Here is a 57,671-nt window from a genome sequence, read left to right on the forward strand (position 1 = left end):
GCCTTACAGCCTGTGCGCCCAGACGGGAAATCGCGTGGCTTATCACTAAGCGGCGCGCTTTTTGCCTTGCATCAGGCCCAAATCCGACGAAACGCGATCCGGAAATAAAACGTCAACAGAGCCTAGGTGAGAAGCCGCGTGTTTAGCGGCGCTTTTTTCGCTTGACGGCTTTTTTGCCACTACCTTGATGCCGGCCGTATTTGGTTTTCTTGGATTTACTGGAACTCTTCGCCTCGGATTGACTGCTGCTGGATGACTTATCCTTCTCTTCGGCGGATGCTTGGGCAATCAACTGCTTGAGAATTGGTGAACGTTCCGAGACGGTTTCCTGACTCACGCGGCGCGCCCCATTGAAGCGCTTGTGCCAGTAGGAGTCGGTCATCCGCACCACCTGGATTTTGCCGCCGGAAGACGGGGAGTGAATGAAGCGATCGTCTCCCAGATAAATGCCGACATGCGAAAACTTACGGCCCAGTGTATTAAAAAACACCAGATCCCCTGCTTTCAGATCTTCTTTTTCGATCTCATCCCCCAGCCGACTGATCGCAAAGGCATTGTGAGGGAGTGCGATATTCAGCGCCTGCTTGAAAACGTAGCGGATGAAGCCACTGCAATCGAGCCCGGTTTCGGGAGAATTGCCGCCATAGCGGTAGGTCACACCGATCAGGCCCATTGCCTGCAGCAAGATATCCTGCGCCAGATCCATCGACTCTTGCTTGGCCTTGCGGCTTTCAGCGAGCTCCGATTTTTCAGTGCGAGAGCGTTTGTCGACTTTCTCGGGTTTATCTGATTTTTCTGGCTTTTCAGCCTTTTCTACACGTTCAACCTTCTCGGTTTTTGCTGCACGTTCGACCTTGTCGGGATCGACTGCAGGTTGGCTGGTGAAGGTGTCGGTATCCTGTTTGTCTGCGAGTTTGAGAGTCTCGTCCGTATGGCCTAAAGGTGTAGCGATTGTCGCGACCAGACCTGCGGCAATCAAATGCCGGATAAATGTGTTTCGAATCATGCTATATCGGTTCGGGCGCCGCGGAAGGCCGCTAGGATAATGGCATCGAACCTTCGCGGCAACGCCGCCTGGGCAAGCGCGGCTTGGCACTAGCCGCTACAATCGGGCTTATGCTGCGCGAAACCATCAATCTCATGCGCGACCTGCCGCGCATCCGCGAAATTATCGGAACGCTTGCTAGACACGGCTTCGGCGATTTGGTTCGTCGTATGCGACTCGAACGGACGTTCGAGCGTGCTGGCGAGATGTTGCATATTCCCCGCGACGAAAACAGTTCCCCGCTTGAACCGGCTGAACGGGCCCGCCGTGTGCTGGAAGAGCTGGGGCCGACCTTCATCAAACTCGGCCAGGTGCTGGCAACGCGGGTCGATGTCTTTCCGCCTGAGTGGATCAGCGAGTTTGAAAAGTTGCAGAGCGAAGTACCGCCGCTGCCTTTCGAACAACTGATTCCCGAGCTGGAAGCCGTGTGGGGCAGGGCGCCCGATACCATTTTCCGAGAGCTGGATCCGCATCCGATCGGGTCGGCGTCTATTGCGCAGGTGCATCGGGCACGTCTGGTTGATGGCACGCCCGTAATCCTGAAAATCCGCCGCCCGAATATCGTGGGCAAGATTGATGCGGATTTGCGCATCCTGCGCCATCTGGCCGGGGTGATCGAATTTGAGTTTCCCGAGTCGCGTCGTTACCAGCCGGTTCGTATCGTCGAGCAGTTTTCCCGTTCACTCAAACGGGAGCTGAATCTTGCGGCCGAGGCACACAATCACAGCCGCTTTGCCAAAAATTTCGCGAACTCCCCGTTCATTGTCATTCCCGAAGTGTATTGGGATTGGACCAACGAGATCGTCAATGTCCAGAGCTATGTTGCCGGTGTGCCCGGAAACGATCTGGTGGCAGTTGGCAAGGCGGGGCTGGACAGGCATCTGCTGGCGAAGCGCGGCGCCGATGCCGTCTTGAAGATGATTCTGATCGACGGATATTTTCATGCCGATCCACACCCCGGTAATGTGATTTATCTGCCGGAAAACCGGATTGCCTTTATTGATTTCGGCATGGTTGGACGGCTGCCGCATCCGCGTCGTGACGAAATTGTCGATCTGCTGGCGGCACTGGCCGGGCGTGACGAGCAGGGCATTCTGGCGGTATTGATCGAGTGGACCGGCGATGCCATGGTGGACGAGGGCAAGCTGGGCTCGGATATTGCCGAGCTGATCTTCAACTACGAAAACCTGCCACTCAAAGATATCCGCTTTGGCAATCTACTGAACGACGTGATTGCCATCATGCGCGAGCATTCGATTACCTTGCCGGCTGATCTGACCCTGTTGTTCAAAGCGTTGATTACCCTCGAAGGTCTGGGCCGGCAGCTGGACCCCAATTTTCAGATGGTGCCCCACCTGACGCCGTTTGTCCGTCAGGTCATCATCCATCGCTACATGCCGGCAACACTGGCGCGCAAGGGGCAGCGCAGCCTGATCGAGATCGCCAATATCGCAGGCGGGCTACCGCGTGATGTAGCACGGCTGCTGAAGGCAGCACGGCGGGGCAAATTGCCGATTGATCTGGATCTGAAACGGCTTGACCATTTTGGCCAGCAACTCGACAAGAGCACCAACCGGCTCACCTTGGGGATTGTGACCGGTTGCCTGATCATCGGATCATCCATCGTCATGACTGTGCCGGCCGGCCCAAGACTGTTCGGGCTACCGGCATTTGGCCTATCCGGCTTCCTGATTGCCTTTTTCAACAGTATCTGGCTGATCTATTCGATCTGGCGTTCCGGCAAGGATTGATTCATGACCCCCCCCTCCTTCTGTCAACACGACTTCCCGTTCCATCCTGATAACCGGGTGTTCGACCGGAATCGGTGAGTATGTGGCCCAGGCTCTGGCGCAAGAAGGCTGGCAGGTATTCGCCAGCGCAAGGCAGATGGCTGATGTGGAACGTCTGCGTGCGCAGGGCTTGAACGCGTTATGGCTGGATGTGGACTCGACCGAGTCGATCACCCAGGCCGTCGAGCAGGTACTGACTGCGACCCAGGGACGGCTGTATGCCTTGTTCAACAATGCGGGATTCGGTCAGCCGGGGGCTGTCGAAGATCTGCCGCGTGTTGCCTTGCGTGAGCAGTTCGAAACCAATCTGTTCGGTGCCATCGAGCTGACGAACCAGCTTTTGCCCGCCATGCGCCGTAATGGCACAGGGCGGCTGTTGTTCAATAGCTCGGTACTGGGTTTTGCCGCCATGCCCTATCGTGGCGCCTATAACGCCAGCAAGTTTGCCATGGAGGGTATGGTCGATACGCTACGGCTGGAATTGCGCGGTACCGGGATCTGGCCGGTGCTGATCGAGCCGGGGCCGATCACCTCTCGTTTCCGGGCGAATGCCGAAGCGCGTTTTCATCGACATATCAACGCTGAAGCCAGCGCCCATTACGATGTTTATGCCGCCATGCAGGCCCGGCTGGCCAAACCAGGCCCTGCCAGCCCCTTCACACTCGGGCCGGAAGCTGTGCAAGCCGTGGTGCGTAGAGCGCTGCTGGCTCACAAGCCGGCAGCGCGGTATCGGGTGACGACGCCGACACATCTGTTTGCTTGGGCAAAGCGCCTGCTGCCGACTGCACTGCTGGATTGGCTGTTGATTGCCGGAGCCGGCGAAGAGGCCCGCAAGCTGCGCTAGGCTACTACTGGGCGGCCTGCTCCCTGCAGGTTGGCACCCGACCCGACCAAGCTAGCGACTGCAAACCTAGCCCACTAAACGGCGCGCTTTTTGCCTTGCATCAGGCCCAAATCCGACGAAACGCGATCCGGAAATGAAATGTCAACAGAGCCTAGGTTTTGGCCGGATCTGGGCAGGTGAACGCCTTGATTGGTGACCGCATCAGAAATTCGCGCACGATTTTCTGCTCAACCTCATTGCGTTCATTCAGCTGGATCGGCAGCCGCAACTGCAGATGAATTTTGCCGGCTTCCGGAATCAGCACCGACACCCGTGGCTCGGGAGATGGGGTGTCGAACCAGCTGCGCTCTGTAAGGGCACGCAAATGCTGGCGCGCAGATTCCAGCCAGGGTTCGCAGATGGCGTTGGCGATTTCCAGCAAGATTGCCTCGGCACGTTGCCAGTCGGTATCTGCACAGAGCGGGATGGTGATGTTATGAACCGTGAATTCGCCCATGAACGATTCTTTGAACACAGGCTGAGTCAGTAACAGACTATTGGGAAAGATGACAGCGCGCCCGGTCATCAGCGGCGCGCCCTTGCCGGCAGGGGAGTATTCGATCAGCGTGGTCGAGAACCAGTTGATGTCGATCACCGTGCCGCGATAGCCGCCCACCTCAATCCGGTCGCCAATGGCGTAAGCATTGCCGCCCCCCCGATAGACCGACCCCGAAAAGCAGAGGATCAGTTCCTTGGTGGCCAGCACAATCGCTGCTGCCACGGCCAGCAGCGATACCATTGCCGAGCGCAATTCCGGCCCCCAGATCAGCAAGATACCCGACAGGAACAGCAATAACAGGCCATTGCGCAAATCGACACGCCAGCGACGCCGAGTCTCCAGATTCAGTGCCTCGTTGGTGGAGATTGCCCTGACCGCCCAGTGGCGAACGCCGACAATCAGGAGTACCAGGCAGACAGTGGCGATCAGATCCAGGGCTAGCGAACGGCTTATCAGGGCAAAGTTGATCATTGCGCGGGCTTAGTAGATGCGACGGGCGAGATTGGCTTTGTGCAAAATCGTACTCGCCAGTTCCTCTATCGACTTGCTGGTGGTGTTGAGGTAGGTCACCCCGGCATTGCGCATTAACGCCTCTGCTTCCTGAATTTCAAATCGGCAGGTGTCCAGCGCCGCATAGCGGCTATCCGGCTTGCGTTCAGAGCGAATCTGCTGCAGACGCTCGGGGCTGATGGTGAGTCCGAATAGCTTGTGCTTGTAGGGATGCAGTAGTTTCGGAAGTGTCGGCTTGCCAAAGTCTTCCGGTGTCAGTGGATAGTTGGCGGCCTTGATACCGTACTGCAAGGCCAGATACAGGCAGGTTGGCGTTTTCCCCGAGCGCGATACACCAACCAGGATAATGTCGGCTTCGGCCAGATCCGGCTTCATGCCGTCATCGTGCGACATGGCGTAATTGACCGCTTCAATCCGCTGGTTGTACTCCTGAAAATTCTGAATGCCATGCGAGCGGCCGACGGTGTGGGAAGACTCCATAGCCAGCTCGGCTTCAAGTGGCGAGATGAATACCTCGAAGAAATCCAGGGTCAGCGCGCAGTCGATATGAATCAGATGGCGGATTGCCTCATTGACGATCGTGCTGAACACCAAGGGCCGGATCTGATCTTGCTCGGCGGTCTGGCGGATGCGCTCAGCGACCTGCGCGGCCTTCTCCGGGCTGTCGATGAATGGCAGCGTCACCCGCTTGAATTCAATCCCTTCAAACTGGGTCAGGAGCGAATGACCCAGCATTTCGGCGGTAATGCCGGTGCGGTCAGAAATAAAAAACGCAGTGCGACGGTGCGGCATGGCAGCGATCCTCGACGGGCATGGAATGTGACGATCTTGCCACAAAGGCATACCTGGCCTCCAGCCACGGCAGATACGGCATTTCCGCGACAATCCGAGCCTGATTGCGCATTGCCATGTTGTGCTTGCGCAACAAATGATCGGTTGGCATCACGAGTTTGCACCGCACAAAAAAATCACGATATTTTGCTCAAATGTCCGTCACTTCACCGTTTGACGCAGGTTGCTTGCTGTCTTCGAGGGGCGAAACAAGCTAAAATCCAGTCAATTTCGTGTATCCCCGATCCATTACAGGAAACAGACAATGGCCGAAAATTACGTCGTTTGGTTCGACCAGCTGCGCATGACCGACGTCGAAAGCGTGGGCGGAAAGAACGCCTCTTTGGGTGAGATGATCAGTCAGCTCGCCGGTGTGGGAGTCCGTGTGCCGGGTGGCTTTGCCACTACCGCTACCGCTTTCCGCGACTTTCTCTCCCATGCCGGTCTGGCTGATCGCATCCACGAGGCCCTGACCTCGCTGGATGTCGAAGACGTCAACGAGCTGGCCCGCGTCGGCGCCCAGATCCGTCAATGGGTCGTAGATACGCCTTTCCCCCAGAGACTGGATCAGGACATCCGCAGCGCTTACGCCAAGATGATTGCGGACTCCGGAGCTGAAATCTCTGTCGCCGTGCGCTCGTCTGCCACGGCTGAAGATCTTCCCGATGCGTCGTTTGCCGGTCAGCAGGAGACCTACCTCAATATCAGCGGTATCGACAACGTGCTGGTTGCCATCAAGCATGTTTTTGCTTCGCTGTATAACGACCGTGCGATTTCCTACCGTGTTCACAAAGGGTTTACCCACGCCGAGGTTGCCCTGTCTGCCGGTATCCAGCGCATGGTGCGTTCAGATTCCGGCGCTGCCGGTGTCATGTTTACTATCGATACCGAATCCGGCTTTCAGGACGTCGTGTTCGTCACTTCCTCCTACGGCCTGGGTGAGACGGTGGTGCAAGGCGCGGTCAATCCGGACGAGTTTTATGTCTACAAGCCGAATCTGAAGGCCAATCGCCCGGCCATTCTGCGGCGTTCACGGGGTTCCAAGCAGATCAAGATGGAATTCTCGCCCGAAGCGGTTGCCGGCAAGTCGGTGCGTACCGTGCCGGTGTCGGATGTGGATCGCAACCGTTTCTCGATCACCGATGCCGAGGCCGAGGAGCTGGCGCGCTACGCCCTGATCATCGAAAAGCATTACGGGCGCCCGATGGATGTCGAGTGGGGGCGCGATGGGGTCGATGGCAAGCTGTATATCCTGCAAGCCCGTCCTGAGACCGTGAAGTCTCAGGAAGATCGCGTTGAAACCCTGCGTCGTTACCGTCTGAAGAACAAGTCCACGCTGGTGGCATCTGGTCGTGCCATTGGCCAGAAGATCGGCCAGGGCGTGGTCAGGCTGATCAAGAGTGCGGCTGAGATGGACCGTGTCAAACCAGGTGATGTGCTGGTGACGGATATGACCGACCCGGATTGGGAGCCCGTCATGAAGCGTGCTGCGGCGATTGTGACCAATCGCGGTGGCCGCACCTGTCACGCCGCCATCATCGCTCGTGAGCTGGGTATTCCCGCTGTGGTGGGTTGTGGCGATGCGACTCGCTCGCTCAAGGATGGCGACTATGTCACGGTCAGCTGTGCTGAAGGCGATACCGGCAATATCTATGAAGGCAAACTCGATATCGAAATCATCGACCTTGCCTTGGACAAGATGCCCGCTTCGCCTGTGAAGCTCATGATGAACGTGGGGAACCCTGAGCTGGCGTTTGATTTCTCTCACCTGCCGAACGAAGGGGTGGGGCTGGCCCGTCTGGAATTCATCATCAACCGCATGATCGGTGTTCATCCAAAAGCCTTGCTGGCTTACCCGAATCTGCCTTGGGATCTGAAACACCAGGTCGATGAGAAGATTGCCGGCTACCCTGGTGCCGTCGATTTTTATGTCGAGAAGCTGGTTGAGGGGATCGCCACCATCGGTGCCGCCTTCTATCCGAAGAAAGTCATCGTGCGGATGTCCGACTTCAAGTCGAACGAGTATTCGAACCTGATCGGCGGGCAGCAGTACGAGCCGCACGAAGAGAATCCGATGATCGGCTTCCGGGGTGCTTCGCGTTACATCGCCGAGTCGTTCCGCGATTGCTTCGAGCTGGAATGCCGTGCCCTGAAGAAAGTCCGCGATGAAATGGGGCTCACCAATGTTGAGGTGATGATCCCGTTTGTTCGGACCATCGACGAAGCGCGACGGGTGGTCGAGCTGCTCAAGGAAAATGGTCTGGAACGCGGCAAGAACGGCCTGCGTCTGATCATGATGTGTGAAATCCCGTCCAATGCGATTCTGGCCGAGCAGTTCCTGGAGTTCTTCGATGGATTCTCGATTGGCTCGAATGACATGACGCAGCTGACGCTGGCGTTGGATCGCGACTCCGGTGGCCCGATTGCTTCCTTGTTTGATGAGCGTAACGAGGCAGTGAAGGCGCTTCTGGCAATGGCGATCAAGGCTTGTCGTGCGCAAGGCAAATACATCGGTATCTGTGGCCAGGGGCCATCGGATCACCCGGATTTCGCCAAGTGGCTGGTTGAGCAGGGCATCGAGACGGTGTCGCTGAATCCTGACACAGTCGTTGAAACCTGGCTGTATCTGGCGCGTGAACTCAATCAGTAATCAGTCTTCTCGCGTATTGTCACCGGCACAAAGGCAACCCTCGGGTTGCCTTTGTGCATTTTGTCCGGGTGCTCGAAACCTCCACTGAGCCGCACTGGGTGCCGATTCAACGTCGGTCATGGTGGCGGTTACCACCTTGCCCTTCGATTTGGTGTTGATCCCGTGCAGGGGATGGCGGCGGCTCGCTTGGCTGACGCTCTTCCAGCGTAGAGGCAGGGGAAGGGGAGGGTGGTGTAGTCGGTTGCATTTCCAGATCGCGTGGGTTGGCCGGGGATGGAGGGCGCGATGGGGACGGTGGCATGGTGTCTTCCGGCGCCCCAGATGCCGGTGCGCCCGCCACTTCCAGCGGAATGCCGGCTTCGTTGGGGCGACTGCTGCGACGGACACCGCTTTCGTCGGGGCCACGCCGTTGGTTGGGATCCCGTTTCTGGCTTGCCGGCCCCTGTTGGCCCTCGATCGGTGCATCGCTCCCTACCTGGCCGATGTGACGATCTGATGATTCCCCTGTGGTGCGGGCAGGGTAGTGATCCGCCTGATCATGTACCGGATTGCTGTCTCCGGTTTCCAGTTCATTGTGACTGGCGCGAGGGCGTTGTTGCCCGGTCACCGTAGATGCCCCATCTTCGATATCGCTGCCGGCGCGGGCGGGTCGGTTGTCACTGGACGACGGATTGCTCGCTCCAGCAGAGGGAGTGTGGCTCCCTTCATATTGCCCCTCTATCCCCGCAGAACCCCCGCCACCCGCCGCAGATGGGGTGGGGGGACTGCCGCTGGCGGGTGCCATATCGGCTTGTGCATTGGCGCGTTGGTCGATAGTGCCTTGGCCGCCGACGCCTTCCAGATCTCCTTGCGGTGGCAAGCTATCCGATTCCGAGCGCCCCTTGGGGGGGCGACCGGCGCCCGCGCCACTGGCAGCACCGCCCGCTGCGGCGCGCTGGCCACCCCCGGCGCGGTTGCTATTCATGGCGGACATCACGCCCTGAGCACGGTGGACAACCCCTTGCGCACCAGATTGCATACGGCTGGAAGCCGCAGATTCGCCAAGATCCGGAATGCCGGCACCGATCCAGCGCAGGATGTGATCAGGCAGCGTTTGGGGCAGGGCGAACAGCATGTATAACACCGGCATCAGCAGCATGCCGTAAGCCAGTAGATAGAGCAGGATCGACAGAGGGCCGAACCAGCTGCCGGCGGTATTGGCTGCCATGATCTGAATGAAGACGCTGTTGATATACCCGACCACGGTATCAACCAGGACGATGGAGGTAAACAGGCCGAAGATCATCAACGAAGGGCGGCTGAACAAGGCGAAAATCATCAGATAACCTTGCTGCTGACCACCAATGAAGGAGCCCTGGCTGGGCGTCAGGTGCATCATCGCCCACAGCGGGGTGGCTGCCACCGCCTTGATTACCGCCACCAGCCAGCCAACCACACCGATGGTAAAGATGGCGTAGGGCAGCATGGGCAGGTAGATGGAAAAGTAGTATCCAACCAGCAGGCCCCATTCAGTCAGACGGTCGAGCATCGGGAAGGCTGCGCTGGATAACACCTGATATTGATTTCCTGCGGCTTGCGTACCCGGCATGCCGGCCTGTGTCATGGCATTGACGGTGGCGCCGCCTGCCTGGGTGGCGAGACTGAGCTTGGCCAGCATGGCGGCTTCGGAGTACTGCAGGACGACATCGCCCACCAGCTTTAGCCGGTCCAGGACATTTTTTTCTCCAACCAGCGAGTGAATGAGCCAGCGCGTCATCGACTCCCCCATGGCGGACGAATACTGCTTGAGGGCGAATTCGACGTCTCCCGAGGCAATGACATCCCGCGCCAGAAAATCTGCGGCAGCGGGGATGACCTTCATGTCCAGGCCCAGTTTACCCTTATCCGACGACAACTTGAGTTCAAGCTTGGCCTGGGGTGGCTTTTGCAGATATTCGTTGTTGGCTTGGCTGATGATGGCGTTAGTGATGGTTTCGTAGCTGGTTTCGACAAATTGCCGGCTGGGATCAATCGGCAGCCGTTGGAAATTTGGGCGTGTTTGCGCCAGCTTCAGGCGGAATTCGCCCTGAATGGCGTTCTGGATGGCGGCCAGCTGCAGATTCCATCCGCCGGCGCGTGACCAGCCCTTGGCGGCCAGATCATCGGCCCAGCCATAGCCTTCGGGCATTCTGGACCGTGAACCTCCGCTGGAAGACGACGCAGACAGCTTTTTCGACCAATACTTTTGCAGCTCTGGAATGATGGGTGCCTTGACCTGCACCTGAAGTGGGCCGAGGTCCACCTCGGCCAACTGCCAGTCGCCCGACAGCGCTCGTTCGTAGCGCTGGGCAATGCAATTGAGTTCGGCCACGTCAACTCTGGTGGTGTTGCCCGGCTTGCTGGTTCCTCCAGACGATGTTGTCGAAAGGCATTTCTCGGTACTGCCCCCACTGCCCCCTGGCCCGCTGGGGGCACTCTGGCCGACATAACCCGGCATGATGACCGGCAGATACGCATCGAAGACATAGGCGCTATAGCTCTGTACGGAATCGAGCATAGTCTGGGTGGCATAAGATTGCTTGGCCCGGATCAGCTGACGAAACAGGAAGACCTGGCTATCCAGTTCGCTGCCTGGCAGATAAAAGCCGAGCGTATCTTCAAGCAGGGTTGAGACCGGATTGCTGGGGCCACTGGTGACCTTTCCTTTGTCCTTATTGGGGGAGGAGAAAATCATCTTGCCGCAGATGGGCGTGCCCCCACTCAAAGAAGTGGGGATGCCTTGACTGATGCGGTCGTCGGCCCAACGGACGCTGGCCCAGTTGCCGAGCAGATCATTGGGATTGGTAATGTCGTTGTTGAGGCGCGCAACCGACGCGTTGTAACCGTAATTGATGGACCAACGGCAGATTTCTGACCGAAACACCGCCATCACCGCATCGCGTGCGCCGATTGTTGGCAGATCCAGGCTGACAGGATCGTATTGATAGGTTTTGGCATAAGTATCCAACCCCGTCCGGTAGACATCGTTTGCCAAACCCACGCTCCAGATCACCACCTGCAATAGGCCGATCTGGATCAGCGAGAAGCCGGAGGCGGTCGGCAGCAGCATGGAGGCACCGAGCGCCATGCGCAGCGGGGTCCATACTGCTGACCAGCTGCGCCCCATGGCTTCGCCATCGTTGGCGGTGTTGGCCACCCCGATGATCAGCACATAGGTGATGATCATCGAACCGACCAGTAGTAACCCGCTGTTGAATACGCCAAACATGGCCCCCAGTACGGTGACGGTGCCATCGCCGGCATTGCCGGCATTTTCGAGCAGCCTGTCGATAACCGTGCCGAAGATATCCCGCAACATTTGCAGGGAAGGATCATCTTTATCGGGGTTAAACATAATGGACTCAACCCGGAATTGGCAAAATGGCTGGTTTAATCGTAGTACATCATTGATTTTTCATGGTCAGGGCTATGGAAATAAAACAATTTAATAAACAATGAGGTGTGATGTTTTTATTTTGTTGGTAAATCTGTTTTTTGTATAAAACAGCGAATGAACATTTGTTGGGGTTTGAATAAAACAATAGCCCGCATTTGCGGGCTATTTGAAATGGAGAGTTATGTGCAGGTTCGGTTGATATTTTTCTGGAAACAAAACCTCTATAGAACCTAATTCAGCCGGGCCCCCACATGCAGGGCGATGGCGGACTGAGCGGGGATCGTCATGGTCAGCCGGCCATCCGAGTTGACGGGAATGGCGTTGGTGCAGACGCCATTGCCGGCAATCGTCAGGGCATCGCAGTAAACGCCGCCAGGCAGGCTGGTTTCAAAGGTGCGCGAAACGGGTGTGGATTCACGGTTGATGGCGACAAACCCCTTGTTGCCGCGACCAAATGCAATGGCGTTGCTGCCGTTATCCCACCAGTTGCTGATGGAGGTACCGGCGACCATTTTGCGGAAAGCCAGCATGCGGGCCACGGCGGTGACGCGATGCTCACAAACCCAGCGGCCTTTGCTGATGGCACCATCCACTTTGGCAGGGCAGTCCGGCGTGTTGTCATTGACGTAGACCGGACGAGTAACCCCTCCCGCACTGGCTGGTGGACCAGCATCGGTGCCTGCCTTGCTGCCGCGATCAAAACTGTAGCCCGACATGATCGACGGGTAACCATAAGGCTGCGCCAGCATGTAGATGGTGGCGAGGTGGTAGAGCGCGTCGTCGGCGTAATACAGACCGTCACTGCGCTGAGTGTCATGGTTATCCACAAAGACGACGGCTTTATCGGAAGGCATCAGCCCCCAGCTTTTCTCATTGAAACGTGCAGGATTGAGGTCTGCCAGCTTTTCTCCTTTGGTATTGAGAAATTTGCTGCCGATACCACGGAATTTGAATTCGGTGATGTCAGAGGCGCCAGAAGAGTCATAGGCCACACCGTAATAGTCGCTGGCTTTAACCGCTTCCCCGCCATTGTCGATGACTTCCAGAAAGTAATAGGGTAGGGGCCGGCCGGCGGCACTGAGTGTGCTGTTGACCTTGCGCAGGATGTCATTGAGTTCGGCCGCGTTGATATGTTTGGCTGCATCAATCCTGAAGCCGGCTACACCCAGCCGAGCCAGCTCAACCAGATAGTTGCTGATCTGTTGCTGGACATTGGAGCCCCCAGTGTCCAGGTCAGCCAGCCCCAGCAGCTCGCAATCCTGCACGTTGGCAGCGCTCTTGTAGTCGCTGACGCTGCAGGCGGTGTGAAAGTCGCTACGCGCGTAGAGCGACGGGTAATCGTACTTGCTGTAGGGGGTGCCGTGACTACCCGTGCCAGTGCCGGCAGTCATGTGGTTGATGACGGCATCAACATAGATGCCAACCCCTGCCGCCTTGCAACGGCTGACCATATCGACGAATTCGGCCCGGGTGCCACTGCGGCTCTGGTCCAGACGGTAAGACACGGGCTGATAGCGTTGCCACCAGGGGTAGCTTGCGCCACTGCTGGCTGCTGCAATGACCGCGTGTTCATTGGGTGGCGATACCTGCACGGCTTTGAAGCCCCTTGGCCCCAGATAGTTTTCACACTCGCGCGCGACATCGGTCCAGCGCCATTCAAACAGATGGACAAAGGCATCGCCTGCCGCGCCGGCATTACTGGCGCGATAGGTGGCGGGCACGGTTCTGCGTGAAGGCTCGGGCTTGGTACCACCCCCTGTCGAGCCGGAGTCAGAACCTCCACTACAGGCAGTGAGGACAAGCGCGGATGAGACGAGCAGACAAAGCGGGCGTCGCATGGGATCTCCTTGCAGGCAAATCCAGCGAGTGTGCTTTCAGACGAAATCGGAGTCAAATTACCGGGCCTACAACCTGAAGCCCGGCGCGACCGGAAACAAAACGTCAACAGAGCCTAGACAAACGGCCCTGATTGCCGGGTAAGCAATCAGGGCCGTTTGGGGCTGACAGGGGGCAATGGCGTGTATCGCGCCCTGAGCAGTGGGTTCAGGCTGCTGAGCTTTGAGCGATGTCCTGAGTTCCTTCATATAGCGCACGGGCGATTGGGCAGTGAAACTCCAGATCGCGCATGGCGTATCCGCGTTGCAACAGCCAGTACCACTGGCCATCTGGCGCAGGGGCAAGACCAGTGTCGGCGTAGCCCGCGCGATGCAGGGCTGCCAGCAGCGGCGGGAGCGCGGCGTCGAAGCGGATACGCAGATGAATCAGGCGATTGCGGGGCAGGCGGGTGATTTCTTCAACGCTTTCCGCGCTGGCATGCTCCAGCGTGACATCCACCCGCTTGCCGTGTGCCGAGATCAGCATCGGGCGATCCAGCTGGCGATCACCGCTTGAAAGCGGGCTGCTGCCAAAGCGCTCAACCAGAGGCTTGATCCAGCTCGCGGTCTCGCGACCCGTATGGCATTGCGGAATCGGCCGATCCTGCAGGGGCATCACGCCAATCACGACACTTTCGCGACCATCGTTACCAAACGGTGATGCGACGTAGTCCAGCAGCAGACCCGTGGTCTGAAAGCCAAGTGTGCGCGCAAGCCGCTGCGTTTGCGAATGGCTCGATACCATCTTGATGGTCAAGGTGGCCAGCCCTTGCTGCCGTGCATACAGGCACAAATGCTCACCAAGGCGGGTGGCAATGCCCATGCCGCGTGTCGAGGGATGGGCCACGATCATGGCAAGCTCGGCGCTATCCGGGCCGGCAGGGTCTTGCCACAGAATGGCGTGACCGACGATGCGGCCTTCCAGCGTCGCGACAGCGGTGCGCCAGAGCTGTTCAATATTGTGATGACGGATCATCGAGGGCAGATAAACGTCCGGATAGACGTAGTGCTCACCATAAACGGCCGAGAACAATGCGCTGACGCCTTCGGCATCGCCTTCCTGAAAGTCGCGGATTACGACAGGTGCTGCTGCGGGCTTCATGCGGCACCTCCGGGTTGTGCGCGGTAATCGCGGCGGTCGATAACGCGCTGCAGCTTGCCAGTGCGGGCTTGTAGAACCAAGGCCGCCTGACTGCACCATTCCACCGCCAGAACGGTCTGACCATCAGCCATTTGCTGGGCGAGGCCAGGATCTTTCGCCTCCAGGGTGTCGATCAGCTGCTGGGCCTGTGCTGCAGTACCTTCATGGGCAATGCGCAGGCATACCTGATCCTTGCCATCGCGGTGATCAATGACCAGTTGCCAGTGGCACTTGCCAACAAGCTGCTGAATCAGCTCTGACAGCTCATCGGGGAACAGCGAGGCGGCACCGACACGCAGGCGGTGGCCAAGGCTGCTACGCCCCAGCAACACAAATTTGCGCTCAGAACTGCCTTCCGGTTCGACCCAGGCGGCCAGATCGCCTACCGGGTAGCGGATCAGGGGCATCAGGGCGCGGGTCAGGTTGGTGATGACCAGCATGCCGCTGCGGCCGGTTTCGCGAATGACTTCGCCGCTGGCTTCGTCAATGATCTCAACGATGGTTTCGGGCTCGAAGCACCGATGTTCGCCGAGCTGGCAGTCGGGCGTGGCAGCACCGATCAGGCCGGCATCAACGCTGGCGCAGCCAATCGAGGCAATGCGGGCGTTGGGGAGTACGCGATGCAGCAAATCCAGCTGTTCGGCAAACAGGCTTTCTCCGCCATAGAGCAAGGCCGTGACGCAGGGCAGCTGGATGTCCTGGCTGGCCAGGTCGGCCGCATAGCGCAGCAGCTGGGCGGGCACACCAACCAATACGTTGATGTGATGGCTGAGAATCTGCTCGGTCAATGTTTTGGGGTCTGCTGCCCCGGTGAACGGGTACTCACACACCGGTGTATCCATGTGGGCGAGCGAGCCATGAATGAACAGGAAGCTCGCGTAAAGGTCGCCTGCAAAAAACAGATTGGCGATGCGATCTCCTGTATTGAGCTGACGGGACATGCCGCGACCAAACGTGCGCACGAAAGTCCGCCATTCCTCGCGGGTGTAGACCGACATTTTTCCGCTGCCGGTCGTACCGCCAGTCTTGAAGACATGGGCGTCGGCGATAGGGCCGGTCAAGGCCGGCCAGTCGTGCAGGCCACCATTGTTTGCCCAGTACTGGACGGGATCGACCAGAGGCAGGTCGTTGATCTGCCAGCCTGTTGTCGGCACATCGCGATAAAGTTGCGCGTAGTAAGGCGAGTGATGGCGCGCAAAAGCCACCAGGTGTTCTAGCTTCAACATGATTTTCTGTGACTCCCCACCGCTGGCAGGATCCCGGTCGGATCGTGTGCGGCGTGAATAGTCTTCTTTGGTTTTCAAATAATCGGTTTTCATTGGGCTTCTTCCCACTCTTCTGCCTAGGGGGTAACCGGGGCAGCGGTGGCGAAGTCGGGTTGCCTGGTCAGCCACAATGGGTAACTGTGGGCTGACCGTAGTTCACTCAATTTACTTTTCAGCGACGGCGGTCCATCACCAGCGGGGTCTTGCCGCTATGGGTGTGCCGCTCGAATTCGGCTACCGGGCGGCTGGAGACTTCCAGCTCCAGTAACTCGGTATCGAGGCCGAGTTTCAACTCCGGATCGGTGCTGACTCGGGCGCGTACCGCTTCGGCATCGCCATCAGCCAGCAGGCGGATGCATTCGCGGCCGGCTGAACCATATTCGAGGATCAGCTGGATCGGGACTTCGGCCAGGGCGGCCAGCTTCTGCGGCTGAACAAACATGGTGCCGATACGGATCAGCGCGCCATGACGGCCCTGCAGCTCGAAGCGTGGGCTTTGGGCGCCGCAGGCGCATTCGCCATCAACCCAGCGCCCCAGATCGCCGATTTCGTAGCGGACGACTTTCTGGCCTTCACGGGCCCGGGAGGTAAACAGCAGGCGGCCGGACTCTCCTGGCGCCACGGGCTGGTCGGTCTCGGTATCGACGATTTCCAGCCACTGGGTATCTGTCAGCAGATGGAAGACGCCATCCGGGCTGGCATGGCAGGCATGGCCAAGTGGGCCGGCATCGACCGAGCCATAAATCGCCGAGCGGATGGTGGTGACGCCAAAGCTGGCAATGAACTCGCGCTGGCTGGCACCGAGGTGCTCGCCACCAAGCATCAGTTTTTTGATGCCGCCATAGGCACGCAATGTCTTTTCTTCGCGTACGAACAGCTGATAAATCGTGCTGGGCATGCCGATCAGGGTGTTGACCTTCTGGCTGACGATCACGCTGGCGATTTCGCTGTAATCATCATCATTCGGACCACCCATCGGGTAGTGGGTAACTCCCAGCTTGTCGAGCAGGGTGAAGAAGCTGAGCAGGCCACCGTACAGATTGCCCGCGTACAACAGGTTCAGCACACGGTCGCTGGCGGGTTCGATACCGGCCGCGAACAGGCCATCGGCAGCGGCCTGCATCTGACGGTGGTAGTCGCCATAGCTGAAGCCTGCGAGCTTGGGCACGCCGCTGCTGCCGCCACTGCGGAAGAACAGCTGGGCACCATCGCGCATCGAATCATTCAGGAAGGCGGCTTTGTCCATGACGGGCTGACCGACGATGCTGGCAGGTGCCACGGGGGGCAGATCCAGCGTGGCTTGCCGTGGCAGCATGTCGGCGGCCAGCGTAACCGAGACGCGACGTGCCAGGCGGCTCAGGGCATACACGCCATCGTGTGGCTCGCCGCTGTAACCCTCGTGCATGGCCTGCATGGGGGCCAGACGGCCTACGCCCGCAGCAATCAGGGCATGGCTGAGGCCCGCCATGTCGGCAGCATTGGCCACCAGGCCGCAGCTCTGCAGGCGGGTGCGCCACGGGCGCAGGGTGTCTACCAGACGGGCTCGGGGCAGAGGCCGCAACAGCACGCTGCGGAACAGTGGCGATGGCTCGATGGCGGCTTCGTGCTTCCAGATGATGCGCCAGCCTTCGCCAGTCCAGATCCGGCTTGGCACTGCACCAAACACCTGGTCCAGACGCGTAAAGGCCAGACGGCTGGTGATGTCGGCGGCTTCCTGTTCGCTGGGTGTCAGCGCGGGCCACTGACTGGTGCGGCGGGCCATGGCTTCGGCCAGTTGTTCACCAATTGCCTGCAGGGTGGCTTGATCATCGCTATCTACAAAGACGACTTGTGGGCTGGAACAGGCTTGCTGGTCGAAACGGCAGACTTCATCGGCTACGGCGTCCAGTGCGGCGCTGTCGATGGCATTCGGAACCAGATAGGCAAAGCTGATCTTGTGTCCCCAGTCGATCCAGCGGCAGCCAGCGGGCAATTGCTTGCGAATGGCTTCCAGGGCGCTATCGCCACCCCAGGCCGAGACGCCATCGGCGTGAACCATCAGCTGTGGCAATTCGCTGGTCTTGGCGGGGGTGACGGCAATGAAGTCGGCCAGTTGACCACTGGTGTCGCAGCTGAGGAAAGCCTGCAGCAGGCGTGCATTGATGCCGGCATCGCTGGAGCTGGGGCGTAGCCAGTTGACGTTGCCCAGCAGCAGACTTTCCAGAATGGCAAAGAAGGGTAGCAGGGGGGCATTGGCCGGCGTGACATGCACCACCAGGCCCAGCGGGCGCCATGCCTCGAAATGGGAGGCGCGGTAATCAATGCGGCGCAACGAGAAAGGCTGCTCACCCAGTTCGCGCTTGAGTTTGGTTTTCAGGCTGGCGGGGGTGCAGAAGGCGGCAATTTCGTTACGTGCGGCGGCATCGACTTCGCTGCCGAGATCGAATTCACCGGCAGTCAGTCTGGCGGCAAAGCGTTCGGCAGTCGCCAGAACGGTTTCGATGTCGCAAGGTTGACCCAGTGCAATGGGAAGCCGTGCAGTCAGGCTGTTCAGGGCCTGATCAAGGCTGAGGGTTGGGCTGAGTTGGCCGTTGATGAGGTACATGGATCAGGACTCCCGAATCAGTTCAGAGGCGGCAAGGGCGCAGCTGCGGGCCTTGCTGGTGCTGGCACGTCCCAGCAGTTCAAACCAGTCTGTGGCAATACCGCAGCCACATTCATCGGCGCGGTGCAAGACGGCGAGGTCACTCATGACCACGCTATGGGCCGGGCTGGAGGTGATGTAAGGCGACACAAATTGGATGAAACCGCGCTGGCCGTAGTCCTGCACGGCAAACGTTGCGGTATCGCGGACATAGGCACGGGCATAAACCGGTACGTGAAAGCGGTGATTCGAGCACTCGACGTAAGGCACGCAATGCTCAACCGAGCCGTAACCATCGCGGCAGCGAATGTCGGGAATACCCAACTGTTCGCCAAGACGGGCATAGAGCTTGGCCTTGGGGATTTCCTGGTCGGCGTGGGTCTTCCAGCCTCCGCCAAAGAACACCAGTGAGTCGGGATGCAGCTTCAAGGGCGGCAGCCCCATCTCGCGCATGCGCTCCAGCACAAACCACATGAAGGCAGGGAAGCCCAGAATGCGCACGGGGGCGCCATCTTCAGCAAACTCCTGCAGGGCGCGGATTACACCAAACGGATCAAACTCATTGCCCTTGCCGGTGTGGCGCAGGGCATAGACGGCGCGCTTGACCGGCGCGTACTTGCACAGGAACTGGTCGGTATAGGCCGTACCCAGTGTGATGGTGCCGGCGGGCTCGTAGCTCAACAGCAGATAGTTGCAAGGGGTGTCGGGTGTTTCCCAGCCATAGTGGCGGAAGATATGGTCAACCATGCCTTGGGCTGCACCGATGCTGCGGTCGTCATAGCGCATGCGGCTTTTCTGGCCGGTGGTGCCGGAGGAGGTCAGCTCCAGTGCTTCCTTGCCCGATTCGCTCAGCAGCAGGCGCTGTTTGAAGTAGTTGGCAAAAATGGGTGGCAATTGCGACCAGTCCGGATTGGCGCCGAGGGTGTTGATATCAAAGCCATTCGCCGCAAGCCATTCGGCATAGTGGGGGCTGTGCTCATTGTGGTAGGCCACGATCTCACGCATGGCGGTATCAAACAGCCGATCGGTGTCGGCACTGGCTTGGTAAGGGTGGTCGAGCGCGCAGAGGGCGTCGACGTGGGCGAGGTTCGCCACGGCAATTCTCCTGGTTTGTATGAATTCGGTCTGGTGCAGTCGGGAACCAAATGGGGTTGGCTCCCGACGGCGTTGGGGGCTAGCTGGCTTGGTTGGCCAACGCCGGCTCAGGCGGCTTGACCAACACACGAGTGATCGGTAAGGCGGCGGCAAACGCAGGGATGCTTGCCGCGATGATGTAGGCGGTCAGACTGTTTCCGGCGCCCAGGCTGGCCAGCAGCGAACTGCCGAGGCCGAAAATGGCAACCGAGATCATGCCGAGCATGGCCGATACGGAACCTTTGCCGCTTTCACTGGAGAACAGCGTGATGCGATAGAGGGTGGCATTGCAGATGCCCAGGCCGAAGGCGTAGAGCGACAAGCCGCTGATCAATGCAATGACATGGCCGGTGGCCAGTGTGGCAGCCAATGCCAGCGCGAGGCCGCCTAATACCGGGATCAGAGCCAGACGCACCAGCTGTTCGATCTCAAATTTCTCGATCAGGAAGTTGAGCGCAAAGTTGCCGGCGATCAGCGCGCCAAAGATGGGCAACTGCCACAGCGCGTATTCCGTCGTACTCATGCCAAGGTTGTGCATCAGTAACAGGGGGGACAAGGCAATCCAGGCCAGCAGCGGCAAGCCGGTCAGGCCCAAGGCGATGCTGCCGGACATGAAGCGGCCATTGCGCAGCAGGTCGAGATAAGCACTGGCAATGCTGCCGATATGCAGGGGCTGTGGCTCCAGACGGCTACCATCCTTACGCGTGACTCCAATGGTTTCCGGCATCAGGCAGTACAGCCCCAGCCAGACCAGCACGCCGAGCAAGGCAATGGCCAGAAACAGGGTACGCCAGGACATGACGGACAGCAGGGCACTTCCTACCAGCGGCCCAAGCAGCGGCGAAAGCAGGGCGATATTGGAGAACATGGCCATCAGCTTTACCGCGTCTGATTCGGCAAAGCCCTCCTGCAGGGCGGGGTAGCTCACCACGACGACAAAACCCAAGCCAATGCCCTGGATGAAGCGCAAGGCGGTGAACAGGCGAATGTCGGTCACCCAGGGGGTGGCCAGGCAAGCCAGCGCAAAGCCTACGCAACCGATCAGCAACAGGGGGCGACGACCAAAGCGGTCAGACAGCGGGCCGATCAGCCATTGGAAGGCCACGCCACCTAATAAATAAGCATTGAGCGAGAGTGGAACGTAACGGGTGTCTGCGCGCAGATCGTTGACGACGCTCAGCATGCCAGGCATGACGACATCGCTGCCAACATAGGTCAATAATTCGAACAGAGATAACAGCAGGCAAAACAGCAGTGCGCGCAAAGGCGAAATGGGTAGTAGCGAATTGGGCATCAATTGTTCAGTTCGGTGGTCTGATAAATGTGGCCAACTGGGTAAGTTGGGCTTAATTGTGCTGTGCATCATAACTGAATTTGCGATTTTTTTGAAGAGAAATTTGTGTTTATATTCTTTGTGTTACATCATTTTGATGATAAATGACCATTGGATTGCACAGCACTATTGAGCCAATATTTCAGAATTGTTTTGTCAATTGGATGTTTTCCCTAGCACGTAAAATTGAGGGGTAAATACCGACAAAAAAGGTGAACTATCTAAGTTGATGTCGCATTATCGATATATCCAAATGGACTATTTTGATAAGAGAGCGTTCTTAAGCGGCCTTGCCGGTGGGGTGTCTTGATGCTGTCAAGTCATGGCGGGGCGTCAAGAGCCTAGCTATAACAGAGTGAGAATGACGAACCTGGATGTGGCGTGATGGGAAAAGGCTGGCTGGCTGGCTTGATAATGGTGATGGCGGGTACCGCGCAAGCCGAGTTGTTGCGGGTGGGTTTTGGTACCAACAAGCCGCCTTATATCTTTGAAGCGGAGAAGCGCGGTCTGGAAGTGGACATCATTGAGCAGGCGGCACTACGGGCCGGGTACGAGATCGAGCCCTTTTTCGCACCGCTGGAGCGCCTGCACCAGATGCTGGGCAGGGGGCAGCTGGATGCGATTGCCACTACGAATCAGATGAGTGGTATCCAGGCGCATTATTCAGCCCCCTACATCCAGTACCAGAACTTTGCTGTGGCACTGGCCTCGCGGCGGCTGGAGATACGCACTATCGCCGATCTTGGCAAATACTCGGTCAGCGCATTTCAGCGCGCACGATTTCTGCTCGGATCGGAGTTTCAGGCAATGGCGAGCAGCAATCCCAACTATCGGGAGGAAGCTCAGCAGATTGTTCGCAATCGGCTGTTGTACGCCGGCCGCATCGACGTGATTGTTGGCGACCGTCGCATAATCGAATATTTCAATCGGGAAGTGGGTAATCTGGTCGATGTCAAACAACCGCTTACCTGGTTTGCCATCTTTCCGCCTACGCAATATCAATTGGGTTGCAAGCTGGCGACGCAATGTGAGCGCTTCAGCGATGGCTTGCAGGCTTTGCGCAGCAGTGGGGCGTACGAGCAGATCGAGAAGCGTTATGCCGCTTTCTGATCTGTGGGCCTGATGTGGCGGAGATGGGGGGCGCCATGCGGTTGTTTGCTTGCACGGCGCGCCCGCAAGCCCGGCAGGTTGCCGGGCCGGTCTGGTGAATGGTGGCGGTAGCGCCACTCACTATTAAAAGCTATCGGCGGGTACTCGAATCCAGCCTTCCATAAGAACCCGTGCGCTGCGGCTCATGATGGCCCGGCTGACGGTCCAGTCACCATTGATTTGCTTCGCCTCTGCGCCAACCCGCAACGTGCCGGACGGGTGGCCGAAACGTACGGCAGTGCGTTCGCCGCCGCCCGCCGCAATATTGACCAAAGTGCCGGGGATCGCGGCGGCTGTACCGATAGCCACCGCACAGGTTCCCATCATGGCGTGGTGTAGCTTGCCCATCGACAGTGCCCGTACCTGCAGATCAATGTCCTTGCCCGCCACGGTTTTGCCGCTCGATGCCTTGTAATCGGCAGCGGGGGCCACAAAGGCGATTTTCGGGGTGTGCTGGCGGGTGGCGGCTTCGTCCAGCGTCTTGATCAGCCCCATGCGCAAGGCGCCGTGGGCGCGGATGGTCTCGAAGCGCATCAGCGCGGCGGTATCGTTATTGATGGCTTCCTGCAGCTCACTGCCGGTGTAGCCGATGTCGGCTGCATTGACGAAGATGGTGGGGATGCCGGCGTTGATCAGGGTGGCTTTGAAAGTGCCGACGCCTGGCACCTCAAGGTCATCCACCAGCCTGCCGGTCGGGAACATCGCGCCCCCGCCGTCGCATTCCCCCTCATCGGCCGGATCGAGGAATTCGAGCACGATTTCAGCGGCCGGGAAGGTCACGCCATCCAGTTCGAACTCGCCGGTTTCCTGCACCTGGCCGTGGCTGACCGGCACGTGGGCGATGATGGTCTTGCCGATATTGGCTTGCCAGATGCGCACGGTGCAGACGCCGTTTTCCGGGATGCGTGCCGGGTCAACCAGTCCGGCATGCAAAGCAAAGGCGCCGGCTGCGGTGGATAGGTTGCCGCAGTTGCCGCTCCAATCGACAAAGGCCTTGTCGATGGAAACCTGACCATACAAGTAGTCTACATCGTGATCAGGCCGCGAACTTTTCGACAGGATCACGCACTTGCTGGTGCTGGAGGTAGCACCACCCATGCCGTCGATATGTTTGCCATAGGGGTCGGGGCTGCCAATGACGCGCAGGAACAGCTGGTCACGGGCGGGGCCGGGCTGTTGGCAGCTTTCCGGTAGATCCTGCAGGCGGAAGAACACACCTTTGCTGGTGCCGCCACGCATATAGGTGGCGGGGATCTTGATCTGGGGGGGGAGTGTCATGGGTGCGCGTTTCCTATGTTCGGCTTGAGACCCTCTCTTCCCCGTATGGAGGAGGGGGCTTTTTAATTAACGGTTGTAGCCAATGGCAGGATCTTTGGCGTTGAGCGCCTTGATGAATTCCTTTTCCTTTTTGTTCAGGTCTTTAACCATCACGTTTTCGGCTGAGTAGAGAATTTCCTTACTCACGGTGTAGGGTATTTGACCGTTAAGGTACTCACCCATATCGGCGAGCATGTCTCGTTTTCCTGCTTTCGGTGAACCAAAGTACTTAAAGAAGTCCATGTTGGCCGTAGCGGCGGTATCTCGACCCACATAAATTTTGCCGTTGGGAAAAGTGACCTTATACACACATCCCCAAGGGATGATGTTGGTGCCTTTCTGTGTCATGGGCTCAACTCTCAAGTTGTCGAAATAGTGCTATCGCTGCTGCCTCTGCCGCCGATCGCTGGCGGCAGAGGCAAGGCTGGCTAGCTATTGGCCGCCGCCAGAAAATCCTGCGCAAACCGTTGCAGGACGCCGCCTGCTTCGTAGATCGACACTTCCTCGTCGCTGTCGAGACGGCAGGTGACGGTGGCTTGTACCTGTTCGCCATTCCTGCGATGGATGATCAGTGTCAGATCGGCGCGGGGCTTGCGCTCGCCGATTACATCGAAGGTCTCGGTGCCGTCAATGCCCAACGTCAGGCGGTTGGTACCGGGTTTGAACTCCAGCGGCAACACGCCCATTCCAATCAGATTGGTGCGGTGAATGCGCTCGAAACCCTCGGCGACGATGGCTTCGACACCTGCCAGCCGCACGCCTTTGGCCGCCCAGTCCCGCGAGCTGCCCTGGCCATAGTCGGCGCCGGCGATGATGATCAGCGGCTGCTTGCGTTCCATATAGGTTTCAATGGCTTCCCACATGCGGGTGATCGTGCCTTCGGGTTCGATCCGGGCCAGTGAGCCTTTCTTGATCTGACCTTCGACCACCACCATCTCATTGAGCAGCGTCGGGTTGGCAAAGGTGGCGCGTTGCGCGGTCAGATGATCACCGCGATGGGTGGCGTAGGAATTGAAGTCCTCTTCCGGCAGGCCCATTTTGGCCAGATATTCGCCTGCAGCGCTGCTGGCGAGGATGGCGTTCGACGGCGATAGATGGTCGGTGGTGATGTTGTCACCCAGCACGGCCAGCGGCCGCATGCCACGCAACGTGCGTTCGCCAGCCAGTGCGCCTTCCCAGTAGGGGGGGCGACGGATATAGGTGCTCATCGGGCGCCAGTCATACAAGGGGCTGACGGCAGCTGCACTATCGGTGCGCACGGCAAACATCGGCTCGTACACCTTGCGGAACTGCTCGGGCTTGACCGCCTGTTTGACGACTGCATCGATTTCCGCATCGCTGGGCCAGAGGTCTTTCAGGCGGATTTCACGACCATCGACCACACCGAGCACGTCTTTTTCGATGTCGAAACGGACGGTGCCGGCAATGGCATACGCAACAACCAGAGGCGGCGAAGCCAGGAACGCCTGCTTGGCATAGGGGTGAATGCGGCCATCGAAGTTGCGGTTGCCGCTCAGCACGGCGGTTGCATACAGGTCACGGTCGATGATTTCCTGCTGGATCTTGGGGTCGAGCGCACCCGACATGCCGTTGCAGGAGGTGCAGGCGTAAGCCACCACACCAAAACCCAACGCTTCCAGGTCACGCATCAATCCGGCTTCTTCCAGATAGAGGGTGACCGCTTTCGAGCCCGGTGCGAGCGACGACTTGACCCAAGGCTTGCGCGTAAGGCCCAGCTTGTTGGCATTGCGGGCCAGCAGGCCGGCTGCGATGACGTTGCGGGGGTTGCTGGTGTTGGTGCAGCTGGTGATGGCGGCGATGATGACAGCGCCATCCGGCATCTGGCCCTCGGCTTCCTGCTGGCGGGCTTTCTCCAGATCAACCGCAATGCCCCGTGCTGCCAGATCGCTGGTCGGGAGGCGCTTGTGCGGGTTGGAAGGGCCAGCCATGTTGCGTACCACGGTTGCAAGATCGAACTTCAGCACCCGTTCGTATTCGGCGGTCTTGAGGCTGTCTGCCCATAAGCCGGCTTCTCTGGCGTAGGTTTCAACTAGCTGAACTTGTGCATCACTACGGCCCGTCAACCTCAGATAATGGATGGTCTGTTCGTCGATGAAGAACATGGCGGCCGTGGCCCCATATTCGGGAGCCATGTTCGAAATGGTGGCGCGGTCACCCAGAGTCAGTGCCGAAGCGCCTTCGCCGTAGAACTCCAGATACGCCCCTACCACCTTTTCCTTGCGCAGGAATTCGGTCAGGGCGAGCACCACATCGGTCGCAGTAATGCCGGGGGCGGGTTTGCCGCTGAGTTCGACGCCGACGATGTCGGGTAGACGCATCCACGACGCCCGGCCCAACATCACGTTTTCAGCTTCCAGCCCGCCGACGCCAATGGCGATGACGCCCAGCGCATCGACATGCGGCGTGTGGCTGTCGGTGCCGACACAAGTGTCGGGATAGGCCACACCGTTATCGGCATGGATGACCGGCGACATTTTCTCCAGATTGATCTGGTGCATGATGCCGTTGCCGGGCGGGATCACATCGACGTTTTTGAAGGCCTGCTTGGTCCAGTCGATGAAGTGGAAGCGGTCTTCATTGCGCCGGTCTTCAATGGTCCGGTTCTTGGTGAAGGCGTCGGGGTCGAAGCCGCCGCATTCGACAGCCAGCGAGTGATCGACGATCAGCTGCACCGGCACCACGGGGTTGACTTTGGCCGGATCACCACCCTGGTCGGCAATGGCATCGCGCAGGCCGGCCAGATCGACCAGGGCAGTCTGGCCAAGAATATCGTGGCAGACAACGCGGGCTGGAAACCAGGGAAAGTCGAGGTCGCGCTTGCGCTCGATCAGCTGTGAGAGATAGGCGGTCAATTTTTCCGGTTCAGCGCGGCGCACCAGGTTTTCGGCGTGGACGCGAGCGGTGTAGGGCAGTTTGGCCCAGGCACCTGGCTGGATGGCCTCGACGGCGGCGCGGGTGTCGAAATAGTCGAGCGAAGTGCCGGGCAGGGGTTTGCGGTAGGCGGAGTTCATGGCTGATTGATTGATGGCTAGAACGGTTTGACGCTTCGCTGGCCGGGCCGGCGAAGCGTCATCAAGGGAGCGTCGGGGCTCAGCGCTTTTCGATGGGTACGAATTCGAGATTTTCCGGCCCGGTGTAGTTGGCGCTTGGGCGGATGATCTTGCCGTCGATGCGTTGTTCGATCACATGCGCGGCCCAGCCCGAGGTGCGTGAGATCACGAACAGCGGGGTGAACATGGCGGTGGGTACGCCCATCATGTGATACGAGACAGCCGAGAACCAGTCGAGGTTGGGGAACATCTTTTTGATATCCCACATCACGGTTTCTAGGCGCTCGGCGATGTTGAACATCTTCATGTCACCGGCTTGCTGGCTGAGTGAGCGGGCGACTTCCTTGATCACCTTGTTGCGGGGGTCGCCAATGGTGTACACCGGGTGGCCAAAGCCAATGACCACTTCCTTGCGCTCGACGCGGGCGCGGATGTCCGCTTCGGCTTCGTCGGGGGTTTCGTAGCGCTTCTGTACTTCGAAGGCCACCTCGTTGGCGCCACCATGCTTGGGGCCGCGCAGGGCACCAATTGCGCCGGTGATGGCGGAGTGCATGTCGGAGCCGGTGCCGGCGATGACGCGGGCGGTAAAGGTCGAGGCATTGAATTCATGCTCGGCGTACAAGACCAGCGAGGTGTGCATGGCCTTGACCCACTCTGCCGGAGGTTGCTTGCCGTGCAGCAGGTGCAGGAAGTGACCGCCGATGCTGTCGTCGTCCGTTTCAACCTCGATGCGACGTCCGTTATGGCTGAAGTGGTACCAGTAGAGCAGCATCGAGCCCAGTGAGGCCATCAGGCGATCGGCAATGTCGCGCGCGCCGGGGGTGTTGTGGTCATCTTTTTCTGGCAGGGCGCAGCCCAGTGCGGAGACGGCACTCCGCATGACGTCCATGGGATGGGCGCCGGCAGGAATCGCTTCGAGCACGGCCTTGACGCTGGCCGGGATGCCGCGCAGTGATTTGAGCTTGGCCTTGTAGCCACGCAGTTCTGCCGCATTGGGCAGCTTGCCGTGGACCAGCAGGTGGGCGATTTCTTCGAATTCGCAGGCGTCGGCCACGTCGAGGATGTCATAACCCCGGTAGTGCAGATCGTTGCCGGTACGGCCAACCGTGCAAAGCGCGGTATTGCCCGCAGCAACGCCCGACAGGGCAACGGATTTCTTTGGCTTGGGTAGGACAGTTTCAGTCATGGCGGACTTTCAGGATGAGTTAAAAGAAATACGTGATTGACACAGCTCGGAGAGATGAGCCGTGAAGATTCAATACCAGTAATAATGCTGTGCTTTTCAGTTCAGCTGGAAGATCGGCCAAAATGGCGCGCCAGACGTTTAGATATTCGAGCATGACAGGCTGAGGCACCGTTTAATCGATGGAGAAATAGGCAAGCCCTTTGCCTTCATTCATGGCGACCGTTGCGAGCTCCTGCAGGGCAAATAAGCAAACGAATAAATCGAAAGGAGAATCGCCTTCGTCTGGTGTTTCAATTTCATGCGCCTGCCATGCGGCGAGAATGCCTTCAATTTCAGCGACCTCTGCAAAATATTCGTCAAATGCATCGCTATCCCAGCTGTCTGCGTCAGTCCACCCATCTGCTTTGCAAATAATGGCGAGCTCACTTTGTAGGGCAGGAAGCTCTTGTGCTTCATAGCCCCACATTCTGCCCCCGAGTTTTTGCAATAGAGGCAGCTGTAGCCTGCGGGACTCAGCGGCAATGATTCGGGTGACCCAGCTATTGCGCGACCACATGGTCAGCGCATTTGATTCATCGATGATGTCGCCGGCAACGGCTTCATCAATGGTAGCTTCATGGCCATCGCCACCGGGATAAGTTCGCAATATTTCAACCTGCGAGGGTAGGATCGGGCAAAAACCGAAAACGTGGTGATATGACATCCGTGCAGCTCCTCGCTATGTGTAAGAAATAGTCAAAACAAAGACAGCGTTGTGCCGTGACCCGGTGGGGTGTCACGGCTGTCTGGAATTGAATCGAGCATAGCGCCGGCAATTAACTCGAAGTCCTCGCGGCTGATTTCGACCTGACCATAGCGGAAGGCATACCCCCAGCGCTGTTTGTCGCGGATAAAGGCCAGATCGTTGATCATCGGCCGGATAGGGGTGCTCTGGCAGGGTAGGTAATGTACGTCGCGACGGTAGGGCACAAAGTCATCGCTCATCCTGAACAGGTAGGGCTCGCCTTCGGCAATCTGACCGATTGCCGTGAACTGCTGGCAGGTGCCGCTTTCGCCCATTGCATTGTTTGGCGAGTAATAAATCAGCCAGTCACCAGGCTGCATTTTTTTGAGCGGGCCATTTTTGCCATGGCAGAGCTGACAAAACCCGCCCGCAACCCCCCGCTGCACATGCTCCCACGACACCACTCCTATCCAGTACCGCATGGTCAGCCACCGCTATGTGCCAGCCAGTCTGCGCGCGGCAAGCGATAGAGCACATGCCGCTGTATCGGATGCCCCGCTTCAACTCTCGGATGATCGAAATCGTCGGCAGGGTTGTGATGCATGCCAAGCCTCTCCATCACCCGGCGCGATGGCGTGTTGATGGTGGCGGTCAGCGCGACGATTTCGTTCAGGACCAGTGTTTCAAATCCGTAACGCAGAACGGCCCGCGCCGCCTCGGTAGCGTAGCCTTGCCCCCAGAAGGCCGGGTCCAGGCCCCAGCCGATTTCCACGCAGGGGGTGAACGGCGCTTCGAACGAAGTCTGGATCAGCCCGGCATACCCCGCAAAACGGGCCAGACCGGGGATTTCAATCGGCCAGAAAGTCATGCTGCCGTGATGGCCATCGTCCCGCAGGCGACGTGCCACGCCGTCGCTTTGCTCCCGGCTCTGCACCGATGGGAAGTACCGGCGGAATACAGGATCGGCATTCAGGCGGGCGAAAGGTTCCAGGTCGGCATCGACCCAGTCCCTCAGAACGATGCGACCGGATTCGAGCCGGAACGGGGCAAACATGCGGTTCAGCCCTGGTCTTGCTGGGCGAACAGGGCGTCCAGCTTCTGCTCGAATTCGTGGTAGCCCAGGTGGTCGTACAGCTCCATACGGGTCTGCATGGTGTCGAGTACGTTCTTCTGGGTGCCTTCGGCGGCGATGTGGCCGTAGATATTCAGTGCTGCCTTGCTCATGGCGCGGAAGGCCGACAGCGGGTACAGCATCATGCTGACACCGGCAGAGCCCAGCTCGTCGCGGGTAAACAACGGCGTCTTGCCGAATTCAGTGATATTGGCCAGCACCGGTACCTTCACGGCATCGACGAAGGCTTTATACATATCGAGGCTTTCCATCGCCTCGGGGAAGATCATGTCAGCACCGGCTTCTACGCAAGCACAGGCACGGTCGATAGCGGCCTGCAGACCTTCAACGGCCAGGGCATCGGTACGGGCCATGATCACGAACTCGGGGTCGGTCTTGGCATCGACAGCCGCTTTCACCCGGTCAACCATCTCCTCCTTGCTGACGATGGCCTTGCCGGGGCGGTGGCCGCAGCGCTTGGCCATTACCTGATCTTCAATATGCACGGCGGCAGCGCCGGCACGGATCATCTCGCGCACGGTACGGGCGATATTGAATGCGCCGCCCCAGCCGGTGTCGATATCCACCAGCACGGGCAGCTGGGTGCGGTCGGTGATGCGACGAACATCAATCAATACGTCTTCAAGCGTGGTGATGCCCAGATCGGGGATGCCACAGGAGCTGGCAGCAACGCCCCCGCCTGACACATACAGTGCCTTGTGGCCCGAATGTTCGGCCAGCAGGGCGGCATAGGCATTGATGGCGCCAACAATCTGCAGGGGCTTTTCAGCGGCAACAGCTGCGCGGAAACGGGCGCCAGCGGAACGTGAACTCATGCGGGACTCCTTGAAACGTAAAAATAATGACTGCTATGAGGCAGTAGTCTTAGCAAAAACCTTGCCAGTACTATGGTCTTGTGGCTTCTTCCGGTAAATCATCAGCTTAGTCTTTGGGGGCTTGACGTGCAGTGCGGAGTATATGTTTCATTATTGAAGTTCAGTGTTTCAAAGGTGAAATGAAATGCCTGGCAACAAGCCCCAGATTGCAATTGTGGCCTCGCGTGGGCTGGTTGATCTGATTCGCAGTCAGCTGCCTGCGTACAACGATCTTGCCGCGTGGCGCTTGATCGACCAGCCCTACGATATTGCCCAGACCAGCCTGGCGGAGCTGCAACGCGCAGGACAGGTTGACGCTGTCGTCGCTGCGGGGGCGGGGGCGGATCGTATCCGTAGTGCCTTGAGTCTGCCGGTGTCGGCGATCCGGGTGGGCGGTGACGACATTGTGCAGGCACTGGCGCGGGCCAGCCGTGTCGGCGTCAAGGTCGCCATTGTCACGCGGCGCCGGCTGGCCGAGGAGTTCGACGAAATCGTGCCGGTGCTCAATCTCGATCTCTCGCGCCACCTGTATGAAGACGATGCCTCTGCCCGCGTCTTGCTCGCCAATCTGGCAATTCAGTCTCGGCCAGCCGTGGTGGGCTCCAGCGAGATTGTCTATCTGGCCGGGCTGTACAACCTCACGGGGGTCTTGATCTACTCGGCGCGGGCGGTGCGTGCCGCGCTCGAAGGGGCGCTGGAACTGGCCAGGGTGGCAAGGCTGGAAGAGGCCAAGCGCGAACGCCTGGACCGGATCCTGGAAAGTCTGGTCGAGGGAGTGGTGGCGGTGGATGCTGATGAGCGCATCCAGACCATCAACCCGGCCATGGCTCGTCTGATCGGGCTCGGTGAAGACTGGGCCAATGGACGCCGGCTGACTGAAATTGCGCCGGAACTCAGTCTGCGCGGGGTGTTGCAAACCGGCGAGGCCCGACGCGACGAGATTGTCGGCGTAGCAGGCAAGACCCTGGTGACGCAACGTTTGCCGCTGTTGCAGGCGGATGAAACGGTAGGTGCGGTGCTGACCTTTCAGGATGCCACGGCGATTGAGCGCGCTGACCGGAAGCTGCGAGCAGAGGCCCGCAAGAGTCAGTTTCAGGCCCGCTACCGGCTGCACGATGTACTGGGCGAGTCGCCCAGCATCGCGGCGGCGCGAGAGCTGGCATCGCTGTATGCGCAGTCCGATTCCGCCGTGCTGATCGGTGGCGAATCTGGCACTGGCAAGGAACTGTTCGCCCAGGGCATTCACCTGGCATCGCGGCGGGCGCAGGGGCCGTTTGTAGCGCTCAACTGCGCCGCGTTTCCCGAGAGCCTGCTCGAATCAGAACTGTTTGGTTATGAAGAAGGGGCGTTTACCGGTTCGCGTCGCGGTGGCAAGCCGGGCCTGATCGAACTTGCGCATCAGGGCACCTTGTTTCTGGATGAAATCGGCGATATGCCCTTGCCCCTGCAGACCCGCTTGCTGCGTGTTTTGCAGGAGCGCCAGGTGTTACGGCTGGGGGGGGCGGAACCGACGCCGGTGGATGTGCGGGTGGTGGCAGCCACCCACGCCGATCTGAAAGCCAGGGTGGTGGAAGGGGGTTTCCGTGCGGATTTGTATTACCGGTTGAATATTCTCAACCTGACCTTGCCACGGCTGGCCGAGCGCGGTGCCGATGTTGGCCTGCTGGCATTGGCGGCGGTTCGGGATGCCCTGCGCCGTCTGGGCTCCGGCCTGGATCCGCAGCAGCTATTGCAACCCTTTCTGCGGGCGGCGCAGGGCTATGGCTGGCCTGGCAATGTGCGGGAATTGCAGAATCTTGGCGAACGGCTGGCGGTATTTTTGCATGTGGCCGGGCGGCTGGATGAAGCGGATGTCCGGCGGCTGGCCCCCGAACTCAGCGAAGCCGCGCCCGCGCCAGATCTACCTTCCACCCGCCGTCAGCAGGAGCTGCAGCACATCCGCAAGATCCTGGCCGCCTGTGGCGGCGACCAGACCGAGGCGGCACGCCAGCTCGGCATCAGCCGGACAACCTTGTGGCGCCGCCTGAAGGCCGGCGAATAGCCGGGCCTGGGTTCTGTTGACGTAAGGTTTACAGCCGCGCCGGGCCGAGTTTTGGGGCGAGGCGAGGCAGGGTAAGCGCGGTTTAGCGAGCTAGGCTCTGTTGACGTTTTATTTCCGGCGAAACGCGATCTGAAAACCTTACGTCAACAGAACCTAACTCTGCCCACTTCGACTGGTCACGAATCCCTGCTTCGCTGCCCATAGATTGATGTCCTGCTGCTGAATTGCATTGGCCATCAGCTCGGCAAAACGGTCGGGGGTGCAGGCGAAAGTCGGGATATTCAACGCGGCGAAGTGCGCTGCGTTGCGATGATCAAAACCCGGTGTGCCATCGTCGGCCAATGCCAGCAGGCAGATGACGTTGACCCCCGCTGCCTTGAGTGTCGCTGCCCGCTTGAGCATTTGCTCATTGTTGCCGCCTTCGTACAGATCGGTGATGAGGACCAGGATGGTCTTGTCAGGCCGGTCGATGATCTGCTGGCAATAACCCAGAGCCAGATTGATATCCGTGCCACCCCCCAGCTGCACCCCGAACAGCAGGTCTACCGGGTCTTCGGCTTCATCGGTCAGATCGACCACGGCCGTATCGAAAACCACCATCCGTGTCTTGACAGCGCGCAGGCTGGCCAAGACCGCAGCAAATACCCCGGCATACACCACCGAAGCCGCCATCGAACCACTTTGATCGACGCATAGCACGATGTCGCGCAGGGCAGAGCGCTTGCGTCCGTAGCCGACCAGTTTCTCGGCCACTACGGTTTTCTTCTCGGGCAGATAGCGGCTCAGATTGGCCTGAATTGTCTTGTGCCAGTCGATTTCATTCAGGCGGGGGCGCAGATTGCGTTCGGCCTTGTTCAGCGCACCATTGACCGCCTGACGCATCGGTTCGTGCAAGCGCCTCTCCAATTCTTCGACGACACGCCTGACGACCATGCGTGCGGTTTCGCGGGTCTTGGCCGGCATGACCTTGCCCAGGGCAACCAGACTGGCTACCAGATGCACATCCGGCTCGATGGCTTCCAGCAACTCGGGTTCGAGCAGCATTTTTTGCAGGTTGAGGCGGTGGATTGCGTCCTGCTGCAGGACCTGTACAACCGGCGTTGGGAAAAACTCGCGAATATCACCCAGCCAGCGTGCGACATTCGGGCAGGATGGACCAAGATTGCCGCTGCGTTCTGCATCGTAGAGGGCCGCCAGCGCCGCATCGGCCCGCTGCAGATCAGGGCTCAACGGGGCACCACAAGTTTCGGCAGCCGCATCGCCGAGTATCAGGCGCCAGCGTTGCAGACGGTCGGTTTCGAAAGCGCTTGGTTGCGTCATATTCAAGGTCCAATCAGAGCAAGCAGTGTCGGCACGACCTGCGCGGCGCGTACATGGTCGAGCGCATCATCGGCAGGTGTCGCGGCCTGGGTTTGGCCCAGATGACGCACTTTGTCGCCCATCTGGCGTCGTTCCGGCCGGGTGAAGCCACTGAAGGCCCGCCGTAGCAGGGGCAGCCGTTCGCGGAAGGTGTCGTGATCGAGCTGGCCCAGCCAGTGGTCGATGGTGTGCCAGAGGGTGTCATGATGCAGGAGCAGCAGGCCACTGCCACGCAAGAGACCTGTCAGCCAGCCTGCCGACTCCGCTGGCGGATTGCCGGGCGCCAGGGCCAGACTGGCTTGTCGTGCCAGCGCTTCTGCGTCGATCTGCTGTCGGTCGAACAGCAGACGCAGGGCAAAGCCGCGCACAGCGGGTGCGGTCGTATCCAGCGCTGCCAGTCGGCGCAGACTGTCAAACCAATCCTCACGCAGGTCGGTGTGGTCCAGCGTATCAAGTGCGGTTTGGACCGAATCGATATGCTGGATCAGTGCTTCTGCGGCAGCTTCATCGATGCTGCTGGCCGCAGGCAGAATGCCGACGGTGATGCGTTCGACCAGCGCCATGATGATCGGCAGCACATTGTCGGCCTGCGTGCCCCGTACATCGCCATAGCGGGCAACGTTGACCAGCGGCGGCAGGGCTTCCATCAGATGCGAGAGGTCGGCAGCCAAGGCTGCTTGTGTTTGTACGCACCCCAATAACACGGTGATGGCAACGGGCAGCTGGGCGAGTACGGCGTCGTCGAGCATCGCCGTCAGGCCCGGCAAGTCAGCGCCGTTGCGTGCCTGTTCGCACAAGGCGTGGCTGGCAGCGGCCTCGATGGTGTTGCCGTAGCGGCTGGCGGCAATCAGGCGTACCACCAATTCCGGGTCCCATTTCAGTGTCCATGACTCGCGGAAGGTGCCTGTGCGGTTGCTGTCATGCCGGCGCTGCCCCCACTCCACCTGGATGATCTGCAAGCGGTGCAGCAGGCGACTGCGGGCACGTCCACTGTCTTCCCGCAGATCAAGTTCCAGCAGCTTGCTCTCGGTGCTGGGCTTGAGGCGCAAGCGCTTTTGCTGGGCTTCCAGGTCTCTTTGCAGTGGGGCAGCGGCGGTATGGGCGGGTACGGCGCCAATTCGATAGCCGATCTCCAGCTGCTGGCGGATCAGGTCCATCGGCGATGTCTGGCCGTGGCAAAGCACTGACAGCATGGCCTCGCGGTTTTCCGCCAGACCGGGCAGGGCGGCGCCCCGCAAGGCGGCCAGCGACTCCGCCAGCCGAACGGCCTCGATCACGCTGGCGGAGGAGGCATCCAGCCCTGCTTCGCGCAATAGACGGGCGGCTTGCGTCATCCAGCGCAGGCTGGCCTGATCCGGGCTTTGCCAGAGGTGGCGATACCAGCCCGGCGAGGTGACGCCAGCGCCATAACCACTCTCAAAGGCCAGCCGGTCGTCGCTCCACGGTACCCAGGTGGCTGAAACCCTGGTTTTGGGCAGACCTTTGAGCAATGCGGTGTCGTCTTTGGCGGGGGGCATCTGCTGCAATGCCGGTACATGCCAAGCCCCGCAGATGACAGCAATGGTTTGGTGACCGGCCTTTTGCGCCTCCCGAATCTTGCTGCGCATATGGGCTTCACGCCGCGCCTCGCGCAGGCCTGGCTCGGGCGCGTGCTCGCGCAGGGCAGTCATGGCCTCGGCAATGGCTGCGAACAGCTCGCGGGCATCGCGCCTTTGCTCAACTTCGATTTCCCACCAGGTTTCATGGTCATCGTAACCGGCAGCCCGCGACAGTTCGCCGATCGGGTCCATGCGCCAGCGCTGCAGCGTATCGGCGGCGACATCCGGGCCGGCATCGGCGGCCGGGGTGACGGCATCTGCGGCGGGAGCATCCAGCTCCGGTGTGTGGTCGCCGTCTGAGGAGGCTTCACGGGTGGCGTCTGCGGCCATCTGCTCGGCGAAGCCATGCGTTGGCGGCAAATCCATAAACCAGAGTGGAATCTGACGAGCCGTCGCGTGGCGAATGGCACGCCATTCCGGCGAAAACTCGGCAAAGGGATAAAACACCCCATGCTGGGGCGCATCGTTGGGGTAGACCAGCAGCGCCACCGGCGGCTGCATGGCGGGGTCTGCCGCCAGGGCGATGACGTCATCCGCTTCTGGCGGGCCTTCGAGCAGGATGATGTCGGGAGCCAGGGCCGCCAGTGCGGCTTCAAGGGCCCGTGCGCAGCCGGGGCCGTGGTGACGGATGCCAAAGATATGGGTTGTCATGACGTTTACCTGACGACGGCAGCGAGGGGATTCTGTTTGTGCATGCCTGCCTCACACGACATCCATGCAGGCGCGGTACAGGTCCTTCCAGCCGTCACGCTCCTTGGCGACGGTTTTCAGATATTCCAGCCACACCAGCTTGTCTTGAACCGGGTCTTTGATCACCGCGCCGGTCAGACCTGCTGCCAGATCGGCGGCACGCAGCACGCCGTCGCTGTAGTAGCCGGCAATGGCCATGCCGTGGCCGAGCACCGAGATCGCCTCTGCTGTGGACAGGGTGCCGCTGGGGCTCTTGAGTTTGGTCTTGCCGTCTTCGGTCAGGCCATTACGCAATTCACGGAACACCGCCACCACGCGCCGGACTTCTTCCAGCGCAGGCTTTTCGGCAGGCAGCTCCAGCGCCCGACCCAGCTCATTGACACGGCGGCTGACAATGGCCACTTCCTCGTCGAAAGTGTCGGGCGTGGGCAGAATCACCGTATTAAAGCGTCGCATCAGGGCTGATGACATTTCGTTCACGCCCTTGTCACGGTTATTGGCGGTGGCAATCACGTTGAAGCCGCGTTGGGCCTGTACTTCGATTCCCAGCTCGGGGATCGGCAAGGTCTTTTCTGATAGTAAAGTGATCAAGGTGTCTTGCACCTCGCTGGGCACCCGGGTCATCTCTTCGAGCCGGGCCAGCTTGCCATCACGCATGGCTTTGAGCATCGGGCTGGCAACCAGTGCGTTTTCAGAGGGGCCTTCAGCCAGTAATCGGGCGTAGTTCCAGCCATAGCGCAGGGCCGATTCATCAGTGCCTGCGGTACCCTGGATCAGCAAGGTCGAATCGCCGCTGATGCCGGCGGCCAGGTGTTCCGATACCCAGCTCTTCGCGGTGCCGGGAACACCGTACAGCAGCAGGGCGCGGTCGGTGGCCAGCGTGGCCACCGCGATCTCGATCAGACGTGCGCTGCCGATATATTTGGGGCTGACTTCATAGCCGTTGTCGAGCTGGCCGCCGAGCAGGTAGGTCTTGACTGCCCAGGGTGACAGTTTCCAGTTGGCTGGGCGGGGCTTTTTGTCCTGGCGGGCCAGTTCGGCCAGCTCTTCGGCATATTGTTGTTCGGCATGCTGACGCAGGACGGCGTTCAGGGTTTGGCTCACAGCGGTATCTCCTTGATCAGGGTTTGGCGGGCAGCAGCCAGCGCCAGAGTCGTTTCGGCACGCCGGTTGGCGTAATGCAGATTCCAGTCGTTCTGAAGGCCGGGCGCCTGAATATGGCTTCGTACGGCAAGGGTGAAGGGTTCGAGCCAGTGGTCGGGGCCGCGTAGCACGGCAAGCTCAAGCAGCGATTGCAGATCGTGCCGCTGGTCTGGTCGTAATTCGCTGCCGGTGGGGAGTTGGGTCAGGGCGGCACACAGTACATCGCTCCAGCTTGCGGTCAGCGAGGCGAGGCCCCGTTCCGCTTCCTGCCAAAGCCCGGCCTGCAAGGCTGCCAGCACGGCGGTTCCACTCTGACTGGCGGACAGCACCGCCCAGAGTGCGCTGCTGCGTGGATACAGCACCCCGCGCCCGGCGTGGTGGGCGGCAACCAGGGCTGCGGCCCACTCGCTGTCTGCAAAGCGGCAGGCTGCGTCGGCCAAGCCCAGATACAGGCTGTCTGCCCAATCGCTTTGTGGCAGCAAGGCCAGCAATTCGCCAGCGCTGGCACCCGTTTGCTGTGACCAGCAGGCTGGAGCTACCAGTGCAACGATCTGTTGCAGCCACCAGGCACGAGGGCCGGTGCCGTGAGGCGGTGTCGCCAGAATGCCTTCGCGTTCCCATTCCTTGAGGAGTTCGGTTGGCGGGTTGGCCGCTACCTGTCGGCCTGCCGAACTGACGGGCCACTGCAGGCATTGGCTGGCGCGCTGCTGCCATAAGCCGGACAGGGCCGAGCCGGGTATCTGCACCAGCAAGTCAACCACCAGCTGCCGTACGTTCTGGCTGCGGTCGTCCAGCAGCGATTGCAGTAGTGGCTCATCAGCCGCCGACAGGCCGTCTTTCAGGACCTCCAGAAAATGGCAGCGCTGTTCGGCTTTCTCCTGAGGCAGGGCGGCTTGCAGCCACTGCCGGGCCTGGTCGGCATTGCGCTGGCGTAGCAGGGCCAGTGCCTGCCGACGTTCGGCGGGCCGGCCTTCCTGCCACAACGTTTCGAGCTGGGTGTCGTCCAGAGCACGGGGCGTGGCATCCGGCGCGGACCAGTCCGGGTGCTGAGATGCCAGCCACTGACCGCGCTGGCCCGCCACGCCAAACCAAAGCTGACGCCGTTCGGCGGTTGCCAGCGCCAGTGGCAATAGCCGTGCCGGCAGCCGATAACCGGCTTGCAACAAGCGGGCGGCAGCCCAAGGCGCCAGTGCGGTATGCGTGCCAGCGATGATGTCTGCAAGCGGGCTGTTAGCGCTGGCGGGGGCTTCCGGCAGCGTGTCGGCAGGCGCCAGACCGCCGGCGGCGAGCGGCGTTGCCAAGCCGCCTGCCTGTCGGTAGACGGCCAGTGAACCGGCCTGCAGCAACAGCCGCCGCTCGCGGCTGTAATCCAGTAACTGTGGCTCAAGCGCAGCAAGGCCAGCCGCATCGTTGGCGAGATTGGCTGTGCCAACCAGAGCCAGTCGGGTGGTGTCATGCATGGCGGCGCTCCGTCAGCGGTTCGTAGACCTGATTGATATAGGCACCAAGCGGGCGCAGGTAACGGCCGTCCCATTCAACGGCAATGTCGTGGCTGCTGCCACCGGTCAGCGCGAGCCATAGCCAGTAGTCACCGCCGATGAGGGGCAGGCTGTCCCCCTGTGCATCGCGCAGGAACCATTGCGATTCATGCCGCACCGGGCTGGCCTCGGCGATGGTGCCGGCCAGCCTGTCCTGCCACGGATTGATCGCCAAAGCCTGGGCATAACGGTTGAGCAGGGCAGAAATGGGTTCCGCCTGCCAACTTTGCTGGGGCGGCGGCAACGGGGCTGCGCTGCCTTTGATCATGGCCCGGTGTGAACCGGCTCCTGGCCAGAACACCAGCTCGGCATCCAGTGCCGTGCCGGCCGGCAGCACCGTGCCGAAGGACTGACCCAGTCCGGCCGCAAACTGCAATTGCATGGCAAAGCGCCGGGTCTGCAGGCCATAGAGCCAGGTACGCTGAGTGCGCACCTTGTCGCTTTCCTCAATCCACTGGCCGATTACCTGCCACTGATCGCGTATCACCTCGCCGTTGGCGAGCACTTCCTCTTCCTTCAGATTAAAGCCGATGTGCTGCCGCAAACTGGCTTGCAATGGCCCTGGCAGGCTATCGAGGCGCTCAAAGCCATGTAACGCCAGCGCAATCTTGCCGATTTCTCCTGACAGTCGCTCCGGCCAGTCGGCCCCGGTGCCCGGTAAATCGGCGAGGCTGCGCAGGCGATTGGCAAGGCCGGGTGCCTGCGCATCAATCAATCTGGCAGCCTGCTGCTCCCAAATGGCTGGCCCTTCGGCCGGGAGGCGTGCCAGACCATTTCGCACCAGGTCCTCCAGCCAGACCTGCAGGGCGGTCAACCCGTCGCGTACCCGGTTATCACGCTTCTCCAGCCGCTTCTGCTGAGCAACGGGGTCCACTTCGGCTTCGGCCCGCGCCTGGGCTTTGGCTTCCTTTTTTGCTGCGGCGTCAGAGCGCTTGTCCAGCCACTCGCTGACCCAGTCCGGCTCACTGGCGTCTGCCACCAGCGCCGGTTGACTGGCCGTGAGCAGCAGCAAACCCAGGGCATGCTTGCAAGGAAACTTGAAGCTAGGGCAAGAACACTTGCTGGCGAAATCGGCGAGATCCAGCCGCACCTGATAAGGATTCTTGCCACTGCCTTGGCATTCGCCCCACAAAGCGCGCCCGCTGCGGCCCAGAGTCGGCCAGTTTTTGGCTTGTGCCAGCTTCTTGCCGTTGGCGGCCGAGCCACTATCCGGCGCCAGGGCCAGCACCTGTTGTTCGGTGAGTTGCATCATCGATGCGCAGGAAAGGTTGAAAACGCCCACGCTACCATAGAACGTTCGTTCTGCCGATGCGTGCAAACTGGCGCCCGGCGCCACTTTGCTATGCTTGTCCGGCAATTTTCTTTTGGCTCAAAAACTTGGCTGCAGCGTGAATTTTTGCATTTGTCATGCCGTGCCTGGATGTGAACGGCGAGCGATCTTCCGCTGATTGCGGACAACCCTGATCGGGAAGGTCCGCATCGACAAAACGGCAACTGTTGATTCCGCCAATGTCCATGCAGCCCGATTCCAGGTCTACTGATGCTTATCGGCACATACCCATTGCGCGCCCGGCCCCACTACCCGCACGAAGCCAAGCTATAACTCATTGAATGGGGTGTCGCAAGGTGGCCCCGCTTGTTTTCGTCATGAAATCGGGTGCGGAGGGAATCATGTTCAAGCGTTTGCTGATGGTGTTGGGTTTGGTGTTGCCGATATGGGCGCGGGCGGAAGATTTTGCTGCTCCGCCGGGGTGGCGCGTTCCGAATATCAAAGACTATTCCCACGACTGGGCGGAAATCAAAAGCCGGCTTCCCACCCCCTATAAATTGGCCGGAGATTTTAATGGCGACAAAATCCAAGATCAGATCTGGATTTTGTTCAAGGCGGGCCAAAAGCATAGTGATAAGGATTGGGGGTTATTTGCACGTATATCCCGCCCTGATGGCAATTACGACGTTCAAAAGCTCGAATCCTATAAGAATTGGGTCGAAGCACAAACCATGGCATTAGAAAGCGCTGAGCCTGGCGTTTATAAAACGGCCTGTGGCGAAGGTTATTGGAAGTGCGCTAAAGGTGAGCCGAAATCGGTAAAACTGCAAGGTGAAGGTTTTTTCCTGGTGGCAATAGATAAAGCATCGACGCTTTATTACTGGGATGCAAAGCGGAAGAAATTCAATAAAGTGGCAGAGTCTGATTAATGTCCCCAATGCGGCACATTATTCGCAATACATGAAGCGGAGAGTGTATGAACAGGAAAATTATGGCGGCCTTGCTGGCTGCGCTGGTGGCAATGCCGGCCATGGCGGATGATTTTGACAAGCTGAAAGCCAAGGGAGAGTTGGTCATTGGTGTGCGGGATAGCTCACCCCCTTTTGGCTTTTTCGATAAGGCCAAAGGGACGGTTTCGGGCTATGACATTGATTTTGCGCTATGGATTGCCAATAAACTCGCCTTGAAACCGGTATTCAAAACCGTCGATCCGGCAGACCGCATCAAGGTGCTGAAAGAAGGAAAAGTAGATATCGTCGTGGCCTCTCTGGCCAAAACCGCAGAGCGGGAAAAGGAAGTGGATTTCAGTTTTGGTTATTACGTTTCCACCCAGAAACTGGTCGCCAAAAAAGGCAAATTCACCGATTTATTGCAGCTCGATAAAATGTCGGTTTGCGCACCTTCCGGTACGACCAATGCCAAATATCTGCAGGATATTTCGCAGAGTGTAAAAATTGTGGCACCACCCGATTATGCCGAGGCTTTCTCGGCATTGGTCGCGGGTAAATGTGATGCAGTATCCGGTCCGGAGGCAACCTTGCTCGGGAATCTCGCCAAATTACCGAACCGGAATGAGTACGAAGTGCCCGATGTGCCGATTGCCTCCGAAGCGATCGGGGTCGGTGTGCGCAAGGGGGAAAAGCGCCTGCTCAAAGCCGTGAACGATGCGCTGAGCGAAGCGGAAACCAGTGGCGAAGCCACCAAGATCTTCAACCGCTGGTTTGGCGAATCGGCAGCCGTCAAGCTGCAGCGGACGTTCAAGATCAATCGCTAATGCACAGGACGGGTGTGCGTAATCACATCCTTCCTGGCGATATCCCCTGTGATAGGCGGGCCACTGAAAGCTGCGCGCCTAGCCGTGGTGCTGGCGGCTATCGGCAGGCGCTTCATCGCGCTCGTGCATGCTGTAGTCTCGCAATATCGTTGCCACCCGTAAGCGATAGTCGGCAAACACGCCATTCCGGCCGGCGACTTGGCTTGCGCGATGCGTTGCCTGATTTCGCCAGGCTTTCACGGCCGCCTCATCCCGCCAGTACGATAGCGACAACAACTTGTTTGCGTGCTGCATGCTGGTGAATCGTTCAACTGAAATGAACCCGTCCATCTGCTCCAGCTGCGTGCGAAGCGTGGCGGCGTAGGCCAGATACGCGGATTGTTGCTCCTCGGGAACCTCTACCTCAAATATCACGGCAATCATGGTGTTTCCGTTGTGGGTTGGCGGCAAAAGGTACTGTCGAGAGTTTCGCAAAAGCTACGCTCTTCGCGCAGGATAAACCGAAGCTCCTGAGCCATTGCAAAATTGGACATGCCTTCCGCATCTTGTTTCAACCGGGCGCGATACGCTTCATAGGCCGCCAGACTTTCAAAGGCGATCAGGCCCCAAGCGATATCGTTGCTGCCTTCATGTGGCAGGAAGTAACCCAGCAGGTGGCCGCCGCAGCGGGGAATGATACGACCCCAGTTTTCGGCGTACTGTCTGAAAGCCGCTCTCTGGAAGGGATCAATTTGATAACGAATGAAACAGGTAATCATGGGTGCCTCCTGAATGAGATGTCCGCCAAGATAACGGCTTGTCAGATCTAGATGGTTCGGCCAAGATCGAACCATGAAAGACGGACCGAATATCGTAGTTATTGCAGCCTTGATTGGTGACCACAGTCGGGCTGACATCCTCACCGCGCTAATGGCTGACCGCGCCATGACTGCAACCGAGCTGGCCAATCTCGCCAACATCAGTAAAGCGACAGCGAGTGGACATCTGGCAAAACTGCTAGAGGCAGGTTTGTTGACAGTAGAGGCGCAAGGCCGCCATCGGTACTACCGGTTGGCGGATGAGGATATCGCCCAGTTACTCGAATCTTTGATGGGAGTGGCATTTCGAACGGGCGCAGTGCGCCTGCGTTCCAGCCCGAGAGAACCTGCCCTTCGCTATGCCCGGGTTTGCTATGACCATCTGGCAGGGGAGGTAGGGGTGCGTGTTTACGATAGTCTGAAGCGGTCAGATGCCTTGATTGCCGCAGAGGATGGTCTGGTACTAAGCGAGTGTGGCAGCAAGCGGTTTCTACAGTTAGGAATAGACCTTGATAAGTTGCGATGTCGCCATCGTAGTTTTTGCCGCCCCTGTCTGGATTGGAGCGAGCGACGACATCATCTGGCCGGTGGTCTAGGTGCCGCCCTGTTGGCGCGTGTATTGGAACTCGGCTGGGCAAAAAGGGATAAGGACTCGCGCATCATCCGCTTTCATCCACAAGGGCATCATGCACTGGAGCAATGGCTGTCAGCGGGAACCTGACACTGCCGACGTTCAAGATCAAGCGTTGAATCTGACCCAGCCTCTGCGACCAGGGCCGGACAAGTCGAAGAGGGGCCGAAGAGGGGCCGAAGCACCCCTGCCAGAGCCGTTGCGGGCGGGGTTTTGCACGGGTTATGGGTTTTGATTCAGCCCTGCCGGGTTGGCCTTGGCGGTTTGGTGCGCATTTTTGCGGTTTGTTGGCATTTAATGCCAATGCTGCGCTGCTTTTCCGGTAATTTCGCAATCACATTGCGCGGTCGGTTTCGTATCCTCTCGCCATTAAGACCAAATAAGCGCGCCTGTTGGCGCGTCGCTTCCCCAAAAACCGGATAGAGGATTACAGCATGGCCGATCTTTTCGACAACCCCATGGGACTGATGGGTTTTGAATTCGTTGAATTCGCTTCTCCGAAGCCTAATGTGCTCGAACCCCTGTTCGAGAAGATGGGTTTTACGCTGGTAGCACGCCATCGCTCTAAAGATGTGCTGCTGTATCGCCAGGGCGATATCAACTTTATTGTCAACCGCGAGCCGAAGAGCCACGCTGCCTATTTTGCGGCTGAGCATGGCCCTAGCGCCTGCGGTATGGCTTTCCGCGTCAAGGATTCGCACCATGCCTATCACCGTGCGCTGGAGCTGGGCGCCCAACCCGTTGAGATCCCGACGGGCCCCATGGAACTGAAGCTGCCGGCGATCAAGGGTATTGGCGGTGCGCCACTGTATCTGATCGACCGGTTCGAAGATGGTAAGTCAATCTACGATATCGACTTCGAGTTCATCGAAGGCGTAGACCGTCACCCCAAGGGCTACGGCTTCAAGATCGTCGATCACCTGACCCACAACGTTTATCGCGGCCGGATGAAGTTCTGGGCGGATTTTTATGAGCATCTGTTCAATTTCCGCGAGATCCGCTACTTCGATATCAAGGGTGAGTACACCGGCCTGACATCAAAGGCCATGACCGCACCGGATGGCATGATCCGCATTCCGCTGAATGAAGAAGCCTCCAAAGGCACCGGCCAGATTGAGGAATATCTGATGCAGTTCAACGGCGAGGGCATCCAGCATATCGCCCTGCTGAGCGACAACATTTTTGCCAGCATCGACATGTTGCGTGAAGCCGGTGTGCCCTTGATGACCGCACCGCGCGATACCTATTACGAAATGCTGGAAGAACGCCTGCCGGGACATGGCGAGAAAGTGTCGGAACTGCAGATGCGCGGCATTTTGCTTGATGGCACAACCGAGGGCGGCAATAAGCGTCTGTTGCTGCAAATTTTCTCGGAAACCATGCTTGGCCCGGTCTTCTTTGAGTTTATCCAGCGCAAGGGGGATGAAGGCTTTGGCGAAGGTAACTTCAAGGCGCTATTCGAGTCGCTGGAACGTGACCAGATTCGCCGTGGTGTGATCAAGGCGGAGGCCCAGGTATGAAGATTGATCGCATCCACCACGTTGCGTACCGCTGTAAAGATGCCAAGGAAACCGTGCTCTGGTATCAGAAGATGCTGAACATGGATTTTGTGCTGGCGATTGCCGAGGATCTGGTGCCTTCCACCAAAGAGCCGGACCCGTATATGCACATCTTCCTCGATGCCGGTAATGGCAATGTGCTGGCCTTCTTTGAACTGCCGACCAAGCCGGAAATGGGGCGTGACCCTAATACGCCGGTGTGGGTGCAGCACATTGCTTTCAGGGTGAAGGATCGCGCTGAGCTGCTCGAATACAAGGCGCATCTGGAAGCGAATGGCGTGGAGGTGCTGGGTGTGACCGATCACGGCGCCTTTCACTCAATCTACTTCTTCGACCCGAATGGTCATCGCCTGGAGCTGGCTTGTCCGGACCCAGATGAGGCCAATATGCTCAAACGTATGGATGAAGTGAAGTGGGACATGCTGGAGGAGTGGTCGCAGACCAAGCGTGCACCCAAGCATGCTGCCTTCTTCCATAAACGAGAGTTTGAGGAACAGCAGGCATGAGCCAGACCGCAATACCGCCCGCCGAGAAGGTAAAGCATGGCATGGCCGATCCGGACTTGGCAGCGCCGAGCCCGGACTGGACCATTGATCAGGGCTGGGAGAACTACACCGCCGAGGAGCATGGCGTTTGGAAGACGCTCTACGAGCGCCAGATCAAGCTGCTTGAAAACCGCGCCTGTGACGAATTCGTTGCCGGTATGCACGCCTTGCCGATGGGGCCGGACGAAATCCCCAACTTCAAGAAGTTATCAGAAGTGCTGATGAAGAAAACCGGCTGGCAGGTCGTGGCGGTGCCGGGCCTGGTGCCTGACGATGTATTCTTTGAGCACCTGGCCAACCGGCGTTTTCCATCCGGCAACTTTATCCGCAAGCCGCACGAGCTGGACTATCTGGAAGAGCCGGATGTATTCCATGATGTGTTCGGCCATGTGCCGATGTTGATGAACCCGGTATTTGCCGACTATATCCAGGCTTATGGCGTGGGTGGCTTGAAGGCGCAGAAGCTGGGCATGCTCAAGCAACTAGCCCGGGTTTACTGGTATACCGTCGAGTTTGGCCTGGTTCGGCAGCGCAACGGCCTGCGTATCTATGGTGCTGGCATCGCGTCGAGCTACACCGAGAGCCTCTTCTGCACCGACGATCCATCGCCGAATCGTATCCGCTTCGAGTTGGAGCGGGTGATGCGCACCAATTACCGCATCGACGATTTTCAGGAAGTCTATTTCGTGCTGGATAACCTCGAAGCGTTGCTGGAGCTTGATCGTATCGATTTTGCACCGATCTATGAGCGCATCAAGGCGCAGCCAGAACTGCAACCTTGGGACGTCGCGCCAGAAGACGAAGTGCTGCACCGTGGCACGGGTGTCTACCACGACGCCAAACGCTGATGGAAACCCTTCCGCTGCCAAGGGGGTGGAAGGGTTCAATTTAATCAAGACGGGCTGCCAGCCTCTCGGAAAACTAGATACATGAAACTTGCCTCTCTCAAGCATGGCCGCGATGGCCGCCTGGTCGTGGTCAGCCGCGACCTCAAGCACTGCGTCGAAGTCTCTGATATTGCCAGGACGATGCAAGCCGCTTTGGACGACTGGGCGCAGATCGAGCCCAGATTACGCGAGGCCTCTGACCGTCTGAATGCCGGCCAGGAAAGTCGCGCCCAGGCTTTCGACCCTGCGCAGTGCGCAGCGCCGTTGCCACGCGCTTATCAGTGGGTGGATGGCTCGGCCTACCTCAACCACGTTGAACTGGTGCGCAAGGCGCGCAATGCCGAAATGCCACCTTCTTTCTACACCGACCCGCTGATGTATCAGGGCGGTTCGGACGATCTGCTGGGCCCCCGTGATGCGATCACGATTCGGGATGAAGCCTGGGGAACCGATCTGGAAGCGGAAGTTGCTGTCATTACCGATGACGTGGCCATCGGTACCCAGTCGGCCGATGCCCAGAAGCACATCAAGTTGGTGATGCTGGTAAATGACGTCAGTTTGCGCGGACTGATCCCGAATGAGCTGGCCAAAGGCTTTGGCTTTGTCTTGTCAAAGCCTGCCAGTGCCTTCTCGCCGGTAGCGGTGACGCCTGATGAGCTGGAAGGCCATTGGCGCGAAGGCAAGCTGCACTTGCCGCTGCGCACCTGGATTAACGGCAAGTGGTTTGGCGAACCCAACGCCGGGGAGGAAATGACGTTCAGCCACGCCGATCTGATTGCCCATCTGGCAAACACCCGCAAGCTGGGTGCAGGTTCCATTGTCGGTTCTGGCACGATTTCCAACAAGGATCGTTCCCGAGGATTTTGCTGTATCGCTGAAGTACGAATGATCGAAACCATTGAGCAGGGCAAGCCGGTGACCCCTTTCCTCAAGCATGGGGACTCCGTGAAGATCGAAATGCTCGACGATAAAGGCCAGTCAATTTTTGGCAGCATCGAGCAAACCGTACAGCTCGTGTCCTGATAGGGTTTATGGCCCGAGGGGCCGCGTCCCTTTCTTGAATCGTATAGGTCGCTTGTTGCATCAGGCGGCCGCTTTAGCAGGCTTGGCTTGCTGAAGCGGCCGCCTTTGTATTTTCCAGCGTATTTGTTCCATATTGGCTCGACATCCTCGTCTGATCACCTTCGCGATGGGGGGTCGGCAAACCTGACGTCAACGGAACCTAATCGGAACATTCGCAGTGGGGCGGTGTCCCACCTGCTGCCTGTATTTCCCCGTCAACGATTCGTTCGATTCTCTCGCCATGGTCAAACCACTGTTTTCTTCTGCCTTCTCTCGCGGGATGCTGATGCTCGGCTTGTTGCCTGGGCTGGCTATTGCGGCAGCAAATCATCAGCAAGTGGTGCCAACGCCCGCTACAGCGGGGCCATACCCGGTGGCTTGCAGCAATCTGGCGCATGATGCGGGGGCCATCAATCGTCTGGGGGCATCGCTGGACCAGTTGTGGAATGGTAAGGATGGTCAGCCGACCTATTTGTCGCAGGTGCTGGCTCGGCCTGACGATGCCGTGCAGTTCAAGTTGCGCATACCGGATGACGGCAGTTTGTATCCCCGCTTTGCCAATCAGGAACTGCCGATTGTCTCGCTGGTGTGTTATCCAACCATTGCCGATAATCCGCGCCCCAGCTATCGCTTGCCTGATGGTCAGGAAATTCCCCATATGGATGGTGCGGGGGAACTGCCCCTGCTGGCCGAAGGCGGCGAGCGTCTGCCGCTGATCGTTTACAGTCATGGGCTGGGGGGAAGCCCGCTCAATGAGCATGCATTGGGGAGCATCTTCCGGTTCGCCAGCTACGGCTACATCGTGCTCAACCCGTTTCATGGCGACAAGCGGATCAAGGAAGTCAAGATCGAGAATTTCAGCGACGTGGCGGATATGTTGCTGAATTTCAACCAATATGTGGAGTTGCAGGCCCTGCGGCCGCTGACCTTGCGTGCCGCCATTACAGACTTGCTGCAACGGCCAGGATACCGCGAGCGTATTCATCCTGACCGTATTGGCGGTTTCGGCGGCAGCCTGGGCGGGGAAGCTCTGATGCTGGCGATGGGGGCTGAGTTGACTCGCAACATCAAGCTGGATTCGCGCCCGGTGGAGCAAGATCCCCGAATCCGGGCCGCTGCCGCATTTGTGCCCTATTCGGGTCAGACCTTTCTGCCGGCATTCGGACGCGGCCAGCAAGGTGCCCGTTTTGTGACGCGACCATTCATGGCCATTTCGGGCAGCTCTGATCCGGTGGCTCCGGTGGATATGACTACAGATGCCTTGCGGAAAGTGCAGGGTAGTCGCTACCTGATTACCCTGCAGGACGTGCCCCACCGTTATCTGCCAGAGTACGCCAACGACATTTATGGCTGGGTGATCCCGTTTTTCGACGCTTATCTGAAGGAAGATCTGGCTGCGCTGACGCGGTTGACGCGCATGGCCAGCGTTGATGGCGGGTTGCAGGATCAGATTGTGATGGACCGCACCTTGCCCACACCGCTTTCAGCCAACCAGGTAGTGCTATCGGAATTCGTGAATAGCCGCACCGGTCATTTTCTAAGCGCTGTGGATATACCAGAGGTCGAGCTGCTGATGGCACATGCCAGCCAGGGATGGACGGCCACCGGTCAGCGCTTCAAAGCCTGGCAAAGCGGCGGACCTGCCAGCATCTGCCGTTTTTACCGCGCCGGTGGCGGGGTGCTCGATGGGGCGGATAGTTTGTATTACACGCCGGACCAGGCCCTGTGCGACTGGGGGCGAACCTTGCCGGACTGGCTGTATCTGGGACGGCCGATTCAGCTGGCACAGCCCGGTGCTCAGGGTGAATGCCCGTTGGCAACGCTGGGGGTGAGCCGGGCTTATAACCGCGCGGCGCACGGGACGATCAACTACCGCTTTGTCACCAGCCAGTCTGAACTACGCCAGTTGCAAAATGAGGGCTGGCAGATCGAGGCAACCGATCTGTGCGCACCCCTCTAGGCTCTGTTGACCTGAGGTTTGCAGAGACAGGCTTGGCGGTGACTTGGCAGGCTAAATCGCCTGCTTTGATAGTCGGCCTTGATGACTATCAATCAATTCGAAAAATTTGCACGGATTTTTGTCAGGCAAACGAAATTCCATACAATCGCATTGATCTTCAATTGGCCATGATGGATGGCAGGCTCGGCATGGGCCGAGCCGTCTGTCGGATCAGGAGGTCATACGATGAAGCGGGTCTTTTCGATTGCCTTGGCCGGGACGCTGGCCACTTCCCTTCCCGTTTTTGCTGACAGCCTGCTGCTGCGCATGGAGCAAAGTACCGTTGCGGGCAGCAAGGATTTCACTTTGTTGGGCGCACAGTCCGGCTCGTTTCGCCACCAGCCGGGGTTGACCACGGCCGGGCAGGATTATTTGCTGCTGGTTGGTCGCGATGCCCAGGGGCATACCCTGTTCGAGCTGCCAGTAGATAATCCTGGCCGGTTGCATGCAGAAGGCTTCAGTCTGCAGTCCGGGCAGATCGAATTTGTCCGCGATATTCTCCGCCCCAGAGCTTATTTCGAAGTGAGTGTGCCGAATCCGGCAGGACTCGACAGCGTGGTGGTTGTCCCCAGGCACGCCAATGGCAACGGTTTTGCCGAGGGTGGGCGGGTTTTCGACAGGCAAACACTGGATGCCGCCTTGCAGCGCAAACATATCAGCGAGGGTAGCTTCGCCGCGACGGCAACCGATCTGCACGTGAGTGGCCCGGCTGCACAGCGGATGGATATCGTGTTGATCGGAGATGGCTATACCGGTGCCGAGATGACCAAGTGGGCTGCAGATGCCCAGCGCGTGACAGATGGCCTGTTGGCCGACCCCCTGTTTGCTGCGCACAAGAATCAGATGAACATCCGCCGGGTGGATGTCGTCAGCGCCGAGTCGGGTGTGGATGAGCCCGACAAGAATATCTACAAGAACACCGCACTGGGGGTGCAGATCAGCTGCTATGGGCTTGATCGGCTGGTTTGTGCCGACGAGGACTTGGTATACGGCGCAATCAGCCCGGTCTTGGCTGCAGATGCGCGGGATGTGATTGTGGTGATTGCCAATTCGACCCGTTATGGGGGGGCTGGCGGCAATATCGCCACCATGACCATGCACCCCTCTGCAACCGAGCTGGCCTTGCATGAAATTGGCCATACTGCATTCAAATTGGCTGATGAATATGACTATGGCACCTGTGATACCAGCCAGGAACCCGCACAAGCCAATGTAACGATGCAGACCAATCGTGCCAGCATCAAGTGGGGCAGTCTGATTGATGCGTCAACGCCCGTGCCGACGCCAACCGGTACCTACGCCAATGGCACGGTCGGACTGTTTGCCGGTGGCCAATACTGCAAGACTGGCAAATACCGGCCAACTGAAAATTCCCGCATGCGGGCGTTGGGACAGCCCTGGCATGCCGTTAACGAACGCCGGGCGGCAGCCGTGTTCGATGCTTACTCGGGCGGCGGCAGCAACAATGGCCCCGTCACAGTCAATGGCAGTCTGAGCGTCGGCCAGAGCGTGAATATTCCGAATGGCACCAGTTATCGCAGCAATAGCGGCGGGCAGTTCACCCTGCAGCTGACGGGGCCTGCCTCGGCAGACTTCAACCTTTATCTGTATCGGTGGAATGGTTCAGCTTGGGCGCTCGTTGCGCAGGCAACCGGCCCTGGTGCCAATGAGACCCTGCAGTACAACGGCAGCCCCGGCTATTACTACGCGAAGATCAGGGCCAGTTCGGGAAGCGGTGCCTATACCTTGAAGTACACATTCCCCAAGTGAGCGTCAACAGAACCTAGTTTGGCCAGCGCGGTTCCCACGAGACCCAGGTCGGTTCGGACTGGGTCTGCAACCATTTGCGATAGTGCGAAGGGTTGACGCCGATCATCCGGCGAAACTGGCGGCTGAACTGGCTGTGGTCGTAAAACCCGCACTGCTGGGCAATATCGCTCAGTGTGTCGTCACCCCGGCGCAGCAAGGCACACGCCGAGCGGATACGGTTGCGCAGGATCAGCTCGGCGGGGCTGATGCCAAAAATCTTGCGCACGCGCAACGCAAATTGTTCAAGCCCCAGACCCGCCTGGCTTGCCAGATCGGCAATCTGCAGCTTCTCATCAAAATGCATCGAGATCCGGTCTAGTACACCCGCCAGTTGATGGGTGATCAAGCCGTGTCGGGAGGCGTCGGGCAGGTCGTGTGACAGGCAAAGAATGCCCAGCATCTGGCCATCACGATCAAGCAAGGGGTACTTGCAGGTTTTACACCAGCCGGTTTCGCCGTGGTTGTATAGGATGGGGTCAATCTGGTCGATGATGGGCAGTCTGCGTGCCAGCAGCCAGCGATCCTGCGCCACATAGCGCTGCGCCAATGCCTCTGGCCAGATCTGGGCGGCCGTCAGACCACGTATGTCATCTGGCCAGCGTGCCTTGACCCGCTGCAGAATCGATTGGTTGAACGCCACATAGCGACCTGCCGCATCTTTCACCACATAGGCAAATCCCGGCATGCCATCGAACAGCATGGCCGTCTGCGCTGCCACATGCAGCGCCTGTCTATCCGGGCTGACAGCGCTTTCAGATTCCTCGGCGGTGGCTTCCTTCATGGCTGATATCCTTTCCGATCCAGACCTCGGTGTAGCCCGTATGGCCCGGTGTTTTTGTTTTTGGCTCTGTTGACATTTTATTTCCGGAAACAAAACGTCAACAGAGCCTAAAAGCCTGCCGGGTGACATGACTTCATTTGGCGCTGCAGATGTTTTGTTTCCGGCTATGCCAGGCCGAGTTGTGGGGTATGGCGCGACCGGAAACAAAATATCAACAGACCTTGGATAACGGAAATTGACGTATCGGTGTGCGAGTCTGGGCAGACAGTGCATGAGCACAAGCCGACAGTCTTCAGGATAGGGAGGGATGGTGCTGTTTGCCAGCGTGGCCGAAGGTCAGTGTGCTAGCCGGTGAAATCCCTTGCCAGCAAGCCAAACTGCAGCAGGTCGTGATAGCGGCCGTTCCAGTAGCCAGCTTCGCGCAACCGGCCTTCTTCGGCAAAGCCCAGGATGCCCAATAGTTTGATCGAGGCGATGTTTTCGGGGTGAACCTGGGCTTGAATCCGGTTGAGCGCCATGTTGTGAAAGCCCCAGTCGAGGATTGCGATCAGTGCCTCACGCATATATCCCTTGCCTTGGGCGTTGCGTGCCAGCTCATAGCCCAGACTGCAGCAGCGCCAGCCTTTATCCCACTTGAACAAACCACAGCTACCCAGCAGCTGCCCCCTGACGACATCCTCGATTCCCCAGCGAGTGCCGGGGTTCGGCAGCTTGCGCCAGCCGGCAAATGTCTGCACCAGCTTTTGCGCTTGTGCCAGCTCGGTGAGCGGGTCGGTGCCAAACCATTGCATGGTTTCCGTGTCGCCATGAATGGCAAGAAGCGTTTCGGCGTCGCTCTCAATCATCTCGCGCAAATGCAGGCGCGGGGTATGTAAGGTGGGGAAGGGGGAGTCAGCTTCTATCATGCATGGCAAATTGGTTAACGCCAGCCCTCGGCAGGGCTGGCGATTTGAAAACGAGAGCCTAGCGCAGCGTGTGCACAAACTGGTATTTGCCGTTGAGCATATCCTGTTCAGTCTGACCATAGCCAACGGCAATGCGAGTGCCCCGAGGAACCTGGCTGACGTCCATATGTTCCAGCACGGAAATCTTGATGCTGTCGTATGAAGCGGGTTCGTCAAAGGCGATGGGGATAGGCTTGCGGAACGGCACCCACTGCTTGCCCTCACGCATCAGAATCCCGCCATCCGGCAGAAACGCTGCAATGTAGACCTTCACCGGCTGGTTGGTATCCTGTGACCATCGCGGCAGCAGGACTGATAGTGAAAAGTCCTTGGCATCTCCGCTTGGGCTGACGGCGGCTGTCTGGGGGATGGGAACGAGTACCGGGCTGGTTTCCATTTTGGGATTTTTGGAGGCTGTACCGAGCTCACCGCATTGGTTGCTTCCCCAGGCCCAGACACTACCATCTGACTTAACCGCAACGGACACCCCATTGCCGACACCTGCTGTGACGTAGCCATCACCCACTTTGACGGGGGTCAGCTGTGCATCGGTATGTCCCAACCCCAGCTGACCTGCCGTATTGCTCCCCCAGGCCCAGAGTGAGCCGTCGGCTTTGAGTGCCAGTGTATGGGTGGCGCCGGGATAAACCGCTTGATAACCACTACCAATCAGCGTCGGTGTGATGACTGCCTGCTTGTGCCCAAGACCCAGATAGCCTTCCGCGTTATTTCCAACAGCCCATAACTTGCCATTGGTATCAATCAGATAGCTGGTGGCGTCACCCGCTGCAACGGCGGCATAACGACCTGGAATGCTGCTGGGCAGAGAGGATGGGTTCGGCATGGTACCCAACCCCAGCTCCCCTTTTTCATTGCTGCCCCAGGCCCAGGCGCTGCCGTCCTGTTTGAGTGCGAGCACGTGGTTGGCCCCTCGGGAAACCTGTGTATAGCCGCTACCACTGGCTTGAGCGATGCCGCTGCTGGAGGTGGTGGTGCCATTACCTAGCTGGCCTGACTCGTTGTTGCCTTCACTCCATATCGTGCCGTCGGTGCGCACGCCGGCCCAATGACTGAATGCACCGGAAACGCTGCGATAGGTACCTTCGATGGGGGTGAACAGGTTCTCTGAACTTAGATAGAAATAGCCCAAGCTACCATCTTCGCGAATGGCATAAGTATTAGTAAACGAAGCGGCAGCGTTGGAAACCTTGTCTACCAGCCTCTCGGGCCCTGCGCCACTAACCCATTGGCCGGTTGTGATAGCCGGGCAGCGGTGAAAGGTCGTTCCCCATTTCCAGAGTTGACCTTTCTCATCGACGTGTACGGAATGATAAAGACCAACTTGAACTTGCGGACTGGCAGCCTGAGCAAGCGGGCCGCCCAGACTGAATCCGACAGCAAGCAGGGCGTGGAATAGGGGGGAAGGCAGAAATGGTTTTGTTGGCATTTGATATCCTTTAGAGGCATCCGGGTTTTATGGATGAGTCATTTGAAAGATCTGCTTATTTAAAAGAGATAGGTGGCTATTTAAAAATCTATATGCGAAGCATGTTTAAATGGAGGCAAGAAAATTTTGTCAGGGCTTGTGAAAGAAATGCAGTTGCATATTTTAACTGACTTGTATTGCAATACTCCAAGTATCTTCCGGGCCTGCTTTCAAGAAGTTGTCTGAAGTTTCGCCAATACAAGCAATTGGCGCCGTTCAACGGTAATAGTAACAAGAGATGGAGAGGGCTTAAGACGGCGAGCAAGTGACGTTGACTTCAAACTTCAGAAAAGATTTGGTTGTGCTATGGTGAGTCGGCTTGAATAGGTTGCAGTTCGATGTCGAGTTATATGGCTGGGCTTATACTTTTCTATTCCTAATTTATTCTCTGAAATGGATGATTGCGGTGCAGAGGGTTGTCTGATGAGTAAACTCTGATTTCAAATAGAAAGACCCGGAAATCCGGGTCTTTGGATGCACACTTAATTACTGGCAGATTCAGGCTGGCTCGCCTTGCAAGGTCGGGTAATCAATGTATCCCTGCGTGCCGCCACCGTAGAAGCTGGAGGGATCCCAGTCAGCCAGTGGTGCCTGGTGGCGGAAGCGATCTACCAGATCGGGGTTGGAAATGAAGGGTTTGCCGAAGGCCACCAGGCTGGCATAGCCACGATCAATCGCAGCTTCGGCGGTTTCCCGGCTATAGCCACCGGCAACAATGTAGGTGCCCTGATACCGGGCGCGCAGGGCGGCAAAGTTGAATGCCTGGGTGGGGTCATCGGAGGGAGTGTCAATCACATGCAGATAGGCCAGCCCATAGCGATTCAGATTGGTGGCAACGTATTCAAACAGGGCTTGTGGGGCGCTATCGCGCATATCGTTAAAGCCAACCACCGGCGACAGGCGTACACCGACACGCTCGGCGCCCCATTCCGCAACGACGGCATCCAGCACTTCAAACAGGAAGCGCGCACGGTTTTCGACGGTGCCACCATATTGGTCATGCCGCTGATTGCTGCCATCCCTTAAGAACTGGTCGATCAGGTAGCCGTTGGCGGCATGAACTTCGACCCCATCAAAGCCGGCCGCCAGCGCGTTGGCGGCGCCGTGACGATACTGCTCGACCACATCGGCAATTTCTGCGGTTTCCAGTGCGCGGGGCGTCACCAGCTCTTGCAGGCCATTCATGGTATAGACCTGGCCCTGAGCCCGGATGGCGGACGGCGCAACGGGCAACTGGCCATTGGGCTGAATGTCCGGATGGGAGATACGGCCGCCATGCCACAGTTGCAGAAAGATGCGGCCACCCGCGGCATGCACCGCATCGGCTACCTGTTTCCAGGCTGCAATCTGTTCGTTGCTATGGATGCCCGGTGTGGCGATATAGGGCTGCCCCTCGGGGGTGACCTGAGTTGCTTCGGTAATGATCAGACCTGCGTTGGCGCGTTGGGCATAGTAGGTGGCCGTAAACGCCTGCGGCGCGTTGCCGGCACCGGCACGGCTGCGAGTCATCGGCGCCATGACGACACGATTAGCGAGGGTATAAGGGCCAAGTGGTGTCGGCGATAAAAGTTGCTGCATGGGCATGGGAAACTCCTGTTGTTGGGTAGCTAACTAAAATCAATTGAAAGTCTGATACGGCAAAGTGCATCCTGGTGCGCCAAGCTTGCAGCGCCTTTTACAGAACCTACAGGGCCTCAACCCATTGTCGAGACCAATGCAGATTGCGGCAGATAATGTCGCAGTCATTCAAGGCGTTTGCCAGCAGCGCAGAACCTTGCAATGAAGCGAGCAGGCGTTCGGTCAGGAATGAGGCATCGTCCCGACCCATTGCCCGGAATTGCGCTTCCAGCCAGTCAAACTTCAGGCGAAGTACCGCATCGGCTTTCTCTGCCGTTGCGGCCCCGGCTTTGGCCAACTCAAGACATAAGGTGCCAACCGGACAGCCGTGGCTCTTCAGGGAGTCCCGCTGCTCGTGAATGGTTGCCAGGTAGCGCAACAACCGGCCTTTGGGACTGGGCTCGGCCGCTTCGAGTTCTTCGACAAACTGCTGAAACTGGGCTTCGTGGTCGGCGGCAACGGCTTCGACCAACTCATCCTTGGTCTTGAAGTAGTAATAGACATTCCCCAAGGGCACACCCGAAGCCGCCGAAATATCGGCCAGCGTGGTCTGGGCGAAGCCTTGTGTATGGAAGAGGGTGCGGGCGGCATCCAGCAGGCGCTCGCGTTTATCACTACTTCGGGCCATGGTTTTATTAAGTTAGATAACTAAGTTGAACTATGCGCCTGGGTAAGGGGTTGGGTCAAGCACAAAGTGCATCCAGGCAGTCGCCAAAGGCCGCCAGCAGGCGAGAGACATCGTCCGGCCGGGTATGCGGGCTGACCAACAGCATATTGTGGAATGGCGTGATCAGGACACCGCGATTGAGTAGATAGAGGTGGATCAGCGCTTCGAGTGCATCATTCATCGCCGCTCGGGCTTCTTGGCCGGTGCGGGGTTGTACGCTGCAGAACTGGAATTCGCACCGTGCGCCAATCCGGGTGACGCACCAGGGCAGGTCATGGCGGGTAATGTGTGCTTCCAGTCCTCGTGCCAGCGATTCGGCCTGCTGGCCCATGTGGGCGTAAGCTGCTGTCGTCATCAGGCTTTCAAGCGTAGTGCGGATGGCACGCGTCGTCAGCAGGTTGGCGCTCAAGGTAGTACCTATCCCGGAGTGGCCGTCCGGGGCATGGTCTTTGGCGTTCTGCATGCGGCTGGCAACGCTCGCGCTGAAGCCGTAGACCGCACAGGGCAGGCCGCCGCCAATCGCCTTGCCGATCACCAGCATATCCGGCTGCAGGCGATGTTCACCGCAATAACCGGACGGCCCGGTGCTGAGGGTATGGGTTTCATCCATGACCAGCAGGCTGCCATGCTGGCGGATCAGGGTGTTGGCCGCTTCCCAGAAGCCAGGTTGCGGCAGGACCATGCCGACATTGGTCATGACCGGCTCTGCCAGCACGCAGGCAACCTCGCCACTGCGCAGCGCTGCCTCCAGCGCTGCGAGGTCGTTGAATTCGACGGCGACGGTATCGACTGGCCGGGCATGGGTTGTGCCGAGCAGGCTGGCGCGCCAGTGCGTCTGGCCTTGGTCGTAGTCAACCAGCGTGTCATCGACGGTGCCGTGATAGCAACCGTCGAATACCAGCACTTTGCGCCGCCCGGTAATGGCTCTGGCCCAGCGCAGGACAAAGCGGTTGGCATCACTGGCGCTCAGGGTGAATTGCCAGAAAGGCAAATTGAAGCGGGCGCTCAGCAAGCGGCTGGCCTCGACGGCGTCTTCGGATGGCAGCAT

Annotated in this window: 46 protein-coding genes (1 of these 46 running past the window's edge); 14 read left to right on the forward strand and 32 right to left on the reverse strand. The window is 58.8% G+C overall.

Translation table 11 applies throughout. The annotated features are described in order from the left end of the window. Window positions 1–142 precede the first annotated feature (142 nt). Window positions 143–979, reverse strand: coding sequence for a C40 family peptidase (locus PZA18_RS13955; RefSeq protein ID WP_284101470.1), 837 nt, complete (start codon window positions 977–979; stop codon window positions 143–145). 137 nt (window positions 980–1,116) lie between these two features. Here PZA18_RS13955 and PZA18_RS13960 point away from each other — a divergent pair, with 137 nt between their 5' ends. Beyond that, the gene (locus PZA18_RS13960; RefSeq protein WP_284101471.1) at window positions 1,117–2,796 is read left to right on the forward strand and encodes an ABC1 kinase family protein; all 1,680 of its coding nucleotides are present in this window, start codon (window positions 1,117–1,119) and stop codon (window positions 2,794–2,796) included. 43 nt (window positions 2,797–2,839) lie between these two features. Next, entirely contained in the window at window positions 2,840–3,679 is an 840-nt protein-coding gene (locus tag PZA18_RS13965; RefSeq protein WP_308447389.1) for an SDR family NAD(P)-dependent oxidoreductase, read from the forward strand. Between the two features lie 151 nt (window positions 3,680–3,830). Here the strand turns inward: PZA18_RS13965 and PZA18_RS13970 are convergent, their stop codons facing one another. Continuing rightward, window positions 3,831–4,688, reverse strand: a complete 858-nt coding sequence (locus tag PZA18_RS13970; protein WP_284101472.1) for a mechanosensitive ion channel family protein — start codon at window positions 4,686–4,688, stop codon at window positions 3,831–3,833. Window positions 4,689–4,697: 9 nt separating this feature from the next. Beyond that, entirely contained in the window at window positions 4,698–5,519 is an 822-nt protein-coding gene (gene ppsR / locus PZA18_RS13975) for a posphoenolpyruvate synthetase regulatory kinase/phosphorylase PpsR (RefSeq protein ID WP_284101473.1), read from the reverse strand. Between the two features lie 304 nt (window positions 5,520–5,823). Between ppsR and ppsA the strand changes: the two genes are divergently transcribed. Beyond that, the gene (gene ppsA / locus PZA18_RS13980) at window positions 5,824–8,208 is read left to right on the forward strand and encodes a phosphoenolpyruvate synthase (RefSeq protein WP_284101474.1); all 2,385 of its coding nucleotides are present in this window, start codon (window positions 5,824–5,826) and stop codon (window positions 8,206–8,208) included. A gap of 106 nt (window positions 8,209–8,314) precedes the next feature. Here the strand turns inward: ppsA and PZA18_RS13985 are convergent, their stop codons facing one another. From PZA18_RS13985 to PZA18_RS14015, 7 genes are all read right to left on the reverse strand, one after another. Next, window positions 8,315–11,581, reverse strand: a complete 3,267-nt coding sequence (locus PZA18_RS13985) for a DotA/TraY family protein (RefSeq protein WP_284101475.1) — start codon at window positions 11,579–11,581, stop codon at window positions 8,315–8,317. Window positions 11,582–11,853: 272 nt separating this feature from the next. After that, entirely contained in the window at window positions 11,854–13,461 is a 1,608-nt protein-coding gene (locus PZA18_RS13990; RefSeq protein WP_284101476.1) for an alpha-amylase, read from the reverse strand. A 205-nt stretch (window positions 13,462–13,666) separates the two neighbouring features. Continuing rightward, the gene (locus PZA18_RS13995; RefSeq protein WP_284101477.1) at window positions 13,667–14,599 is read right to left on the reverse strand and encodes a GNAT family N-acetyltransferase; all 933 of its coding nucleotides are present in this window, start codon (window positions 14,597–14,599) and stop codon (window positions 13,667–13,669) included. Beyond that, window positions 14,596–15,864, reverse strand: coding sequence for a phenylacetate--CoA ligase family protein (locus tag PZA18_RS14000; protein WP_284101478.1), 1,269 nt, complete (start codon window positions 15,862–15,864; stop codon window positions 14,596–14,598). The genes PZA18_RS13995 and PZA18_RS14000 overlap by 4 nt, the downstream gene beginning before the upstream one ends. Before the next feature lie 211 nt (window positions 15,865–16,075). Next, window positions 16,076–18,487: an aldehyde dehydrogenase family protein gene (locus PZA18_RS14005; RefSeq protein ID WP_284101479.1), complete on the reverse strand. Its 2,412-nt coding sequence runs from the start codon at window positions 18,485–18,487 to the stop codon at window positions 16,076–16,078. Window positions 18,488–18,490: 3 nt separating this feature from the next. Then, a complete protein-coding gene (locus PZA18_RS14010) occupies window positions 18,491–19,621 on the reverse strand; it encodes a LuxE/PaaK family acyltransferase (RefSeq protein ID WP_284101480.1) in 1,131 nt (376 codons plus the stop codon). Window positions 19,622–19,700: 79 nt separating this feature from the next. Then, window positions 19,701–20,954, reverse strand: a complete 1,254-nt coding sequence (locus tag PZA18_RS14015) for an MFS transporter (protein ID WP_284101481.1) — start codon at window positions 20,952–20,954, stop codon at window positions 19,701–19,703. 423 nt (window positions 20,955–21,377) lie between these two features. On the opposite strand from PZA18_RS14015, the gene PZA18_RS14020 reads away from it, so the two are divergent. Further along, window positions 21,378–22,103 (forward strand): substrate-binding periplasmic protein, encoded by a 726-nt coding sequence (locus PZA18_RS14020; protein WP_284101482.1) that lies wholly within the window; start codon window positions 21,378–21,380, stop codon window positions 22,101–22,103. A 123-nt stretch (window positions 22,104–22,226) separates the two neighbouring features. Here the strand turns inward: PZA18_RS14020 and prpF are convergent, their stop codons facing one another. From prpF to prpB, 8 genes are all read right to left on the reverse strand, one after another. After that, a complete protein-coding gene (gene prpF / locus PZA18_RS14025) occupies window positions 22,227–23,420 on the reverse strand; it encodes a 2-methylaconitate cis-trans isomerase PrpF (protein ID WP_284101483.1) in 1,194 nt (397 codons plus the stop codon). A gap of 66 nt (window positions 23,421–23,486) precedes the next feature. Further along, the gene (locus PZA18_RS14030) at window positions 23,487–23,807 is read right to left on the reverse strand and encodes a GIY-YIG nuclease family protein (RefSeq protein WP_284101484.1); all 321 of its coding nucleotides are present in this window, start codon (window positions 23,805–23,807) and stop codon (window positions 23,487–23,489) included. Between the two features lie 80 nt (window positions 23,808–23,887). Beyond that, a complete protein-coding gene (gene acnD, locus PZA18_RS14035) occupies window positions 23,888–26,491 on the reverse strand; it encodes a Fe/S-dependent 2-methylisocitrate dehydratase AcnD (RefSeq protein ID WP_284101485.1) in 2,604 nt (867 codons plus the stop codon). 79 nt (window positions 26,492–26,570) lie between these two features. After that, window positions 26,571–27,716, reverse strand: coding sequence for a bifunctional 2-methylcitrate synthase/citrate synthase (prpC, locus tag PZA18_RS14040; protein ID WP_284101486.1), 1,146 nt, complete (start codon window positions 27,714–27,716; stop codon window positions 26,571–26,573). Window positions 27,717–27,888: 172 nt separating this feature from the next. After that, on the reverse strand, window positions 27,889–28,419 hold the full coding sequence (locus tag PZA18_RS14045; protein ID WP_284101487.1) for a hypothetical protein: 531 nt from the start codon (window positions 28,417–28,419) through the stop codon (window positions 27,889–27,891). A 32-nt stretch (window positions 28,420–28,451) separates the two neighbouring features. Continuing rightward, the gene (locus PZA18_RS14050) at window positions 28,452–28,922 is read right to left on the reverse strand and encodes an EVE domain-containing protein (RefSeq protein WP_284101488.1); all 471 of its coding nucleotides are present in this window, start codon (window positions 28,920–28,922) and stop codon (window positions 28,452–28,454) included. A gap of 2 nt (window positions 28,923–28,924) precedes the next feature. Next, the gene (locus tag PZA18_RS14055; protein ID WP_284101489.1) at window positions 28,925–29,494 is read right to left on the reverse strand and encodes a GNAT family N-acetyltransferase; all 570 of its coding nucleotides are present in this window, start codon (window positions 29,492–29,494) and stop codon (window positions 28,925–28,927) included. Window positions 29,495–29,499: 5 nt separating this feature from the next. Further along, a complete protein-coding gene (prpB, locus tag PZA18_RS14060) occupies window positions 29,500–30,387 on the reverse strand; it encodes a methylisocitrate lyase (protein ID WP_284101490.1) in 888 nt (295 codons plus the stop codon). Window positions 30,388–30,571: 184 nt separating this feature from the next. On the opposite strand from prpB, the gene prpR reads away from it, so the two are divergent. Next, a complete protein-coding gene (gene prpR, locus PZA18_RS14065; RefSeq protein WP_284101491.1) occupies window positions 30,572–32,467 on the forward strand; it encodes a propionate catabolism operon regulatory protein PrpR in 1,896 nt (631 codons plus the stop codon). 153 nt (window positions 32,468–32,620) lie between these two features. On the opposite strand, the gene PZA18_RS14070 is transcribed toward prpR, so the two are convergent. From PZA18_RS14070 to PZA18_RS14095, 6 genes are all read right to left on the reverse strand, one after another. Further along, a complete protein-coding gene (locus PZA18_RS14070; protein WP_284101492.1) occupies window positions 32,621–33,787 on the reverse strand; it encodes a vWA domain-containing protein in 1,167 nt (388 codons plus the stop codon). 2 nt (window positions 33,788–33,789) lie between these two features. Continuing rightward, window positions 33,790–36,075 (reverse strand): DUF5682 family protein, encoded by a 2,286-nt coding sequence (locus tag PZA18_RS14075; protein ID WP_284101493.1) that lies wholly within the window; start codon window positions 36,073–36,075, stop codon window positions 33,790–33,792. Between the two features lie 51 nt (window positions 36,076–36,126). Continuing rightward, a complete protein-coding gene (locus tag PZA18_RS14080) occupies window positions 36,127–37,218 on the reverse strand; it encodes an ATP-binding protein (RefSeq protein WP_308447387.1) in 1,092 nt (363 codons plus the stop codon). Then, on the reverse strand, window positions 37,215–38,717 hold the full coding sequence (locus PZA18_RS14085) for a DUF5691 domain-containing protein (RefSeq protein ID WP_284101494.1): 1,503 nt from the start codon (window positions 38,715–38,717) through the stop codon (window positions 37,215–37,217). The genes PZA18_RS14080 and PZA18_RS14085 overlap by 4 nt, the downstream gene beginning before the upstream one ends. Next, complete coding sequence (locus tag PZA18_RS14090; protein ID WP_284101495.1) at window positions 38,710–40,047, reverse strand: SWIM zinc finger family protein; 1,338 nt, start codon at window positions 40,045–40,047, stop codon at window positions 38,710–38,712. The genes PZA18_RS14085 and PZA18_RS14090 overlap by 8 nt, the downstream gene beginning before the upstream one ends. Window positions 40,048–40,135: 88 nt before the next feature. Continuing rightward, complete coding sequence (locus tag PZA18_RS14095; protein ID WP_284101496.1) at window positions 40,136–40,312, reverse strand: hypothetical protein; 177 nt, start codon at window positions 40,310–40,312, stop codon at window positions 40,136–40,138. Window positions 40,313–40,466: 154 nt separating this feature from the next. Between PZA18_RS14095 and PZA18_RS14100 the strand changes: the two genes are divergently transcribed. Both PZA18_RS14100 and PZA18_RS14105 read left to right on the forward strand, forming a co-directional pair. Further along, window positions 40,467–40,994 (forward strand): hypothetical protein, encoded by a 528-nt coding sequence (locus PZA18_RS14100; protein ID WP_284101497.1) that lies wholly within the window; start codon window positions 40,467–40,469, stop codon window positions 40,992–40,994. Between the two features lie 47 nt (window positions 40,995–41,041). Further along, window positions 41,042–41,839, forward strand: coding sequence for a transporter substrate-binding domain-containing protein (locus tag PZA18_RS14105; RefSeq protein WP_284101498.1), 798 nt, complete (start codon window positions 41,042–41,044; stop codon window positions 41,837–41,839). A 78-nt stretch (window positions 41,840–41,917) separates the two neighbouring features. On the opposite strand, the gene PZA18_RS14110 is transcribed toward PZA18_RS14105, so the two are convergent. Both PZA18_RS14110 and PZA18_RS14115 read right to left on the reverse strand, forming a co-directional pair. Further along, entirely contained in the window at window positions 41,918–42,262 is a 345-nt protein-coding gene (locus tag PZA18_RS14110) for an antibiotic biosynthesis monooxygenase family protein (protein WP_284101499.1), read from the reverse strand. Beyond that, complete coding sequence (locus PZA18_RS14115) at window positions 42,259–42,597, reverse strand: NIPSNAP family protein (protein WP_284101500.1); 339 nt, start codon at window positions 42,595–42,597, stop codon at window positions 42,259–42,261. Before PZA18_RS14115 ends, PZA18_RS14110 begins: the two co-directional genes overlap by 4 nt. Window positions 42,598–42,670: 73 nt before the next feature. Here PZA18_RS14115 and PZA18_RS14120 point away from each other — a divergent pair, with 73 nt between their 5' ends. The 7 genes from PZA18_RS14120 (at window position 42,671) to PZA18_RS14150 (ending at window position 51,089) form a co-directional block, all read left to right on the forward strand. Then, the gene (locus PZA18_RS14120) at window positions 42,671–43,357 is read left to right on the forward strand and encodes an ArsR/SmtB family transcription factor (protein ID WP_284101501.1); all 687 of its coding nucleotides are present in this window, start codon (window positions 42,671–42,673) and stop codon (window positions 43,355–43,357) included. Window positions 43,358–43,701: 344 nt separating this feature from the next. Beyond that, a complete protein-coding gene (gene hppD, locus PZA18_RS14125) occupies window positions 43,702–44,787 on the forward strand; it encodes a 4-hydroxyphenylpyruvate dioxygenase (RefSeq protein WP_284101502.1) in 1,086 nt (361 codons plus the stop codon). Continuing rightward, window positions 44,784–45,332 (forward strand): VOC family protein, encoded by a 549-nt coding sequence (locus tag PZA18_RS14130; RefSeq protein WP_284101503.1) that lies wholly within the window; start codon window positions 44,784–44,786, stop codon window positions 45,330–45,332. The genes hppD and PZA18_RS14130 overlap by 4 nt, the downstream gene beginning before the upstream one ends. Further along, a complete protein-coding gene (gene phhA, locus PZA18_RS14135; RefSeq protein WP_308447388.1) occupies window positions 45,329–46,219 on the forward strand; it encodes a phenylalanine 4-monooxygenase in 891 nt (296 codons plus the stop codon). The genes PZA18_RS14130 and phhA overlap by 4 nt, the downstream gene beginning before the upstream one ends. An 81-nt stretch (window positions 46,220–46,300) precedes the next feature. Then, window positions 46,301–47,281 (forward strand): fumarylacetoacetate hydrolase family protein, encoded by a 981-nt coding sequence (locus PZA18_RS14140; protein ID WP_284101504.1) that lies wholly within the window; start codon window positions 46,301–46,303, stop codon window positions 47,279–47,281. A 280-nt stretch (window positions 47,282–47,561) separates the two neighbouring features. After that, window positions 47,562–49,280 carry an alpha/beta hydrolase family protein gene (locus tag PZA18_RS14145; RefSeq protein WP_284101505.1) on the forward strand — a complete coding sequence of 573 codons (1,719 nt, stop codon included), beginning with the start codon at window positions 47,562–47,564 and terminating at the stop codon, window positions 49,278–49,280. Window positions 49,281–49,505: 225 nt separating this feature from the next. Beyond that, entirely contained in the window at window positions 49,506–51,089 is a 1,584-nt protein-coding gene (locus tag PZA18_RS14150; RefSeq protein WP_284101506.1) for a M64 family metallopeptidase, read from the forward strand. 13 nt (window positions 51,090–51,102) lie between these two features. Here PZA18_RS14150 and PZA18_RS14155 read toward each other — a convergent pair whose 3' ends face one another. From PZA18_RS14155 to PZA18_RS14180, 6 genes are all read right to left on the reverse strand, one after another. After that, window positions 51,103–51,909: an AraC family transcriptional regulator gene (locus tag PZA18_RS14155; RefSeq protein WP_284101507.1), complete on the reverse strand. Its 807-nt coding sequence runs from the start codon at window positions 51,907–51,909 to the stop codon at window positions 51,103–51,105. Between the two features lie 344 nt (window positions 51,910–52,253). Next, window positions 52,254–52,814, reverse strand: coding sequence for a GNAT family N-acetyltransferase (locus tag PZA18_RS14160; protein WP_284101508.1), 561 nt, complete (start codon window positions 52,812–52,814; stop codon window positions 52,254–52,256). Window positions 52,815–52,872: 58 nt separating this feature from the next. Then, window positions 52,873–54,300, reverse strand: coding sequence for an RCC1 domain-containing protein (locus PZA18_RS14165; protein ID WP_284101509.1), 1,428 nt, complete (start codon window positions 54,298–54,300; stop codon window positions 52,873–52,875). Between the two features lie 537 nt (window positions 54,301–54,837). Then, window positions 54,838–55,917, reverse strand: a complete 1,080-nt coding sequence (locus PZA18_RS14170; protein WP_284101510.1) for an alkene reductase — start codon at window positions 55,915–55,917, stop codon at window positions 54,838–54,840. Between the two features lie 106 nt (window positions 55,918–56,023). Then, window positions 56,024–56,584 carry a TetR/AcrR family transcriptional regulator gene (locus tag PZA18_RS14175; RefSeq protein WP_284101511.1) on the reverse strand — a complete coding sequence of 187 codons (561 nt, stop codon included), beginning with the start codon at window positions 56,582–56,584 and terminating at the stop codon, window positions 56,024–56,026. A gap of 55 nt (window positions 56,585–56,639) precedes the next feature. Then, window positions 56,640–57,671: the 3' portion of an aspartate aminotransferase family protein gene (locus PZA18_RS14180; RefSeq protein WP_284101512.1), read on the reverse strand. Its footprint extends 324 nt past the window's final position; only the last 1,032 of its 1,356 coding nucleotides appear in the window; its start codon lies beyond the right edge, outside the window — the gene reads right to left on this strand; its stop codon occupies window positions 56,640–56,642.

This window comes from Parachitinimonas caeni, assembly GCF_030129945.1.
In the GTDB taxonomy this organism is placed as follows: domain Bacteria; phylum Pseudomonadota; class Gammaproteobacteria; order Burkholderiales; family Chitinimonadaceae; genus Parachitinimonas; species Parachitinimonas caeni.

Coding starts and splice junctions, on each gene's coding strand:
- PZA18_RS13960 (WP_284101471.1), top strand. CDS start 1,117: ATGCTGCGCGAAACCATCAATCTCATGCGCGACCTGCCGCGCATCCGC.
- PZA18_RS13970 (WP_284101472.1), bottom strand. CDS start 4,688: ATGATCAACTTTGCCCTGATAAGCCGTTCGCTAGCCCTGGATCTGATC.
- ppsR (WP_284101473.1), bottom strand. CDS start 5,519: ATGCCGCACCGTCGCACTGCGTTTTTTATTTCTGACCGCACCGGCATT.
- ppsA (WP_284101474.1), top strand. CDS start 5,824: ATGGCCGAAAATTACGTCGTTTGGTTCGACCAGCTGCGCATGACCGAC.
- PZA18_RS13985 (WP_284101475.1), bottom strand. CDS start 11,581: ATGTTTAACCCCGATAAAGATGATCCTTCCCTGCAAATGTTGCGGGAT.
- PZA18_RS13990 (WP_284101476.1), bottom strand. CDS start 13,461: ATGCGACGCCCGCTTTGTCTGCTCGTCTCATCCGCGCTTGTCCTCACT.
- PZA18_RS13995 (WP_284101477.1), bottom strand. CDS start 14,599: ATGAAGCCCGCAGCAGCACCTGTCGTAATCCGCGACTTTCAGGAAGGC.
- PZA18_RS14000 (WP_284101478.1), bottom strand. CDS start 15,864: ATGTTGAAGCTAGAACACCTGGTGGCTTTTGCGCGCCATCACTCGCCT.
- PZA18_RS14005 (WP_284101479.1), bottom strand. CDS start 18,487: ATGTACCTCATCAACGGCCAACTCAGCCCAACCCTCAGCCTTGATCAG.
- PZA18_RS14015 (WP_284101481.1), bottom strand. CDS start 20,954: ATGCCCAATTCGCTACTACCCATTTCGCCTTTGCGCGCACTGCTGTTT.
- PZA18_RS14020 (WP_284101482.1), top strand. CDS start 21,378: ATGGGAAAAGGCTGGCTGGCTGGCTTGATAATGGTGATGGCGGGTACC.
- prpF (WP_284101483.1), bottom strand. CDS start 23,420: ATGACACTCCCCCCCCAGATCAAGATCCCCGCCACCTATATGCGTGGC.
- PZA18_RS14030 (WP_284101484.1), bottom strand. CDS start 23,807: ATGACACAGAAAGGCACCAACATCATCCCTTGGGGATGTGTGTATAAG.
- acnD (WP_284101485.1), bottom strand. CDS start 26,491: ATGAACTCCGCCTACCGCAAACCCCTGCCCGGCACTTCGCTCGACTAT.
- prpC (WP_284101486.1), bottom strand. CDS start 27,716: ATGACTGAAACTGTCCTACCCAAGCCAAAGAAATCCGTTGCCCTGTCG.
- PZA18_RS14045 (WP_284101487.1), bottom strand. CDS start 28,419: ATGTCATATCACCACGTTTTCGGTTTTTGCCCGATCCTACCCTCGCAG.
- PZA18_RS14050 (WP_284101488.1), bottom strand. CDS start 28,922: ATGCGGTACTGGATAGGAGTGGTGTCGTGGGAGCATGTGCAGCGGGGG.
- PZA18_RS14055 (WP_284101489.1), bottom strand. CDS start 29,494: ATGTTTGCCCCGTTCCGGCTCGAATCCGGTCGCATCGTTCTGAGGGAC.
- prpB (WP_284101490.1), bottom strand. CDS start 30,387: ATGAGTTCACGTTCCGCTGGCGCCCGTTTCCGCGCAGCTGTTGCCGCT.
- prpR (WP_284101491.1), top strand. CDS start 30,572: ATGCCTGGCAACAAGCCCCAGATTGCAATTGTGGCCTCGCGTGGGCTG.
- PZA18_RS14070 (WP_284101492.1), bottom strand. CDS start 33,787: ATGACGCAACCAAGCGCTTTCGAAACCGACCGTCTGCAACGCTGGCGC.
- PZA18_RS14075 (WP_284101493.1), bottom strand. CDS start 36,075: ATGACAACCCATATCTTTGGCATCCGTCACCACGGCCCCGGCTGCGCA.
- PZA18_RS14085 (WP_284101494.1), bottom strand. CDS start 38,717: ATGCATGACACCACCCGACTGGCTCTGGTTGGCACAGCCAATCTCGCC.
- PZA18_RS14090 (WP_284101495.1), bottom strand. CDS start 40,047: ATGATGCAACTCACCGAACAACAGGTGCTGGCCCTGGCGCCGGATAGT.
- PZA18_RS14095 (WP_284101496.1), bottom strand. CDS start 40,312: ATGGACATTGGCGGAATCAACAGTTGCCGTTTTGTCGATGCGGACCTT.
- PZA18_RS14100 (WP_284101497.1), top strand. CDS start 40,467: ATGTTCAAGCGTTTGCTGATGGTGTTGGGTTTGGTGTTGCCGATATGG.
- PZA18_RS14105 (WP_284101498.1), top strand. CDS start 41,042: ATGAACAGGAAAATTATGGCGGCCTTGCTGGCTGCGCTGGTGGCAATG.
- PZA18_RS14110 (WP_284101499.1), bottom strand. CDS start 42,262: ATGATTGCCGTGATATTTGAGGTAGAGGTTCCCGAGGAGCAACAATCC.
- PZA18_RS14115 (WP_284101500.1), bottom strand. CDS start 42,597: ATGATTACCTGTTTCATTCGTTATCAAATTGATCCCTTCCAGAGAGCG.
- PZA18_RS14120 (WP_284101501.1), top strand. CDS start 42,671: ATGAAAGACGGACCGAATATCGTAGTTATTGCAGCCTTGATTGGTGAC.
- hppD (WP_284101502.1), top strand. CDS start 43,702: ATGGCCGATCTTTTCGACAACCCCATGGGACTGATGGGTTTTGAATTC.
- PZA18_RS14130 (WP_284101503.1), top strand. CDS start 44,784: ATGAAGATTGATCGCATCCACCACGTTGCGTACCGCTGTAAAGATGCC.
- phhA (WP_308447388.1), top strand. CDS start 45,329: ATGAGCCAGACCGCAATACCGCCCGCCGAGAAGGTAAAGCATGGCATG.
- PZA18_RS14140 (WP_284101504.1), top strand. CDS start 46,301: ATGAAACTTGCCTCTCTCAAGCATGGCCGCGATGGCCGCCTGGTCGTG.
- PZA18_RS14145 (WP_284101505.1), top strand. CDS start 47,562: ATGGTCAAACCACTGTTTTCTTCTGCCTTCTCTCGCGGGATGCTGATG.
- PZA18_RS14150 (WP_284101506.1), top strand. CDS start 49,506: ATGAAGCGGGTCTTTTCGATTGCCTTGGCCGGGACGCTGGCCACTTCC.
- PZA18_RS14155 (WP_284101507.1), bottom strand. CDS start 51,909: ATGAAGGAAGCCACCGCCGAGGAATCTGAAAGCGCTGTCAGCCCGGAT.
- PZA18_RS14160 (WP_284101508.1), bottom strand. CDS start 52,814: ATGATAGAAGCTGACTCCCCCTTCCCCACCTTACATACCCCGCGCCTG.
- PZA18_RS14165 (WP_284101509.1), bottom strand. CDS start 54,300: ATGCCAACAAAACCATTTCTGCCTTCCCCCCTATTCCACGCCCTGCTT.
- PZA18_RS14170 (WP_284101510.1), bottom strand. CDS start 55,917: ATGCAGCAACTTTTATCGCCGACACCACTTGGCCCTTATACCCTCGCT.
- PZA18_RS14175 (WP_284101511.1), bottom strand. CDS start 56,584: ATGGCCCGAAGTAGTGATAAACGCGAGCGCCTGCTGGATGCCGCCCGC.